Consider the following 57,445-nt stretch of genomic DNA (forward strand, 5'->3'; position numbering starts at 1 on the left):
ACAATAATCTTCCGATTGACTTCTTATGCCCTTTAATTTCGTCTCACAAACGCTTGTTTCAATATTTTTTTGGTTCATCATAATATTTTTCATTTTTTATTTGGATATAACTTAGGATGCCGTGTTCCGTTGAACACAAAAATCCGCCCTTCGGGACGGATTAAGTGTAACAGGGAAAAACGGCTCGATGCCGTTCTGTTTAGTTTCCATTCTGTCAAGATGCTTCGCATAAATCTGTTAATAAAAATCATTTTACAAAGTAAAGATCTGTCTGTACGAATATTGTAATGTAATCACTAGACAAACTCTGCCTTTGATTGCCAAACACTACCACACAACAATAAGGAGCTAATTCAATCGCTTTATTTGCTTTATGGTTTTAATACAGGTTATAAAAAATGTGTACAGGTAAATAAGAAAGGAGTATTTGGATACAGATATTTTGGAATAAAAGCATAAGGTTTTAAAAGCGTAAAACTTTAAAAATGTAAAAGCATAAAAGTGGTAAAGTAGTTTACCGATTGCAACGCTTACCATTTGCTAAAAATTATAACTCACCAAACTGTAATAAAAGCAAACAACAATCAAGGAAATTTTCAAAAAGGGAATACAGGTTTCCGGAAAGTAGGTACTATTCAAATACACCAATATTCAAACCTACCAAACAAATAAAATGTGTAACAATAAATATTTAAAAAATGGAAACAAAAATGAAAACCTTAAAAATCAGTTTTTCGACGCCTAAGGGCGGTGTTGGAAAATCTACTATGACTGCACTACTTTCAAGTGTATTGCACTATCGTTTAGGATTTAATGTAATTGTAATGGATTGTGATTTTCCGCAACACAGTTTAGCCAATATGAGAGAAAGAGATTTGAAAACGATTATGCAAAATAACTACCATAAAAGAGCTGCAATGAAGTTGTATCAAAGTATCAATAAAAAGGCATATCCGATTATCAGTTGCAAAGCGGAGGATGCCTTGTCAAAGGCTTTGGAATACGTAAATGAATCTGCGATAGAGCCTGATATAATTTTTTTTGACCTTCCTGGTACAGCCAATACAAAAGGTGTGCTTACTACCTTAAGAAGAATGGATTTTATTTTTTCTCCAATCAGTGCTGACCGTCTAGTTATGGAAAGTACATTGAGCTTTACTAAAGCATTCCTTGGTTTACCCGAAACAGATGAGAGTAATAAGGATCAAAAAATGTGGATGTTTTGGAACCAGGTAGATGGTCGAGAAAAGACAGGAATATACGAGGCTTATCAAAGTGTTATTAATGACCTTGATTTATTTGTAATGACCTCAAAAATAATGGATAGTAAACGTTTTAGGAAAGAAACGGATGATACACTCAACAGTGTATTTCGGTCAAGTTTGCTACCTGCCGAACCACAGCTTATGAAAGCAACTAGAATGGATTTGTTTATCGAGGAGTTTTTAAAAATTGTTAATCTCTAAAACACTTAAGGATGTCCATAGATAAAAGAAGAAAAGACTTTGATAAACCTGCTGTTGATGAAGAGTTAATCATGAACATCATGAGTGGTAATAAGTCTTCTAATGTACCCGAAGCTAATCAGCAAAAAGAAATACAGAAAGAACCAAAACCAAAAGAGAAAGTCCGCACTGTTTCTTCAAAGAAGGCGGATTACGATGAGATATTTCTGGTCAATCGGTTTCCTTCAGGCCGTAACGGAAAGGTTGTTTACATACGTCCCGAATACCATGAAAGATTAATCCGCATTGTGCAATTAACAAGGGAAGAAAAGACAACACTTTACTCATATATTGACAACATCCTTGAACATCACTTTAAGGAGTTTGGGGATGATATTACTGATTATTTCAACGAACGTTTTAAACCCATTTTATAAGCTATGGAAATTGTAATTGCGATATGCCTGCTGATAGTCATTGCCCTGCTTTTGCAGGACAAGATTGTCATCAAAAAAAGGTCGGGGCAACAGCAGCCGAAACAAGAAAAAGTTAACCCAGAGCTGCCTGATATTATGGGGCAGCCCAAGCCTGTAAGAAGCCTTTCAGTGCCAAACCGTGCCAATGAAAGACAAATCGAGGAAACAGAGATAAATCCAGATAATTTAGACATTGAATACGACAAAAATGAAAACGTAGGTGTTCAAATTCCGCAGGAAGAGCTGGACGAAGTTTTCAGTAATATTCCTGATTTTGAAGAGGAAGAAGAAGAATGGAACAGGTATGGAATATCCACAGGTGATGACAGTCTTGCCCAAGGGGTTACCTATGATGAACTAAGCTCCGTAGGGGTGTTACTCCAAAAAGAAAAATTGGAGCAAGCCCAAAAAGAAACGGCAATTGCAATAGTTCAAAAATTACAGGGTACTGAATTATTCAGCCTGCTGGAAAATTCCATAGAGGGTGCTTCAAGAAAAATAGCCATGCTATTGGATAGCAGTCTCGGTGAAAATGATTCCGGTTCTTCCACTTTGCGGAAAAATGATTTGGGTGATTTTGATATTGGGGAGTTTGTTTGAAAGGGCAATACTCCCCTTTATTGTTTAATAAAAAACACAGAATATCATGGAAAGAGAGCTGCCAGTCATAAATATTGAAGGTACCGACTTTATTGTAGATGTATCCAAACTTGAACTCAGGGAAAAGGCTGACCCGACAAATATCATTGCATTTGAAAATATGCGTGATGTCGGAGATGGTTATACTTTTGACTACAGCCTGAAAAATAAAAATCTTCCTTCTATGTTTGACCGTGAATGTATAACAGTTAAGATTTCTGAATTTGTGGCACTTGATCCGCAAGGAATGGCTGTTCGATATAATTATACACCAGAAGAGGTTAAGGCTAAATCTGATTTTGAATTATTGGTAGATCAAAAAACTTTTGATATGCGTGTAAACAAAGGAATACTGCCAACGGTGGATATTGCAGGACATACATTCTACGTTGATATCCGAATGGATATGCTCCGACCAAAAGATGATTTCCTTTCTAAAGGTATTGTGCTCTCGGATATCGAAAACTACTACGATGAAGACAAAAGAACCTATACCATACCTTATAATCCTAACACCCACGAATTCCAGGAGCCCGACTATCAGAATATCAAAGAGCTTCCCAAAGATTTAATAGCTGTGCAGTTTCCCTCTGAAAGATTGCTTGACAGAATTGGATGGAACAGGCAACACGGATTTGAACTTACGCAAGGACTTGCAAAGCACGGTTTGAAATTAAAGTTTACGACGAAGCCTATTCCGTGGAAAAAAACCTTTCTTCCTGATTTGATTGAAAGCAACCTCAAAACCGAAAAGAACCACCAAAAGGCCAACGTAAAACAGCAGCTTGCACAACCGGATATAAGCAAACCTAAAGGACGAAAAATATAAATCGGAACTCCGAGAACAGAACGCCAGACAGTAAAGAAGTCTGGCGTTTTTTTATACTTAAACATCTGCAATAATGCCAAAGTTAGCCAAGTAATTCCATTGACTGCCATATTGTTATGGCGCCTTGATTTCCATAACATCTTTGTACTGAACACCCGCAAAGTGTGGGAAATCAGAAACAATTAAAGTTTTTAATCATGGAAAAACAAACAAAAAAAATCCTGTTGGCAGCAGTGGCAATGCTGACAGGTTTCGGTGCGCTGGCACAGGGAAATGGTACGGCGGGTATCAATGAAGCCACGCAGATGGTAACCTCGTATTTTGATCCCGCCACGCAGCTCATTTATGCCATCGGAGCCGTGGTAGGCCTTATCGGAGGTGTTAAGGTATATAACAAATTCAGCAGCGGCGATCCCGATACAAGCAAAACCGCAGCAAGTTGGTTCGGTGCCTGTATCTTCCTAATAGTAGCTGCAACCATCCTGCGCTCATTCTTCCTTTAATCCCATAGTCTTATGAGTAAATATAACATCAACAAGGGCATTGGGAGAACCGTGGAGTTCAAGGGGCTGAAAGCACAATACCTTTTCATTTTTGCCGGCGGACTGCTCGGAACTCTTATCCTGGTCATGATACTATACATGGCGGGAGTTAACTCCTTCATCTGCCTGTTTCTTGGAGCTGGCGGTGCTTCTCTTATTGTATGGCAGACTTTCTCCCTGAATAAAAAATACGGTGAGCACGGACTCATGAAAGTGGGTGCAAAGAAAAGGCATCCCCGCTACATCATCTGTCGCAAGCCTGTACACCGCTATCTGAGGTTTACCCCTAAATCCAATGCCGTATGAGAAATTCAGCAAAGACCACAACATTGGAAAGCAGGTTTCCATTACTGGCGGTAGAGAATAACTGCATCCTGTCAAAGGACGCGGACATTACCGCCTGCTTTGAAGTGCGTTTACCGGAACTTTTTACAGTTGCATCTGCGGAATATGAAGCTATTCATTCTGCCTGGCACAAGGCTATCAAGACTTTGCCTGATTTTACGGTAATCCACAAACAGGATTGGTATATCAAGGAAAACTACGCCCCTGATTTGGCAAAGGATGACCAGAGCTTTCTGGCTAAATCCTACCAGCGTCATTTTAATGAGCGTCCATTCCTGAACCATTACTGTTACCTTTTCCTGACCAAGACCACTAAGGAAAGGATGCGAATGCAGAGCAATTTCTCTTCGCTATGCAAAGGTTCACTCATACCAAGGGAAATCAGGGACAAGGAAGCGACCCATCGTTTTATGGAAGCCGTCGCACAGTTTGAGCGTATTATTAACGACAGCGGACTTATCAAGTTGAACCGCCTGAGCGAACAAGACATTGTTGGTACAGATGAAAAGCAGGGATTACTGGAACAATACCTAACGCTTTCCAGAGAAGCAGCGACACCGATGCAGGATATTGTATTGGGCGCTGAAGAGGTTCGTATCGGAAACAAAAGGTTGTGCCTGCATACCTTGTCCGATACGGATGACCTGCCCGGAACCGTCTCGGCAGATACCCGTTATGAAAAACTTTCTACAGACCGAAGCGACTGCAGGCTGTCATTTGCTGCACCTGTTGGACTCTTGCTGAGCTGCAATCACATTTACAACCAATACCTGTTTTTGGATAACAGCGAAGAGAGCCTTCAGAAGTTTGAAAAATCAGCGAGAAATATGCACTCTTTGGCTCGCTACAGCCGTGCCAACCAAATCAACAAAGAGTGGATAGAAAAATACCTGAACGAAGCACATTCATTCGGTCTTTCTTCCATCAGGGCACACTTCAACATTATGGCATGGTCGGATGATCCGGCGGAACTCAAACAGCTAAAAAATGATAGCGGGAGTGCACTGGCGCTAATGGAATGCAAGCCGCGGCACAATACCACCGATGTGGCCACGCTGTACTGGGCTGGAATGCCGGGCAATGCAGGCGATTTTCCAAGCGAGGAAAGCTTTTACACATTCATTGAGCCGGCTTTGTGTTTCTTCACTGAAGAAACGAATTACCACAATTCGCCATCACCGTTCGGCATCAAGATGGCAGACAGGCTAACAGGCAAACCCATCCATCTTGATATTTCTGATTTGCCGATGAAGCGTGGGATTATCACCAACCGAAACAAATTTATTTTGGGTCCGTCAGGAAGCGGTAAATCTTTTTTCACTAACCATATGGTAAGGCAATATTACGAGCAGGGCGCACACGTGTTGCTGGTCGATACAGGTAATTCCTATCAGGGACTATGTGAGCTGATAAAAGGCAAAACCAAAGGAGAAGACGGGGTATATTTTACCTATACAGAGGACAATCCCATTGCCTTTAACCCTTTCTACACAGATGATGGCGTATTCGATATTGAAAAAAGGGAAAGTGTCAAAACGCTCATTCTTACCCTTTGGAAACGGGATGACGAGGCGCCCACAAGATCTGAAGAAGTGGCTTTGTCCAATGCCGTCAGCGGCTATATCGAACGCATTAAGCATGATGAGGTATATCCGTCTTTCAATGGCTTTTATGAATATGTTCAGGGCGATTACCGCCGGGTACTTCAGGAAAAACAAGTTAGGGAAAAAGATTTTGATATTGCCAATTTCCTCAATGTTCTGGAACCTTATTACAAAGGCGGAGAGTATGATTACCTGCTCAATTCCGATAAGCAGTTAGACCTGCTTTCCAAGCGATTCATCGTTTTTGAGATTGATGCCATTAAAGACCACAAAATTCTTTTTCCCATCGTGACCATCATCATTATGGAGGTCTTTATCAACAAGATGAGAAGGCTCAAAGGTATCCGCAAGCTCATCCTCATTGAAGAGGCCTGGAAAGCCATTGCCAAGGAAGGAATGGCGGAATACATAAAGTATCTTTTTAAGACGGTCAGGAAATTCTTTGGCGAGGCAATAGTCGTTACGCAGGAAGTGGATGATATCATCCAATCTCCTATTGTAAAAGAAAGTATCATCAACAACTCCGACTGCAAAATCCTGCTCGACCAGCGCAAGTACATGAACAAGTTCGATGACATTCAGGCGATGCTCGGTCTAACCGACAAGGAAAAGGCACAGGTACTTTCTATCAATATGAATAATGATGCTTCGCGCCTTTACAAGGAAGTATGGATAGGCCTCGGTGGTACGGATTCAGCGGTGTATGCAACAGAAGTGAGCCTTGAGGAGTATCTCGCCTATACCACGGAAGAAACAGAAAAAATGGAAGTGATGCAGCTCGCATCAGAATTGGACGGCAATGTGGAACTCGCCATCAAGCATATTGCTATGCAGAGGCGCGAGAAAGCAAATCAGTAATAGATAATTAATAATTTAAATTAAAGAAAAATGAAAAAACTAATGTTCATGGTGTATGCAGCAATTATGCTTGCCGCAGCGCCTTCAGTAAAAGCCCAGTGGGTGGTTACAGATCCTACGAACCTGGCCTCAGGTATCCTCAACAGCGCTAATGAAATCGTACAGACTTCATCTACAGTATCCAATGTTGTTAAAAATTTCAAGGAGGTGGAGAAAGTGTACAATCAGGGAAAAGAGTATTACGACAAACTCAAAGCCGTAAGCAACCTTGTGAAAGATGCCCGTAAAGTGCAGCAGACCGTGCTTTTGGTCGGGGACGTATCGGAAATGTATGTTACCAATTTCGGTAAAATGATGAACGATCCCAATTTTACACCGCAGGAACTTGCGGCTATTGGAAACGGTTATTCAGCACTGCTCAATGAGAGTACCGAACTTCTGAAGGAACTCAAGCAGATAGTTACCGCATCGAATCTTTCTCTAAATGACAAAGAGCGCATGGACGTTATCGACCGCGTTTATAAAGAAGTCAAAGAGTATCACAGTCTTGTCCGCTACTATACCAGCAAGAATATTTCAGTGAGTTACCTCAGGGCTAAAAAGAAAAATGACGCTAAGCGTGTACTTGAACTCTATGGGACCTCCAACCAAAAATACTGGTAAAGGATGGAATGGAATAATCTTCACGAAGTCCTGCGTTCGCTCTACGATGACATGATGCCGCTTGCAGGTGATATGGCAGCAGTAGCTAAAGGTCTGGCTGGACTGGGCGCGCTGTTCTATGTAGCATTAAAGGTATGGCAGGCGTTAAGCCGTGCCGAACCTATTGATATGTTTCCACTCCTGCGGCCTTTTGCCTTAGGATTGTGTATCATGTTTTTTCCCACGATTGTCCTTGGAACCATAAATGCGGTACTAAGCCCTATAGTTACAGGAACACATGCTATACTCGAAGACCAGGTGCTTGACCTGAACAAACTACAGCAGCAAAAAGATCAATTGGAATACGAAGCAATGGTAAGAAATCCCGAAACTGCCTATATGGTTTCGGATGAAGAGTTCGACAAGAAGCTGGATGAACTCGGCTGGTCTCCTTCAGACATTGGGACAATGGCAGGAATGTACATGGATCGTCAGGAGTATAAGATTGAGAAAGCCATGAAAGAATGGTTCCGTAATCTTTTGGAAGTACTGTTTCAGGCGGCGGCATTGGTGATCGATACCATCAGGACCTTTTTTCTTATCGTCCTTTCCATACTTGGCCCGATTGCCTTTGCTATTTCCGTGTGGGACGGTTTTCAGTCTACGCTTAATCAGTGGTTCACGCGATATATAAGTGTCTACCTCTGGCTTCCTGTAGCGGACCTCTTTAGCTCAATGCTTGCGAGGATTCAATCTCTGATACTCGAACGTGACATTGAAATGCTGTCTGATCCGACATTTATTCCCGACACATCCAATACCGTGTATATCATATTTATGATTATAGGAATTGTGGGTTACTTCACTATTCCAACAGTGACAGGCTGGATTATCCAGGCCGGCGGAGCCGGGAACTTTACACGCAATGTCAACCAGACAGCGATGAAAGCAGGAAATGTTACCGGAGCAGGAGCCGGTTCAGCAGCAGGAAATATCGGCGGAAGGCTGATGAGCAAATAAAACAACTAATTATTCAAGAATATGGAATTTAAAACGCTAAGAAATATCGAAAACAGTTTCAGGCAGATAAGATTGTATGCTATTGTGTTTGCCGTGCTCTGCACAGGCATTGCAGGATATGCCGTTTGGAGATCTTACAGTTTTGCTGAACAGCAGAGACAAAAAATATATGTGCTGGACAATGGCAAATCACTCATGCTGGCACTCGCTCAGGACGCGTCTATAAACCGTCCTGTGGAAGCAAGGGAACACGTAAGGCGCTTCCATGAACTATTCTTTACACTCGCTCCGGATAAAAACGCTATTGAGAGCAACATGAAAAGGGCATTTAATCTTGCCGATAAAAGTGCCTTTGATTATTACAAAGACCTCTCGGAAAAAGGATATTACAACCGTATCATATCGGGCAATGTGCAGCAGCGCATTGAAATAGACAGTGTGGCCTGCAATTTCGAGAATTATCCGTATGCCGTCCGCACCTATGCCAAACAGTTTATCATCCGTTCGAGCAATGTGACAAAACGTAACCTTGTTACGTCCTGTTTTCTGGTTAACTCCGTCCGCTCGGACAATAACCCGCAGGGCTTCAATATCGAAAAATTTTCCGTGGTGGAAAATAAGGACATAGAAGTCATTGAACGCTAAAAAATTAAGGGATATGAAACTTTTACTTGATTTAGACGCATTCGCACGAACCCTGACAGATAAGGGATATGACGGTTATTTCCACACTGAGAGCAGTTGTCCAGGCAAACTAAAGGATAGTCTTAGTGGTTTTTTGGAGACTTGGGAAAATGGTACTGATGCTCCATTATCAGCAAATTATCTCCGCTTATCTACCTATCTCGAATGGAATGGCGAAGACAAGCCAAAGGTTGAGTGCAATATGCGGGTAGGATACGAGAACGGGAAATTCGATTTAGGGGATACAGAAATGTACTTAAAAAGAACAGACCGCTACGGGCATTTAATGAAGGAATCTAAACTGACAAACCTAACAGCAAGTTCGTTTCCGACAATAAAGGAGGCAATTGCCCAAGTGTCAGAAAAACCTAAAGAAGAGATTGCTCCGCGAAAAAGAGGGTTTAGAATGTGATAACCCATAATCTTTAAAGTATGAAAACAATAAGAATAAATATAGACAAGTGGTTTGACAAGCAGGATAAAAGCTGGCGGGCCTTATCCTTAGACAGACAGCGAAGATATACGCTCTGCCTTTTTTTAGTGTACCTGCTGCTTACCGCCGTGGTTATTTTAAAAGTGTGGTACGACACGGCAAAATCTGATAACAGGATGGTCATCGAGCATATTGACAACCCTGTCAGTAAAAAAGAAAGCCCTGCCTCCCAATTGGACACATTATCAACAAAATTAAAAGAAAAGACTTATGAAAGGAAATGAAAAAAGGGTCAGCGTTCTGGTTGAAGAAGCTGACCAATCAAGAGCATCCAATCTGCCCGATGATAAAAGGAGCAGCAAAGAACAGCTTAAAAAACCGGTAATATTCATACTTATGGGAATCGTTTTTCTCGGATGTATGTACCTGATATTTAAACCGTCTTCAGACAAGAAGGAAATCGAAAATATCGGGCTGAACGATGCCGTCCCGCAGGCCAGCGAAGCCGGGATGCAGGCCGACAAACAGAAAGCATATGAGCAGGAAATGCTGGAACAGAAAGACCAGGAAAAACGTAATGCCCTGACCACGCTTTCCGATTACTGGAATGAGGACAGTTCATCTAAAGACAATCAGGATACACTCGCTGAGCAGGAAGGTCAAAGCATGGGTTACGGCAACAATCCGGGAAGGTCAGCTAATCCGGCACTAAACAGTTACCGCAATTCTCAAAGTGCGCTTGGCTCCTTTTATAAGGATGACAATAATGAAACGCAAGAACTCCGCAGACAGCTTGATGAGCTGAAAGAAAAGCTGGCTGACAAAGACGTTCCCAAAAGCGTGACAGTAGATGACCAGCTGGCACTTATGGAAAAGTCCTATCAGATGGCTGCAAAATATCTTCCAACAGGTACAAATAATGGTGAAGCTTCCCCCAACAAAGGCAGTACAGCTGCTGCCAGTACGCAAAAGGAATATTTTGTGGCATTCGCCCCTGCAGGAAAGAAAGCCGTTTCAGCTTTGTACAGAGAGCCTTCAGATAGCGCTTTTTTAGCGGATTGGAGCGCAAATAAAAACAGGAATTTTTATAGTCCGGGATCTGTACATCAGATTGCACAACCCAAGAACAGTGTTAAAGCCTGCATACAGGAAACACAGACCATTATTGGTGAGAGCGGCGTGCGCCTGCGTTTATTGGAACCTGCCCAAGCCCCTAACCGCAACATCCCGCAGGGAACACTCTTAACGGCAATTACTAAATTTCAGGGAGGTCGTTTACAGATGAAAATTACTTCCATAGAACTCGATGGAAATATTATTCCGGTAGACATAACCATTTATGACCTTGACGGTCAGCAGGGTTTATACGTCCCGTATTCTCCTGAAATGAATGCCTTTACTGAGATGGCAGGCAATATGAGCCAGAATTCAGGAACGAGCCTGATGCTGACCCAATCGGCAGGACAGCAGGTCGCGGCAGATTTGAGCAGGGGCGTTGTACAGGGTATTTCAGGTTATTTCTCCAAAAAAGTAAAAACGCCAAAAGTCACCCTGAAAGCTGGCTATCAGGTATTTCTTGTCTCTAAAAAATAACAGCAACCTATAAATAAATTAACAATGAAAAATTATTTAAAAACCTTTTGGGCAGCTGCCCTTATGATCGCCTTTTCCGCCGCCTCTTTTGCGCAGGAAACTACAAAAACTTCGCTTGCCTTGGGCAGGATAGAATCGTACGAAATGCAGGTTACTTACGACAAGACTTCTCATCTGATTTTCCCAAGCGCAATACGTTACGTGGATCTGGGAAGTGAGTACTTAATTGCAGGAAAAGCAGAAGACGCAGAAAATGTGCTGCGTGTAAAAGCATCGGTAAAGGACTTTGAGCCTGAAACAAATTTTTCGGTGATTACCGATGAGGGCCGTTTTTACAGCTTCGACGCCTATTATAGTGCCTGCCCATCTACTTTGAGCTATAACCTTCTGGCAATGCAAAAGGCGGTGGATAAATCCGCCGGACAGGACGTGCTATTTGAAGAGCTGGGAAACAATTCGCCATCTCTGGCAGGTTTGATACTGGAAACAATCTATAAAAAGGATAAACGTTTTGTAAAACATATTGGGGCAAAAAGTTTCGGTATTCAGTTTGTTCTCAAGGGAATTTACATCCATAACGGTAAATACTATTTCCACACGGAGCTGGAAAATCGCACGAATGTTCCTTTCCAGATTGAATTTATGAACTTCAAGGTGGTAGATAAGAAAATAGCCAAACGTACCGTGATACAGGAAAGACCGATGCTGCCGCTTCGCAGTTACAAGCCACTGGGTGTGATTGGCGGTAAAGAAGTCGAACAAAACGTATTCCTTTTGGACCAGTTTACCATCGCCGATGATAAGGTATTGCTGATTGAGATTTTTGAGAAGAACGGTGGAAGGCATCAGACGCTTCAGGTGGAAAATTCGGATTTGATAAAAGCCCGATTAATTATCGACATGCATCTGAAGTTTTAGTAATCCATTAAGCAATAGAAAATGAAAAAGTATATCTATACAGTAATGCTCGTTTTGATGAGTATCACAATTGCGCGCGCACAACGTATGCTGCCTAAACAAAAAGGACTGGAAGTAAATGCAGGTGTATTATCCAATGACAAAATCGGCAATGATTATTACATTAATACGACTATGACCGTAAATGGTAAAAACGGGAATTACCAGCTTTGGGCTTTAGAGTATGCACACCAATATTATCAATATAAAGACCTCCGCATTCCGCAGGAGACCTATACCGCAGAAGGCGGCTACAGTTTCTTCCTGCTGGGTGATTCCCGTAAGAACATTACATTCAATGCAGCCATAACAGGTGTAGTTGGGTATGAAAGTATCAATCGAGGCGAAGAGCTTTTATTTGACGGGGCGAAAATAATAAGTGAAGACAATTTCATTTACGGTGCTGGCGGACGGCTGTCTTTTGAAACATACCTGTCCGATCATTTTGTATTAGTCCTGCAAGGGCGTACAAAAGTTTTGTGGGGTACTGACCTGAAGCAGTTCCGCCCATCCGCAGGTGTGGGATTAAGATTTAATTTTTAAAACGAAAAACGATGACAGCATTTTTTAATAAGTTGAGAATAGGATTAATGCCGGTATTGCTGGCAGTACTGATAAGTTCTGCCACACTCTTATCCTGCAATAAGGAAGAACTGGAAATACAGCATGAGTTTCCATTTGAGGTAAATGTCATGTCCGTACCCAAGGACATTGCTAATGGAAATACCGTAGAAATAAGGTTAACAATACAGCCTGCAGGTCATTATACTGGCACGAACTATTTTATTCGCTACTTTCAATTTGATGGACAGGGCACATTACGTTATTACAATGAACCGCCTTACCAGCCAAATGATTTATATTCGATACCAACAGAGCAGTTCAGACTGTATTACACTTCAAACTCCACCGTTTCCCAGTCTTTTGAAGTTTGGATTTCAGATAACTTTGGGAATGAAAAACAATTGAGTTTTGAATTTAACAGTAGCGATTAACAGTACGATACTAGTTTAATATAAACAGTAAAATTTCGATTTTTTTAAGCACAACCCGGAGATCTTCGAGTTGTTTTATTGTCAGTTATTAACGGATTCTGTTAAAGAAACATTGGATAACTTCACAAACGTTACTATCTTTGGACAAAATATAGAAAACTCATTTAGTGTTTTTGCTTAGGGCTCGGTAACTGAAAACTGGTAATTTTTAAAGACCGCGAGACAAATAAGTAAGGACGCTCATGCCATTGGCGTGGGCGCTCGCTTATTCGTGGTCGGGTATACCAGTGCCTCAGTTCCGATAAGTGTAGTGGTCTGCGCCATATTTTTTATAGAACGGCGATTACGGCTACTTAACTAAGCAGGAACATATTTTCAGTTATCGACAAGTAATTTACAAAGACCTTTTATTTTTACTCTGAAGTATTAATAAAGTCTTTAATCACTACATATAGGACGAAAGTCCTATGACAACAAATTATTGGTCATTATTTTCTATAATTTGTTCAACATTAAATAAGGAATAATGGAAAAAGAGAATCAGATTACAATTGCCTTAATTGATGACCATGAAGGGCTTAGAATATCCCTTCAAAATTTTTTGGAATATAGTAATTTTAAAGTGGTGCTTCAGGCTGCTAACGGTCAGGAAGCAATCGAGGGTTTGCAGATGCAGGAAGTACTGCCAGACATTTGTATTCTTGATATCAGCATGCCTGTTATGGATGGTTACCAGACAGTCAAGCAGATGGCAGAAAGATACACAGAGATCAAGATATTGGTTTTCAGCAGTCTTGACAATAAGAAAAGTATAATCGAAATGCTTAGCCTTGGCGTCCAGGGCTACGTACTGAAAGGTTCTGCTCCTGAAAAACTAAAAAAAGCTGTAATCAAGCTGGATCAGGGAGAGTATTATTTCAGCGAGACAATAAGTAAAACTGCCTTAAGCTACTTAGCAGGAAACAGCGATTTGGCTTAATTCAGGAGCACGCTACAAATTTAATGTGAGGCACTATATATACTTTGTAACGACACTTAACTACAATCTTACGAATGATGTCAACTAATACACTGATAGACCGTACTAATAGATTTTATATCGAAATGTCCAGAAAGGTACTTTCTGAAAAGGAATATGATATACTCCAGAAACTTTTGATAGATAAAATGACACTTAAGGAGGTGGGTGACAATTACGGGGTCACTGGCGAGAGTGTCCGTAGATTATATGAAAGGACATTTGAAAAAGTGAATTGTGTTACTGAACTGCTTAACGATATAGACCACTATAAACGGAAATTAGAGCAGTTAAAAGAGGACTTTGAATACGAAACAGGGCGGATTAAAAAAAGAAGAAGTAAAGCTGAAACTGACCTGAATAAATTGCTATATGACACCCATTTTCCTTTCAGCAAGAGAATGTTCACTATAATCGAGGCTTTAGGGATTACTACCATAGGAGAACTTGCAAATATCCCCCTCAAAAATTTTCAGTGTTTCAGGGGATTTAAAGGGAAGTGTAAAAATGAACTGATCGCTTTTATTGAGTTTGAACACATTGAACATCTTTTTAAGGGTTTTTCTGTTTGGAAAACAGTCCCAGTTAAATAGGATAACAATTATAAAAAGCTGTCCGAATTGCGGCGTTCTTTTGCTTCTTTTCTTTGGCCGCTTTTACGGAAAGAAAAGAAGTCCTCTAAAATAACAAAAGGGATACTGCATATCCCTTATAAAATTTTCGCAGTCTATTTGATAAAATGGCGCATTGTGCATTTTTATTAAAATGACTGCACCGCTTAAACGCAAAAAGACTGTCCCGACCTTTTGGGAGGGAGTGTCTTTTTGCCGCCCGATTTTTTGGATCAGACGACTTTTAGGGGCTGTGACTGAAAATTTCCAAGATTAAGGAAAAATCCCCTGTACTCGGTCATGCCATAACGAAACAAACTCCACAACAGCGAACATCCCATTTGTGCCAAGGCAGAATTGATAAACAATTCCTGTTTTTCCAGGGCTTCGGCTAAGGAACAGCTTGGTGTGTCGTCCTGTTCTTCGGACTGTAGTAGCAATTCCCCAAATTCTTCGGTAACAAATGGCAGGCTTGCCACCGTTTCATACTTTTCAGAATTGGGTTGCTTAATTTCTCCAATAGTGGATAATATGACCTGTCCTGTATGCTGGCTGTTGCCAAAGTCTAACCAATATTTAGGTGTATCTCTATGATTTCTGCGGTTGCATAATTCTTTAAGTATTTCAGCAACGCCAAACCTCGCCTGTACATTGTCCACACAAGTAATATAGATAGTTGCCTCTGCATTTTGGGGCAGTCTTCCCAAACTATCTTTCTCAAATTTCACCGTTTCCGCTTTCCAATACGTTCCCATAAAACGATTGGCTCGGTTTATCAGGGCAACGGATTTATACAACCCAACCTCGCACTCTGCAAAACGCTGTCTGCCCAAATTGGCACTTGTGACAACATCATCATCCCAAAGGTGAACCGATAACCCTGCGTGTCCAAGTTCAATCAGGCTGTGGTTCATTTCCATTAAGGCGGTCAGTACTTTTGAACCCGTGCCTCCTGCACCGATTACATTTATAGTGATAGGGTTAGTCGGATTTATGAGGTAGTTATCCGTAAAATGTATTTTTGTTTTCTCAGTATTCATCACAATAGATTTTTAAGGGTTTTGTTATTTTTTTTCAGTACCTCTTTAGGAAAGGACTTATCTGAATTGATTAGGTCTTTCCAAAGGTTTACACAATTGCCTTTTATTGGGCTGTTTCTTCCCAATAAATGGCTGAAATAGGAATTAAAAAAGTAGTCTTCCCAACCGTTGGTAAATTCCTCAACCGAAGCCGAGTTTTTAATATTGATATTGACCGAACCCATACATACTTTCCCATCTTCATAGATGTTGAAAAATGGTGCGCAATACAAAGGTGTTTTTTCTGTCGGTCGTCGGTCGCTTGTCAATGCAAATACCGTAAGACTATTTTTGTTAGCATACCAAATCATTGACGGTGCATAAGCCATTCCGTTGGGTATTTCCAAACCGTCCACAAAATACATTTGTCGTCTTTGTGATTTGGTGTACCACAATACCGAACCTTTATCTATATTATGATTAATATGCAGTATGTTTGTCGGCAGTATTCCATTGGATTTTAAAAAAGCTTTGTCCATGTCCTTTTCTGTTACCAATGCCCTTGCCAATACTTTTGCTTCCCGTTCTGTGAGTGGGTGAGCATTAACAGGCGTGCCGTTCTTGTCCATATCGAAATGCTCCACATATACATCGCTGTCTGCTCCTTTGGTTTCATAGAAAACAAGTGCGGATTTAGGATGGTACAGCGTACCAAAACTTTCAGTTATATCTATTGTGTTTTTCATCTTCTTGTGTTTTATAATTATAAAGCAAACTGCACATATCCTCCAAGAGGGCAAATAATCTGTTCTCAAAATCAAGGCTGTTTTCCGTTATCCCTTTTTTGTCAAAACGTTTACAGATGGTCGGTTCCTGCATTTCTGCGTACTCGTTAAACTCGTTGTTGATGCTCTCGGCAAGGTTCTCATACAGCCATCCTTTTGTGTGTGATATAAAGGAAATATACTTTTCCATACCAATAGTCTCATTATTATCGTCATCCTTATCAGGATCTTGTTCACTCATTGGCGCATTTCGGAAAATGCTTGTCTTTGGATATTCCGTAAATAGGGCAAAGGCATTGGAAGCTGTCAGCCAACAATCGTGGTCGAATGCATCGCTTTTTTTAAAAGTGTTTAAACGCTGACCGAATACCTGTAAGCTCATAGGGTTAAAAATCTTTTGCTCTATGCAATCTCCAATGAATTCAGCTTTTTCAAACTCAAGTTTATACGATTCATTTTCTTCAGTTTCATCGTCCTGCTCCACCCATTCTTTGTGCATTTCATACATCCAATATAGATAACTGCTTTCCTGTCTGAAATAAGGAATGTCCGCAATGTGATATAAGTAAGAGCAGACAGAAATAAGCAGTTGGGCGTTTCTTTTGCGCTTGGGGTCGTGTAGCATCTGATACAGCGGTTCAATCGGTATATAATACAGGGTTGTGCCTGTATTGTATTTTTCCTCACTGATAAAATACGTTTTCTTACTGTCCTGCACCAAACGTATTTCCTGCCAATTCAGAACACTTTGCTTTAACTTTTCTTCCATATCCCTTATAGCCAATGCCATATTGTACGGATAGTCAAATTGGTTGGTTTGCATAGGTTCAATATTATAATGCTCTACAAGTAATGACAGCGACTTGTAAAAATCCTTGTGCATTTTTGCTGTTTCCATACAAGCCTGTACCGTTTCAGTTTCTTTCAGCCTTGGCAGGAACGAAGTCTTTAGAAAACCATTGGCAACATTTCCACAGGTACTGACCTGCGTTTGTCTTTTTGAACCTCGTTCGCATCTTTGGGTTTTTGCATCCATTGGGCGAACTCGCTGAGCTGTTGGTACAACTGCTTTTGTCTTTTTTGTTCGGTTAGCTTGATTGTTCCCGATATGATATGTTTGTGCATAGTCCATTGTTTTAAATTTAGATTTAACCTTTAGTGCCCATTACGCTCTCAAATCGGTATTCTACTGCATCATCCTTGATGGCGGGTGCAGATATTTTGGCGGTTGTCAAAATGGGATACCTGTTGGCGTAAAAATTTAGTACTGCTTCCACGCTCCAACGTGGTTCGGGATCGGTCAATATAATATCGTGTCCTTTATCTTTGAGTATAAATACTCTTTCCAATTGCGTTGCTAATAACATGATGATGACTTTTAAGTTATTACATTTAGTTTTCCTGTGCAGTTTCTGTTGGGTAGTCGGCAGTAACTTCTTCCGCTTTTGCAGGTTCGGGTTTTTCTTCCTCGATAGCTCCGAAAAGACTTGGCGCAGAAAACTTGTCGGATAGTTCTCTTTTACGTCTGCGTATCTCGTCAGACTTTTCAGGGAACTCTGTTATTTCGGGTACTTTTACCCACGCTTCACGGTGCTTTCCTTCTTTCTCAAGTTCATCAGCTTTTGCCATTGCGTCTTTGAACTTTTTGTCTTTGGCTTCCTGTTCTTTCTTCTGCCTGTCGGCTTTATCTTTTTCCATTGCCGACTGTTTTTTGGTTTCTTCCAACTGCTTCATAAAGTTTTCCATATCGACCATTAAGCCCGAAGCGGTCTGTATGGGTGTGGTTATCTTTTCGAAAAAACCGTTGTCAAGTTCTTCGGCTGTTCCCCGAAGATTAAGGGGCGGTATGATGTTCTTTGCGTTATCTCCGCATTGTCCGTTTTGGAGCATAACCGATACGATTAGGTTGTTTTCTGCTCCTTTTGCTATGGTGAGTTGTAAATCACCTGTAATCTGCAACTGTGCTACCTGATGGAAAAAATTTGCGTTCATCGTTCTAAAATTTTAATTGTCGTGTAATTGTTTTTTAATGGCTCTGAGTTTCTCGTGCATATCTGCCCAATAGGTTTTCTGCCTTTTATCAAACTCAGAGAAACTTTTGTCCTTGTGGCGATATTCCTTATAGTGTCCTGCCATTCTAATGGCTTCTTTCAGGTTGGTCACCTCAATAGGGCAACCGTTCAAATCTGTTATCTTCATCATTTTATCTGTTCAGTTTTCAGCGTTATAAACTCCGTTCTCATAACAGCCTATAAGCTGTTCCCAATTCCTTAAAAGGCTATTGGTATCTATATAGAAATATTCGGTTCTATTGCAGTAAATGATATATAAAGCTTCGTCTTTGTATTTCGTTTCAAGGCTTTGTGATTTAGCCATATTTTTAGCTTCGTCTATTGATTTTGCTTTCATATCAGTTATTTTATAGTAGGCTACCACCGATTAAGGCGGTAGCCTTTGTTTATCTAATTAAAATTTAGGATTTCTGCACCATCCAAGGCAAAGCCTGTACACAAGTCAAATGCTTTTTGTGATTTGAGTTGAGCAGTACCGCCTAAAACAATGCTCTGCAACTTGGCTTCATCGTCTTTGTAATTGCGTACATTCTGATAGTAGCCTGTAACAGCGTTATATGCCCCGAACAATGTGCCTTTGGTAGTATCCATCTGCTGTGTGTCGCTTGTCATGGCATACGCAAAGGCATCGTCTACCATATTTCTAAACAGCGTGGAAACTTCATCCTCTGCACCTTTTTTAAGTAAATCGAAAGTTTCTTTATTTGGACAAAGTGCCAATTGGATAAGCTTTCTCACTTCCTTGTCTGTTACCTTTACTTTTGCCCATTCATTGAAAATACTCTCTAATTGACTGCTCAGGGTGTTCGCCAATCCCATAATCTTGTGAGCATTCTCAATACGCTGTTTTGCTCCCGAAGTGTGTTTGATACGCACTACATTAGTCATACTGCGCAAGGAAGCGTTAAGCGTGTTTTGGCATACGATACGAATAGGCGTAAAAGCGGCTGTGATACTTCCGCTACCATCGTGCGAAGTGGTCAGGAAAATGTATTTTTCGGTTACATCATCGCCATTTCCAACTCGGATATAGTCGGGTAGTTTGGCTGTGATAAATATGCGTTCCCCATTACCCAGCGCTCCTGCGGTTTCATATAGTATTCCCTCTCCACCGCCTACAATGGCATCAAAGAAATTAAATGCTTCACGGTTTTGCACGATATGATAGTCTTTGCCTACCACGCCCAATACTGCGTTGTTATCCGTGCGTATATTGGCAAAATAGTTAGGGACTTCCAATTCGTTACTGCCAATCTCGATACTGTCAGCCGTTTGAATAATACCCGAACTTTTGGTAAATAGAGGACTTTTAACGACTTCGTAATCTAACCCTGCAAATTTGATAGCTTCCTCGCTTGTTGGGTATTGCTCTACAATTTGCCCTAGTCCGTGCCACGCTTTTTCCTTTACGCTAAAGAATGAATATCGTCCTGTTTCGCTGTTAAAATTGATATTGTGTGCCATGATTTTAAAATTTTAAATTGTTTAAATTATTTACTTGCTCGTTGTTAAAATGGTAGGTCGTCCTTTGTATCATCATTTTTATTTCCTGATGGAGCCTGCCCCGCTTCGGCTTTTTTACCGCCCGCGTGAAGTTTGATTTGCGAAGTATTGAAGTTCAGTCCTGCGTGCGGTTGTCCGTCACTGCCTGTCCACGCTCTTGCGCTCACTTTGCCTGTCAGTTCTACCACCGTACCTTTAGTGAGTATCTGCGCTACTTTTGGACTAAGCCAATAGGCGCAGTCGAAATACGTTGTCTGCTCTATGCGCTCGCCCGCTTTGTTTTTGTAGCTGTCGTTGATGGCTACCGAAAAGTTTACTACTGTTTTGCTGTCCGACACGTTGCGTACCTGCGCATTCGCTGTCACTCTTCCTGTGATGTTCATAATTCCTACGATTTTTAGTGATTAATTTTCTTTGAAATTTTATTCGGCAATGAGAGGAGGTGCTGTTTTGTTTCATCAAATCCATTTTTAATATTTTACTTTTCATTGCTGACATTTTTTTTATTCGTCTAAAGAGCCGGAGTATGCTATGTTTCGTTTCGGGAGCATAAAAAGGTTAGTGTTTAGCAATAGCAAGGTTTTGACAAAAAATACAACCCGGATGGGTGGAGATTTTTTGTCAAACCTGAAGGGCCTGGCCTTGCTATTGCGTTAAGGACACGTAAATACCTTTGCTGCTGAAATGAGACAAAAGCATACTGGTTATTGAGTAAAAAAGTAATTGGAAGAATGAGCTAAATGATGGAGAAAAGGTTTTATAAATGAATACAACATAAACCGTCATAGTGACAGAAAAACAGCAATTATTTTATTTTGAATAACTGTACAATAAAATAAATTTGTTTATTTCGTTTATTTTTATATCTTTGTACTGTAAACGAATAACATTACAAAAATAATGCATGGAAGTTAAAGTAAAAGATATAGCAAATATTCAGTTCGGATATTATGGGAAGCCTAGCACAAAAGGTACTCTTTCCTATTTACAAGCCAAACATTTCAATGAATTTGGCCTATATATTGGAGAGAATGATACTTTTTTAGAAGAAGACTTAAAATCAATAGAAAATCTATTACAAAATGAGGATATTCTTTTTGTAGCAAAAGGATTTCGATTTTTTGCAACATTATATAAAGAAGAACATGGCAAAGCCGTGGCCTCTTCAATATTCTTTATTTTACGCACTGATAAAACTAGAATTATTCCGGCTTATTTGGTTTCAGTACTCAATCTTCCAAAAAATTTACTGCACTTTCAGCAGTCAGGTGCTGGAAGTACTATTCCTTCTATTCGTAAAAACGAGTTGGCAGACTTTACCTTTAATTTAATACCATTAGAAGAACAACAAAAAGTTGTAGCATTACAAGAACTGCATCTAAAAGATATTGAGCTAACAAATGCCTTAATCAAAGAGAAACAAAAATTATTTCAAACAACAATTTCAACAATTATAAAATAATCACAAGATGGCAAAAATAAAAAATGATGCTCCAGGAATGAGAGGCGACAGAAGCAGAAATGATGACGGAGAATTAAGACAAAAAAGAAGTGACACACACATAGGAACTATCGAACAAAAGTATAACATCGACCTGAATGTAAGAAGCGATATGCATTTAGGTACATATTTAGAAAAAAACGATATTGCTTCTTTAAACGATTTAATTAATAACAGCTCCAAAAAATAACTACAATGGCAGAGAATAAAATTACTCAAAAAGAAATTAACAATATTGTTTGGAAAGCTTGTGATACTTTACGTCCGGTAATGGGAAGTGAACAGTACAAAGATTATATACTTACACTATTGTTTATAAAATATCTATCCGATGTCTGGAAAGATAAGATAGAACAATATCGTATTAAGTATCCAGATAATGAAGAAATGGTAAAGCGCCAATTACAAAGAGAGCGTTTTATATTACCCGAAATAAGCAATTTTGATTACCTATTCCAAAATCGAAACGAACCTAATATTGGAGAAATTATCGATATCGGATTAACAGCTTTAGAGGATGCTAACCGTTCCAAATTAGCAATGGTTTTCCGCAGCATTTCTTTCAATTCTGAAACGGTTTTTGGACAGACCAAACAGCGTAATGCTATTATGAAAAATTTATTGGTTGATTTTTCAGAACTGGATTTGCAGCCATCGCATTTAAAAAACAATGATATAATTGGTGACAGCTACGAATTTCTAATTTCAAAATTTGCTGGAGAAAGTGGAAAAAAATCAGGAGAATTCTATACACCAAGTGAAGTCAGTACACTATTAGCTAAATTGCTGGATCCGCAACCCGGTAACAGAGTGTGTGATCCGACGGCGGGGTCGGGTTCTCTGTTGATTAAAATGGCTGGTGAAATTGAGGGAAAAAACTATTCCCTTTACGGTCAAGAAAACAACGGCAGTACTTGGGCCTTATGCCGAATGAATATGTTTTTGCACGAACAAGACAGTGCTACCATAGAATGGGGAGATACAATCAATAATCCAAAACTGTTAGAAAATGACAAATTGATGAAATTCCATATTGTGGGAGCTAATCCTCCTTTTTCACTTGACAAATGGGGAGCGGATACAGCTGCTTCCGACCAGTTCAACCGTTTCCACAGAGGCGTTCCTCCAAAAAGCAAAGGAGACTATGCTTTTATTAGTCACATGATAGAAACTACCTATCAAGATGTGGGCAAAGTGGGTGTAATTGTGCCACACGGCGTATTGTTTCGTAGCAGTAGCGAAGGGCAAATTCGTAAAAAACTAATTGACGAAAATTTATTGGAAGCTGTTATTGGTTTACCTGAAAACCTGTTTTTTGGCACTGGAATACCAGCTGCTATATTAATTTTTAACAGAGGAAAAGGATCAAATAAAGACATTTTGTTTATTGATGCTAGTCGTGAATTTGAGAATGGCAAAAATCAAAATAAGTTAAGAGAAATTGACATTCAGCATATTGTAAAAGCATTCAAAGCGTTCAAAGCTGCCACACCGCTATCTACTGAAAAAGGAACAATTGTAGAAGATAAATACAGCTATCGTGCAACAATGGCTGACATTATAGAAAACGATTACAACCTTAACATTCCTCGTTATGTAGACACATTTGAAGAAGAGGAAGAAGTAGATATTAAATCCACACATACCAATATTACTGAACTGAAAAAACAGCTAACCGAAGTAGAAAACCAAATGGAAAACTACTTGAAAGAACTAAATTTAATATAATATGCTAACAATACAACAGAAAACAGAATTCAGCGAAATATTAGACGAATTAGGAGAAACTCTTGACATAACTGAAAGTCAATTTAATGCAGCTGTAACCAGTTACAATGCGGTTGGTAATTGGCTTTGTAGTGATGAATCAAAATTAAAACCTTACAGTCCAAGTGTAAAACCTCAAGGCTCATTTTTAATTGGGACAACTATTCAGCCTTATACAGATGGTCAGGATATTGATATTGATTTAGTATGTGAATTAACAGGTAAAAATCCTCAATGGACACAAAAAGACTTAAAGGATATTGTCAAGGAACAATTAGAAGCTCATAAAAAATATGAATCTATTCTTGATGAAGAAGGAAGAAGATGCTGGACTTTGAAGTACAGGGAAAACTCGGTAAATAACGACCAGTACCATATGGATATTCTTCCGGCTGTTATTGCTAATGGCTACAATGTCGTATTGACCAAATTTTTTTCAGAATCTAGAAATATTAATTTTGATAGTTTGGCAATTAGAATAACGGATAAAGAGTTATTAAACTATGAAGTGGCAACTGATCCTGATAATTGGTTGCAAAGTAATCCTTTTGGTTATGCAAAATGGTTTATTGACAGAGCAGAAACCAGTAATCTCAAACTTTTCTCTTTAAACGAATCAATTCAACCAGTACCTAAATTCCAAAAGAGAAGATTGCCTTTACAGAGAGTGGTTCAAATTTTAAAGCGTCATAGAGATATGATGTTTAAAGATGATAAAGAAAAACCAATATCAATAATTATTACCACTTTAGCTGCTTATGCTTATGAAGGACAAACCAATGTCCTTGATGCTTTGGTTGGAGTAATTGATAGAATGCACTTATTTGTGGAAGATGCAATTGACCAAGATACTGGAGAAGCATACAGATTTGTGGGTAATCCTGTAAATCTTTCTGAAAACTTTGCTGACCGTTGGAGAGATACTCCAGGCAAAGAAAAAAAGTTTAATGATTGGTTGAAAAAGGTAAAATTTGATATTAATAATGCTGGACAACAAAGTGGTCAGCATAATATTATCAGAAATCTTTCAGAATCATTTGGAGAAAATGCGGTTAAAAAGGCATTTACAAATATTGGAAACAAAACGAAATTAATGACGGATGGAGGTATAAATAATTTTAATGCAGCTGTAGGATTAACTTCTACAGGAAAAAGTGCAATTAAACCACATAATTTTTATGGCACCGAAAAATAATCATGTATCGATTGCAATTCAATCAGCCAACATAAAAAAGACGTATCCAGATTCAACAGTTACAACTTTTCACGACCAGGAATTAACTTGGACACATACAATTATGCCTTCTCCTTTGGGTGGGAGATACGAAATTAAATTAGTTTATAAAATAAACGGATCAAGAAATAGATTAGGCTCATCAAAAACAACAAGTGCACCAAAAATTTATGTGCTAAATCCTAAACTTGAGTTAGCTATAGGAGAAACAAAATTACCACATTGCTATGACCAAAAGAAACAACATTTGTGTTTGTATTATCCCGATGGGAAGGAATGGAATAAATCAATGCTATTAGTCACAACAATTATTCCTTGGACATACGAGTGGTTATACCATTATGAAATTTGGCTAGGTACCGGAAAATGGACAGGTGGAGGAATTCATCCAGTTTCAAAAACACCTAAACTTGCGGATAAATAAAAAGAATCACTACTATCAAACAATTATATAATCAATTTACTAGGTAAATAAAAAAATAAAATAGATATGGTTTTTAATAACAAATTCGATTTTGAAGAATATTTAAGTGAAAATGGTTTAGAAATCGCCGTTGATTATCCGGCAAGTTATAAGGAAGACCATAGAAATTATACTTTAGCTATTCTAATGGACGCTGATGATTTGCCTACATATCGTATAAAAATTGATACGGATGCTGGTTTTCCTATGGGAGTTATTTTTGATAATAATAATGTGGATGTAAATATCATTTCTCTTAAAGAGAAGCAAATTTAGATTATGATAAACAATACAATATACAAAAACACTTCTGTTGGATTAATTCCTATTGATTGGGAGGTTAAAAAATTAGGAGAGATTGCTAAAGTAAAACACGGTAGAGATCAAAAAAAAGTTATTTGTGACAGTGGTATTTATCCAATTTTAGGCACAGGCGGAGAAATTGGTCGAACTAATAGCTTTTTATATGATAAACCTTCAGTTTTGATTGGAAGAAAAGGTACAATTGATAAGCCTCGTTTTATGGACACACCATTTTGGACTGTTGATACGTTATTTTATACGGAACTTTCTCAAGATATAGTTCCAATATGGCTTTTTAATGTTTTTCAAACAATTAACTGGTATTATTATAATGAATCCTCGGGTGTACCTAGTTTAAGCGGTTCAAATATTTCTGCAATTCCACTACCAATTCCCCCGCTTCTAGAACAGCAAAAAATAGCATCCATATTGTCAACTTGGGATAATGCTATTGACATAACCAAAAAAGTTTTGAGTAATCTTGAAGTTATCAAAAAAGCTATGACAATAAATGTTTTATCTGGTAAAATTAGATTTAAAACTTTTTTGAAAAATAATAAAATTAGCCAAAGAAATGGCTATAGCATACCTGATGATTGGGAAGTAAAAAATTTATCATCTGTGTTGGAACAGGTGAAAAAACCTGTTAAACCAGAAAAAGATACACTTTACAAACAATTAGGTATTCGTTCACATACAAAAGGCATTTTTTACAAGGATTCGGTAACTGGTCAAAGTTTGGGGAATAAATCTGTTTTCGCTATTGAACCTGATTGTTTTATTTTGAATATTGTGTTTGCTTGGGAACACGCAATTGCAAAAACAACTATTGCAGAACAAGATATGATCGTATCACATAGATTTCCTATGTACAAACCATTAGCTCCAAAACTTGATTTAGATTATCTTTTGTTTTTCTTCAAATCTAAAAAGGGAAAAGATTTATTAGGATTAGCTTCTCCTGGAGGTGCAGGTAGAAATAAAACATTAGGTCAAAAAGAATTTTTAAAATTAAAAATACCAATACCACCAATTAAAGAACAAAAAGCAATTGCCCTTTTTTTAGAAACCTATGATTCTGAAATAAAATTACACCAACAAAAACTACAAGCATTGCAATTACAAAAGAAAGGATTGATGCAACAATTGTTAACTGGGAAAGTGAGAGTGAAAACCAATAATTAAAACTATGAGTAATACACCTATTCCACCTAAAATAAAAAACCAACTTTTGGTAAAATCTGGAGGCAGATGTCAGTTTAGAGGATGTAATCAATCGTTATACAAAGATCTAATTACAAAAAGAGATTTTAATAAATCATATATTGCTCACATTGTTGGAGATAAATCGACTGGACCTAGAGGCGATGTGATACAGTCTCCAATTTTAGCAAATGCGCTATCAAATTTAATGCTCCTCTGTGACGGTTGTCATAGAAGAATTGATAGTGAAAACGGCATACATTTTTCTGTATCAGAATTAATGGCTATGAAAAAAGAACACGAAGACCGCATTGAGAATGTTACAGCTATTGCACCAAATATGTATAGCCATATACTTACTTACAAAGCTAATGTAGGTATGTTTACACCAGAAATGAGTTACCAAACAGTAAGCCAATTTCTTTATCCAACATATTATCCAGCTATGGCAGATACTATTGATTTAAGTTTATCGAATAGTATACAAAGAGATAGAGACACTGCATTTTGGACAACAGAAGTAGCAAATTTAGAAGCACAATTCGATAGAAAATTATTCCAAAATTATGCAAAAGGAGAAATCAAGCATTTATCAGTTTTTGCTTTTGCTCCAATTCCATTATTAGTAAAATTAGGCACATTGATTAATGACATTTATACTTGTCAAATTAACCAAAAAGTACGTAATCCAGATACTTGGAATTTAGACGATGATACCACAGCGGTAAAATACACAATAATAGGACCTGAGAAAAAACATAAAACAGTGGCTTTAAATATTTCTTTGAGTGCTACTATTACTAATGATAGAATTACTCAAGTTTTAGGCGAGGAATGTGATGTTTTTACAATTACAATAGATAATCCGTTTAATGATTATTTAAAAAGTAAAAAACATTTAGAAGATTTTAGTATTGCAATTAGACAATTGTTTAATCAAATAAAAGCTAAATATGATGCACAAACTCCAATCCATATTTTCCCTGCTATGCCTATTGCCAAAGCAGTAGAACTGGGTAGAGTTTGGATGCCAAAAGCTGATATGCCTTTATATCTTTATGACCAAAATACAGCTAATGGTGGATTTACAAAAGCGATAGAAATAGTAAATAGTTAATTTTATGAGCAACATTCAAAATCCAGAATTTGGCAATATTGTAAAACTAATACAAGAAGCACAAGGTAGAGTAAGACAATATACCAATACCGCTTTGGTAACATTATACTTTGATATTGGTAAAACAGTAAGTCAAAAAGTAGCACAAGGCACTTGGGGACAAAGCACAGTACAACAATTAGCGGATTACATTCAAACCGAAATGCCTACATTAAAATCATTTAATCGTAGGGGTTTATACCGTATGAAACAGTTTTACGAAACTTATTGTCCAGGATCGGAATTTGATGTTGTATTTCAAAATATTACTAGTATAAATACTGAAAATCAAAATAGTAAAAATGTGTCAGCACTGCCGACACATTTAAGTTTTGAATTTGTATCAACTGCGTTGACACAATTGCAAAAAGCACAAAATGTAAAAGTGTCACCAGTGGCGACACAATTAGAAAATGCTGATAATAGCGAAAAAACAATTGTATCCACACTGCGGGCACAATTGAGTTGGTCAGTCCATTTAGAGATTTTATCAGCTTGTAAGTTGCCGGAAGAAAAATTGTTCTATTTGATTATGGCTTCAAAAGAGAAATGGAGCCAACGGGAAATAAGAAGACAAATTGAATGTGGCCTATTTGAACGCTATGCTTTAAGCAATACAAAAGTGTCGGCACTGCCGACACAATTACCAGCCAAGATAAACGAACACTTAAAAGACGTTTATTCATTAGAGTTTTTGGAATTAGGTAATGATTTCAGTGAAAGCGATTTACAAAAATCAATAGTAAAAAACCTTAAGAAATTCATTTTAGAAATTGGAAATAATTTTTCTTTTGTTGGCGAAGAATACAGATTACAAGTAGCCAATAGAGACTATGAAGTAGATTTATTGTTTTATCATAGAGTATTACAATGTTTGGTTGCATTTGAATTAAAAATTACCGACTTCAAACCCGAGTATTTAGGTAAAATGAACTTCTATTTAGAAGCACTTGACAGAGATCACAAACAGCCACACGAAAACCCAAGCATCGGAATAATCCTTTGTAAAAGTAAAGACGATGAGATTGTAGAAATTGCAATGAGCCGTTCACTATCTCCAACAAAAGTAGCAGAGTACACCACTAAATTAATTGATAAAAAATTACTCCAAGCCAAATTACACGAATTGGGAGAATTGTACAATCAATCAAAAAACATAGAGCCATAATGAATATTCCGTCATACATAGAAGACCACATCAGTCAAATTCCAGCACTACAGTTACTCATAAAAATGGGATATCAATATGTATCGCCAGATGAAGCGATGGAATTACGTGGCGGTAGAACAAGTAATGTATTGCTGGAACCAATTCTGAAAAAACAACTCGAAAAAATAAATAGTATTCAATACAAGGACAAAGAGTTTTCCTTTTCAGAGAGTAATATCAATGCAGCAATTATCGCCTTGCGGGAATTACCAATACAGGATGGTTTTATAAAGGCAAATCAGGCATTTTATGACTTAATAACTTTGGGCAAAAGTTTGGAACAAACCATTCTAAACGATAAAAAAAGTTTTTCTTTTCAATATATCGATTGGAAAAACATTGAGAATAATACATTCCACGTTACCGAAGAATATGCCGTATTGCGCAGCGAAAGAAACGACACTTATCGCCCAGATATTGTTTTGTTCATCAATGGAATTCCAATGGTAGTAATTGAATGCAAAAGCAATGTGATAAAAGATCCCGTAACACAAGGTATATCGCAACATTTAAGAAACCAATTAGAAGATGGAATAAGAGGATTATACCAATACTCTAATATGGTGTTGTCATTAGCCGTAAACGAGGCAAGATATGCCACAACAGCTACACAAAAAGAGTTTTGGAGTGTATGGAAAGAAGTATTTCGTACCAAGGAAGAAGGAATACAGTATGGTGATGCAATTAGACAAATAAAAAACAGCGAATTACCTAATACGGAACGAACAGCCATTTTCAAACAGCGATTTAGTAGTGTATTACAGTATTTCAATCAACTGGAAAAAGAAGAAGTAATCGTAACCGAACAAGATAAATTAGTATTCAGTTTATGTCAGAAATCAAGAATAATAGACTTGATTTTTAATTACATAATTTATGATGATGGTATTAAGAAAATCACCCGATACCAACAATATTTTGCAATTAAAGAAACACTGAAAAAAATTAATGTTGCGGATGTAAATGGCAAGCGAACTGGTGGTGTAATTTGGCACACACAAGGAAGCGGAAAATCATTGACAATGGTAATGCTGGCGCAGTTAATTGCAACTCAAAAAGAAATAAAAAATCCAAAAATAATTCTTGTTACTGATAGAATAGATTTAAATACCCAAATTACAGAAACATTTCAAAAATGTCACGTTGATGTAGAAGAAGCACAAACCGGAAAACATTTAGTAGAACTAATCAATAGCACAACGGACGCAGTGATCACCACATTGATACACAAATTTGAAGCGGCTATAAACCAATCAAAAGAAGGATTTAGTTCACCTAATATTTTTGTATTAATTGATGAAGGACACCGAAGCCAATACGGTACGTTTAATGTAAAAATGCAAAAGGTTTTCCCGAATGCTTGTTTTGTCGCATTTACAGGGACACCTTTAATGAAAAAAGAAAAAAGTACTGCCAATAAATTTGGAGGTTTAATAGATGTGTATTCTATTACAGATGCTGTTGAAGATAAGGCAGTAGTACCTTTACTTTATGAAGGAAGGCATAATTTAATTGAAGTAAATGAAAAACCATTAGACACATTTTTTGATAAAGTTTCCGAACCACTTACTCCTTATGGTAAAACAGCACTAAAAAGGAAATACAGTACAGCAAATCAACTAAACAAAGCCGATCAGGTCATTTATGCAAGAGCATGGGATATTAGTGAACATTTCGAGGATAATATTCAAGATACTGGTTTCAAAGGACAATTAGTAGCGCCCAACAAAACCACAGCCCTAAAATATCGTGAATACTTAAAAGAAATTGGAAAAGTAAGTTGTGAGGTGTTAATTTCTGCACCCGATACAAGAGAAAATTATGAAGATGCTTTTGAGGAAAACGAAGATGTAGTCTTGAAGTTTTACAAAGCAATGATGAGTAAATATGGAAAGCAATTAGATTACGAAAAATCAGTAATCAGTGCTTTCAAAAAGCAAGAACAACCTGAAATAATTATCGTAGTAGATAAATTATTAACTGGTTTTGATGCGCCAAACAATCAAGTATTATACATTACCAGATCATTGAAAGAGCATACTTTACTTCAAGCTATAGCAAGGGTAAACAGAGTAGCGCCAGGAAAAGAATATGGTTTTATAATCGATTATTTCGGTAATTTAGAAAATCTGGACAATGCTCTAAATACATATAGCGGTTTAAATGATTTTGAGTTAGAAGAACTATCAGGAACAATAATAAACATCAACAAAGAAATAGAAAAATTACCACAAGCACACAGCGAGTTATGGGACATTTTCAAAACGATAAAAAACAAATACGATGCAGAAGCATATTCCGAATTATTAAATGATGAAAGTATAAGACATCCTTTTTATGAAAAACTTTCTGCTTTTGTCCGTTTGTTCAAATTAGCAATGGCATCAATAAAGTTTAATGATATTAAAAACGAGAAAACCATTGATAAATACAAAAAAGACAGTAAGTTTTTCTTGCAATTAAGAGTAGATGTAAAGCGAAGATATTTTGATGATTTAGATTATGCAGCTTATGAACCACAAGTTCAAAAGTTAATAGATAAGCATATTACAACGGAAGGTGAAGTGTTAAAAATAACAGAACTAGTAAATATTTTTGATAGAGAAAAAAGAGAAGCCGAAGTAGAAAAAGTAATAGGTAAAGCAGCAAAAGCGGACCACATTGCAACTCGTACAGTTAAAGCTATTAATGTTAAAATGAATGAAGATCCAATCTTCTACAAAAGTTTATCGGCATTAATAAGAGAAGCCATAAACGATTACCATCAGCATCGAATTGATGAAGCACTTTATTTACAAAAAGCTAAAGAATACGAAAATCAATTCTTGACGGGAAAACAAAATAATGTTCCAAATGCTATCAAAGACAAACCTAATGTAATTGCTTTTTATAATCTGACAAATGCAGTTTTAGAGAATAGTTTTAGTAATGCACCAGAGCCAAAAGAAGTGCAAGCCAGTACAGCATTAGAGATAGAAGATTGTATTAAGAATATAGTGTTTGAAAACAATACACTTATTATTGATTGGCAAACCAATACGGAAATTGAAAAAGAATTGAAAAACAGTCTAGATGATTTACTTTTCGAAAAACAGCAACAATACGATATGCAATTCTCATTTGACAAAATAGATGAATTGATAGATGAAGTAATTAAAATTGCTAAATTAAAATACGTTTAATGTTACAATCAATCCAACAAGTACAGTATGGCAGCAAAAGCATTGAATATACATTGTCTTTTGGTGAAAGAAAGTCATTAGGCATAAAAGTATTACCTGACGGATCGGTATCGGTTATTGCTCCAAATGATACGAATTTAATAGACATCAATAAAAAGGTAAAATTAAAAGCCAATTGGATATTAAAACAACAAACCTTTTTTTGTAGTTATAAGCCAAATACACCAGAGCGTAAATACGTTAATGGAGAAACACATTTGTATTTAGGAAGACAATATAAGTTGCAAATCATTGATGATACTATAAATGAAATTAAACTTTATAGAGGTGCAATGATTATGAAAACTAAAAAATCAAATCCAGAATATTTAGAAAAAAAACTAAACGAATGGTACAAGGAAAAAGCAATCTTTCACTTCGAAGAAGTGCTGGATAGTTCTATAGAAAAATTCAATAAGTATAAAATTGAAAAACCAGTTTTAGATATAAGATTGATGCAAAAACGTTGGGGTAGTTGTACTAAATCTGGCAAAATAATTCTAAATACAGAATTAATAAAAGCTCCAAAAGGGAGTATTGAATATGTGGTTATTCATGAACTTTGCCATTTAGTACATCACAATCATAACAGGGAATTCTATGATTTGCAAAACATACTATCTCCCGATTGGGAAAAATGGAAAGAAAAATTGGAACACGCTCTTTCGTAATTTTATATTAAGTGAACGTTCCAAATCCTCCAAAAAAAAAGTTTGCCATTTGTTAGGGTAAGGCTACTTAAGTTTTCCTCGTTTTTTTGGGAAATAGTTATATTTTCAACTTAATGAAAATCTTTAAAATTATTTAAACCATAAAAGACTAATAACATAACTATAATTATCAGAATAAAAACATTGTTCATACATTGTTCTATTGGCACGATTATCATTAACAAATGGATAAAACCAATCATCTGCTGAAAGTTCTTGAATAGCTGTATATTTACTTTCTGGTGTTGTAAAATATTCGCTTGCGACTGTCGTTCTGGGTAGCAAACCACCTACTTTAAACTTAAATGGCCATTGAGGAAAATCATCACTTCGTAAAAACCATTTTGCAATATTATCCTGTGATATAACTGCAAATATTTCATGTGTTCCTATTTTACTGAATCTAATTAATGTAGCCAGAATACTTGTTTGAAATTCTTCAGACAACTTAAAAATAGTCTCAAATGAAAAGTTTTTACCACCTGAAACACCTCTAAATTTCTCTCTTGGCATTAGTAAAATACTAGCAAAATAATCAGCTTCAAGCTCCATTAAGTTTTTCTGATTGATATTATGAAAAGATGCATGAGGCTCAAGTAAACCATATTTTAATCCTAGTCTATGTTGTTCAATGAAAAAATGCCCTAATTCATGTGCAAAAGTGTAACGACCTCTTTTAGAGAATTGACCGTTTCCATTATCAATATTTATATGAATATGGAAATTTAAATCTTCAGTATCATAAAGTAACATTCCATCAAAAGCATCTTCATAGTGGTCGAAATAATGTAAAATATCTTCATCTTTTGAAATTTCTTCCAAAAGAGTCAGATTTCCATTTGAAAAATCTCTAGCAATAAACTCTGCAAGCTTTTCTATCTCATTAATCCGATGATTCGGTATCACCATTTTTTTTGGACTTGTTTTGATTGTTCTTTATTTTGTTCAAAATGTGTTCTGGCAACTTACTTCCATTACGGGCAACCATTCTATATTCAGTAAGGTCTTCTGGTTTTATAGATTCTGGAATCTGAATACTTTTTGGACTTTCTCCTCCTCTGATAATTTTGGCAGGGTCGATTTCCAATCCTGTTAAACCAAAGTCAGTATCTCCAAAAAGTGTTTCAAACCTGGACAACTCAACTTCATTTCTTGGAAAAAGAAATCCGGTTGATGCTAACCATTCGGTAACATTCTCAGGGGTTATATGTTTTTTATTTTGAGCCATATAATTTCAAATATGTATCTACAATATCAAATGAATCTTTTTTATAGCTTCTAATGGTTGCTTGAGATAAGTCAAGTTCATTTCTTAAACTTTCAAGTAATTTTCTTGGAAGCTTATAACCGTCTTTCTCATGCATCTTATATGTCAAATAAATTATTTTATGCTTTGGTGATAATCTGTCAAGCGCACTTTGTATAATTTCTTGAATTCGTTTTAAATCTTTTAGTTTTGATGGTTGCATATTAGATTGTTCCATATCTGGAAAATCTTTTATAATTTCTTCATCACCTATGTATGGGCTTAAATCATTTCCAAGAATTTCATTTTTAAAACCAGGCAGAAGATTTTGTGCAATTCTGAACAAAAAAAACAGGACACAAATATCAATCTCTTTACTGCACTTATCCTTATTAAAGCTACCGGCGTATTTTCTAAATCTATCAAAAACTTTCTCTCCAAGTTGAGTAGCATAATCTCTGTCTAAATTCCACTGCTTACATATTGGAATTAATTTTTTTAATAACTGAATCTGAAATCTAAAACAAAATACCATAAAGGCATCATTAGCCGTGCTTGAATAAGCTGGATCACTTGACCATTGAATATATTCAATGAGGTTTTCGGTAGATTCATTTTGTAATTCTTGCCACGCCATGTACTGCTTCTGTATAACACTACCTAAAACCGTGGTAACGCTTTTAGTAGTTATAGTAGAACACAAAGTTATAAATTAAAATAAGTCTAACTATGATAATAATCAATAAATTACTTACAGATAAAATAAATGCTCCCTAAATGAATTAGTTCTCGTGCCAGTATGGCAGATGAATATTTAGGAATGATATTTGAATAATTTTTTAACATAATATTAATAGGATGAAATCTATAAATGATAAATTAGATTGTTTTCAATATAAAATACAAAAGAACCTTATAAAATATAAAAAACATGTTTGGCCTAATAAATAATAAGATAAATGACCTTCTTGAAAATATCGGGATAGTTCTAGACATTACCGAAGCCCAGTTTGAGACAGTTAAAAGCCGGTATGATGCGGTTGCAAAACAATTATCAAAGGATAATTCTCCTTTAAGTGTATATCAGCCAGAGATACTTCCGCAGGGATCATTTTTGTTAGGCACAATGATACGTCCTATCATGGAAGATGACGAGCTGGACGTAGATCTTGTTTGCAGACTTAAAGGAAAGAAAATCCAGTGGTCGCAAAAGGATCTGAAAATTGCTGTTAGAGACCAACTTATTAATGAAAATGAAGACTATAGAAGAATGTTGGATGAAGAAGGCAATCGTTGCTGGACACTTATTTATAAAAATGACAAATTCCACTTAGATATATTACCGTCTTTAATAGGAGATAACAATCATATTAATTTAAGTGAGCGTGCTTATAGTAAGCTGAATGCTTCTGAAGTTGAAAGCATTTCATTAAGAATCACCGATAAGCGGGAGTTCAATTACACAAGTGAGACTGATCCAAATTTTTGGCCGAAAAGCAACCCTTTTGGTTACGCTGCATGGTTCAAAGAGCAAGCAAATCTCAATACTTTTAGAACAGTAAATCTAAGTGAAAGCGTTACACCATTACCATCGTACAAAAAAAAGAAAGAACCCCTTTTGCGAGCAGTGCAAATTTTAAAGCGTCATCGTGATATTATGTTTGGCTGCGACGAGCACCGACCGATATCAATAATTATAACAACGCTAGCTGCAAAAGCTTATAGAAAAGAAGACAATGTCAAGGATGCCCTAATTAATATTCTTTCTAACATGCAAAGCCATATGCAAAGAAAGTATAGCAATAAACATAGCAAAGAGATTTGGTGGATTGGCAATCCCGTCAATGAATTGCATGAAAATTTTGCGGATAAATGGCCTGATGAAAAACAGAAAGAAGATAACTTTTTCGAGTGGATTAAAAAAGCACAGAATGATTTTGCGCAAATCAAAGATATGGATATTACAAGCGCATATCGCTTCCTGAAAAATCTGCTTGGAACACGAGCAGTAAACGAAGCTGTGAAAAATCTTGGTTATGAAAATTTAATAGCTGAAAATTACAAACCGGTTAACTATTCAGTTGGACTATTGTCAGTTCCACATAGGGAAAGGCCTCACTGGCCAATAACATTAACCTACAACTGTGATGTCTATGGGAGATTTAATGATATAACAGATTCTTACAAAGCGAAATCTATCACTTCCCAAACTATTGTGCCTAAAAATTGCAGTATTTATTTTACCGCCACCACAAATGTCCCAAAACCGTATGACGTCTACTGACAGGTTGTGAATACAGGTGATGAAGCCAAAAATGCATTTATGGGATTAAGAGGAGGTATCTTTCATGCACAAACATTAGGAAAAGGTGGACTTGTGCAAAAAGAGCATTCTGGCTATACTGGACTACACTGGATAGAATGCTTTATCGTTAAAAATGGAGTTTGCGTTGCCCGTAGCTCGGAGTTTTTTGTGAATATCCAATAATGATGAAATAACATGACACAACACTGTTATTTGGAGAAAAAGATTACAGGATTAAAAAAGCTTAACATAAAAAATCTAAAATGATTTCTTGCTGAAAGCTGATATATAAAATGATTATTAAAATAAAGTAAAAAATATGAGTTCATATAAAACAAAAAGTACATTACATGTAAGGATTAGGAATTTCGTGAGTTGGATAGCTCCACCAAGAGAAACTCGTGACGCCATCAAAATCAAATCTGATGAGGTAAGGAAATGCATAAAAGCTGAAGCGGAGAAGGATGAACTTACGGTTGTCGATATGCCTTATTCTGGCTCGTTTTCAACCAGAACAGGCTTACGGCGCAACATGCGGGGCAATACCACTACAGAAGGACAGGATATTGACTTGCCATTTGTTGTTAAGAAGGACAAGGAGACGGAATTTGGTCCATTAATCGCCCGTTTTAAAAAATACGCGGAAACTTGTTATCCTGATCATACCATTGAGGCAACTAAAAGCTCTGTAAACATTGTTTTTGAGAAGGAAAAATTAACCTTTGATATCGTACCAATGTTTGAATCAGATAAGGCTCAATATCAAACATTAATAAGAAGCAATGGTGATATAATAACTACTTCTATTGAAAAACATCGGGAATTTATCAGAAAGCGCACTATTGCAACAAAGGAAACAACCGGCATTGTATCTTTTAATGATTGTGTCCGACTCCTTAAATGGTGGCGTAAAGTTAAAGAGATTGAAACAGACGAGAATCTGTGTCTGCCAAGCTTTTTAATAAACCTGTTAGGTGCGAAAGCATACGATACTTGTGGTGATGATACTACTTATCCACAAACGCTGGCTAATTGGTTCTCATACCTTGCTCATATTGTTAAAAATAAAGAGGCGATTTGGTTTAAGGACTATTACTCGACACCTAAACTTGATAGCTATAAGCCTTGGAATGTGCTTGATCCAGTTATGGATGACAATAATATTGTGACATCTTGGGCAGGTTACCAAGTTGACGAATTAGCCGACTGGTTGCAAGAAGCTTCAGAAATTATGAATAGAGCTATTGTTGCAGATTTGCAAGGTCGAGACGCAGACAGTTTGGCTCAAATGCAACTATTGTTTGGAACTATTTTTTCTTCTCACTGCGATTAATTTATTAAATAAAGAAGATATGAGTACATATACATTTACCGGAACAGAAACTTACTCTGAGTCCGACGTTAAAGCGGTTATGCAAAATACCTATGAGGATATCATAGGGTTTGCAAATAGACAGATTATTACTTATGGTTCGGCAGAAAGTTGGATCGAAGAGTTAACTTACGTGTTGAATAAAAAAGTTGTAAAGTTTTTTGAAGTGCAGTTAAGAGATTCTTCGGGCGATAACTTTAAAAGTTACAGGTATAATGTGGATTCATACGGATACCTCTCTACTGGAGCAAATTCTGGAGGTATTAATTACTTTGCTTACCCAACAAATACTACCGCAACATTATTTGTTCAGCTTACAGACAATGCTCCTGCCGGAACATTTGAACAGTTACAAAGAGACCGTGGCTGGGGAAATGGCACGGCAACGAAGGGTAATGAAATTCATGATAGAAATTATGTAAGCAATAACTTAAGAATACAAAGATCTGAAATAACAAAATAAAATGGAAGTCAAACTACAAGAACAGAAACATCCCAATATGGTCGCTGAGGCCGCTTATAATAATCTGATCGCTATTGATGAGCAGAAGAATACACTTCTGAATAATCTTGAACTATTTTTTGATAAGAAAAAAATTGAAAAATGGCAGAAGCATCACCATCCTAAAGGTTTGGATTTTTTTCAAAATCTAATAGCTGGAACTCCACTTATTATCTTATCAGGAGACGTAGGTTGCGGTAAGACAGCTTTAGCTCATTCCATAGGCTCGCCATTGGCAAAACGTATTGATAAACGCGTTATCGTTTTTGAAACCCCATCCAATATTCGAGGAGCCGGGAGGGTTGGGGAAATTTCTAACCGTATTACAGATGCTTTTGAGCAGGTTAAATCTAAAATAAAATCCGATCAGATGGGGATTCTCATTATTGACGAGGCCGATGACCTTGCAACTGACCGTGATCAAAACCAGGCACATCATGAGGATCGTGCAGGGCTTAACGTTTTAATAAAGCAGATTGATCTAATTGCTAGGGAGAACATCACACTCGCCGTTATTTTGATAACCAACAGGCTAAAGGTTTTAGATCCTGCGGTTATACGTAGGGCCACTCAGATTATAGAATTCGGCAGACCAAATGCAGACGCGAGGAAACTTGTATTTGAGCAAATTTTTAAAGGCTCCGAATTATCTGACAAAGATTACACGGAACTTGTTGAAGCAAGTAAGCACCCGGATACACCTTATAGCTTTTCTGATCTAATACAGAAGGCGGGTAAACAATCTTTATATTCTGCTATCCAAAACAACCAACCTTTCGGAAAAGATGCGTATGTGGCAACGATTAAAAATATTAAACCTTCACCAATTATTAAATAGATTATGAATATAAATAAATTAACAATAGTTATAGCGCATTACGGTTTAGATAGGAAGATTACAGAGCAGGAATGCATGTCGGTTTTGTCAGCAGATGAAACAACTGATACCATTTTTATTGATTTTGAGGCAGGAAATGCAAAACTAAGTGAGTTATATGAGCTTTCATTTGACAATATTGCCTTATCCCAGCAACGAAAATTTGTAGAAATTGTAAAGCCCGTACTCGACGCAAATCCCAGTGCTAACATTGCATATTTCGGACTAACACCAATACCTGTATCATTTCATCTTGGCTACCTCATTGGAAATACGCATTCTTATTCCATTTATCAATTACATCACAAATTAAATAAATGGTATAAAGAAACGGAAAAACCTACGCCTGATTACAAGTTTTCGATAAATCCGCCCTTGTTGCCAAACGAGGTACAAAAAGGTAAAGGTGATGTAACTATACGAGTGGCAACCTCTTTTGATATTGATAGACAATCAACTTATGAAGTTGTTCCAAACCCTGAAAATGAATTTGACATTAGCTTAAAAACGCCTGATGTAGATTCACTTTTTAATCAGGAGACTATACAAGATGTAGTGAATTCTTTCCAGAAAGTTTTAAATGCCTATGCCAATAAATTAAGTGATCGGGAAAAAATACACTTATTCATTGCGTCTTCTTCGGGGTTACCCTTTGCCTTAGGCACCAGAATAAATCCGACTATATACCCCTATATCCAAACTTACCAATTCAGCAGGAATGAAACTCCAAAATATAAGGAGGCTGTACTGGTGACTAAAGAAGTCGATAATCGTGTCGTACTTTCTGAGGCTGACAGAATCTCAGCAAAAGAAATTCGTGATAAATGGCAGGAGCAATTAGAGAATAATTTAAAGCCGTTTATTAAGACTATATCTGGCAGAGCATCTGATAACTGGCTCCAAATGGTATGTGCATCGGATGAAGAATACACTACAGTTAGTAAACATTTCCGTCATCCATGGACTACGGTAACCGATATTAATAAAACCAGTCTTAAACATGATAAAATAGACACTGAAACTACAGATGTAGAAGATGGCTTTGAATATATTGAGAAATCAAATACTTGGCTACTCGATGATGGTTTCCTATTTGGCTTGAGTAAAAGATTAAAAACTAAAACGTATACAGATATTATGCAGGCTGCACGACTGTTTTTCTTTCATGAGGCATTACATTACAGTAAAGAAGGGCATCGGTTGACTAAAGAGGTAGCTAACGGGATAGGTCAGTTTCCAAAGGTAATTGAAGAAGCCGATTATCAGGCCGATGTATGGGGCTTGCTAACTGAATATAAATATTGTTCAATGTACGAGCCCAAACGTTTAAAAAATGGTTTAAAATCTTTTTTCTGTGATGCTATAGAAACCGCTGTTGAGACTATGTGGAGTTTCGTGGACACAGGTGCTGAACTAAATATCATGCAGGTAAGATCTATGAACCGTTTTTTAAATTGGTATTGGCAGTGGGTGCTCATTGAAAATATTGATGGTCCAGGAACATTAGAAGATATAATCATGATATTACTGGATAAACCGGTAATTGAATTTGCTGGCGCCCAAATGGAATTAAGAGGATATCGTACATATTATAAACTTAGCGCTAAAAAATATAATAATTATCAGTTAGCTGCTTTTGCACGAAATAAAGTATATCGTTTTGCTCCAAATCTTATTCATGATATAACTGACGGATTCAAAAATCTTGACGGTGAAAAGATAAAGTCTGGTTTAAAAAGCTTTCAAGTTACATTAGGGCTTTAATTTTGATGTATCATAGGCATAATTCTATGTTCAAGTGTATGTGAATTTTTGAACTAAAAGGCTTAAAGACTGCTTTGTGCATGATCAAATAGTAGACATTGTAAAGCAACGCTAAAAAATCAATATATCACTCATAAGCCTTAGATCTTCGAGCAAATAGTTCGAATTTTGTACTATTAAGATGCATAGAAATGGACTAGAAACAAAAAAACATCTATTACAAAAAAGGCCTAAATTTGCCACTGAACAACAATTTTCATATATTTACAACCATAAAAGTACATTGACTGACTGCGATTAAATTGATCAGGGAAACAAAGGACTATAAGGTAAGTCATTATAAATGAGACCTATTCGGCTACCCTTTTTGGAAGGGTACTTGGAAACACCAATAAAATCAACGAATTAAGGAATAGGTAGGTCGTCCTGCCACCCCGACAAAAGTCTTTTCATATTTTGGAAAGACTTTTTTTGTGCTCTACACTTTAATGAAATATTCGAACGGTTATCTCGTCCCGATAGGAATCGGGAAGGCCGCAGGTTCGAATCCTGCCACTCCGACAAAAGTCTTTTCATTTTTTGAGAAGACTTTTTTTTTTGCTCTACACTTAAATGATGCATCTGAACGGTTATCGCGTCCCGATAGAAATCGGGAAGTCCGCAGGTTCGAATCGGGGCACCCCGACAAAAGTCTTTTCATTTTTTGGAAAGACTTTTTTTTTTGCTCTATACTTAAATGATATAGTTAGAACGGTTATCGCGTCCCGATCGGAATCGGGAAGGCCGGAGGTTCCTTTTTTTAAATAGTACTGCGATTGTTTTAAATAAAGTTACAGTTATTGATACTATCGTTACGGTTGTTACTTATGAAAAAGTCCGACGTTTTTTTTGTGTTACTTTATCGGGGTATTTATAAATAGGAATTATCCTATAATAAATATCAAAGATGATTAACAACGTAAAAAATAATTTCAATATGACTCGTACTTTTACTTTCTTTTTCCCGAAAAAGCCTTTTTGGGTTTATGTGATCGCTTTTTTCTCAGTTTTTCAAACGGTGGCGCAAGCGCCTACTGTACAAGCTTCTGATATTGTTTTTACTAATACCAAAAAAACAACAACTACCATTAATTGGAAACGAGGGAATGGAAGCCATAGAATAGTATTTATGCGTAAGGGGACAAGTACTAGTCCCTATGCCATGCCAGAAGATTATTCTGCATACTTTAGTGATAGTGTTTTTGGTCAGGGAAGTCAAATTGGGACATCAGGCTGGTATTGTGTTGGTGCTATTGCTGGTGGTAATATGGTGGATGTGACCGGTTTAAATCCAGAGACTCTATATCAGGTACAGGTGCTTGAATATAATTATGTAAACAATACCTGGATTTATTTAAGGTCAACCAACACTGGTAATCCCGCAGAAATCACCACGCCGGGTCATTCTGATACTTTAAGTAATTTAAGTCTGAGTGCTGGAGCGTTGAGTACCGTTTTCTCCCCGGAAATGACCGATTACACCGCAAAGGTAGCTCATGATCTTAGCAGCATAAAGATAACGCCAACTACCACTGATACTGATGCTACGGTAAAAGTAAACGGAACAGCCGTGGTTAGCGGAAGCAGTTCGCAGGAAATAAATTTGGCTGTCGGGGTCAGTACCGCTGTTACCATAGAGGTAACCGCTAAGAATGGTATGGTAAAAACCTATACCATAAACGTTTTCAGGCCTCATCCTTCACCAACCATTCAGGCTACAGGGCTTACTTTTACCAATACAACCGCAACAGGCACCACGGTACATTGGACCAATGGGAATGGAAGTAATAGGATGGTGTTGATGCGTACAGGTACAGCTGACATCCCTGTTCTGCCTAATAGTTATTTTTTATCCAGCACTGTTTTTGGTATGGGTGATCAAATTGGAGCATCAGGCTGGTATGTTATTGCTTACTCTAATAATCCTGGCAATGAAGTAGAAATAAAAGGGTTGGATTTGAAAGAAATCTATCAGGTCATGGTCGTGGAGTTAAACGGAGATAGCCCTTCCTTTCCTACCTATTTAACCACAACAGGTACCAATAATCCTGCAACGGTTACTACACTTAGTAATGTAGCTACTTTAAGTAATTTAAGTTTGAGTGCCGGAGCTTTGAGTACTGCTTTCTCCTCCGCAACGACAGCTTATACCGCAAAGGTAGCTGCTGACGTGAATAGCATAACGGTAACGCCGGTTACCAGCGATGCTAATGCGACGGTTAAAGTAAACGGAACAGTCGTGGTCAGTGGGAATGCTTCGCCGGAAATAAATTTAGCTGCGGGGGCAAGTACCGCTGTTACAATAGAAGTTACAGCTCAGGATGGTACAGCAAAAACGTATAAGCTAACAGTCGAAAAAAATAGTTTGGGAGTAGTGAATACTGAAATTGAAGGTTTTGTAGTTTATCCGAACCCTGTGCCTCATGGAAGGTTATACATACAAACCAGATCGGCTGTTGTAATGGAGGTGGAACTATTTGATCTGTCGGGGAAAAAGGTTTTTTCTGTTCAGACCACTAATAAAGAAGTGCCTATTGAAGGTTTGCAAAAAGGAGTTTATATCCTGAAAGTACGTCAGGATGGAGCCGTGTCAACCGAGAAAATTATGGTACAATAAAAGATACTATTCTTTTTTTGAAATATACGGAACAAAGTAATTCCAACAAGCTAAGGTCTCTTTTAAAGAAATTTAGAAGAGACCTTTTTGTTTCTGTGCAATGGTTTTTTTTTGTCGTTATCAGAGTTTTTTAGGTTTTATTTGAATCAGAACCGTTACTTTTCGGCGATTTTGGTCAGCCACTCAAAATAAATTTGGTTCGTTTCGTCATCAGGGTATTCGTGGGTTTTGTCCTCCATTATTCTTTCAGTTACCCGAATTCCGTTCGATTTAAGTTTGCGTATTAATTCTTCTGCTTTGGCAACCGGCAAAGCTCCGTCTTTTCTTCCGTGATAAATAAAGACAGGGATTTTTGAAAAGGGAGTAAGAAATTGGTCCTCCAGAAAATTTGGATGTCCGGAACCCAGCCAGTCGTTTGCCAAATCCGGATGCCCTGCAAATACTGCCACTCCTTTGTAAAGTTCAGGATGCTGATAATAAGTTCGCAGGGCACCATAACCTCCCATCGAAAATCCGGCAATGACCATTTTATTTGGGTCAGCCGAAAAATGTGTGAGTACATCTTCTATGGCTTCTGCAATGTCCTTTTGCGAGCTGTCGGAATCGTAACAATTGTATTGGTCTCTGCCAAATGGAGCTACTTCAATAAAATCACCTCCGCTTCTTGCCTGATTCAGCACAGTCTGTTCGTCCTGTCCGCTGCCATGAAGAAATACCAGAAGAGGGTATTTTTTTGCAGGAGAATAGTCCCGGGGAAGTTTTATGGTGTAAGGCTGAAAGCTGTTGTCGTATTTTGATTTAAAAGCCCTGCGGTAAGGTTTTGTAATGCCTTTGTATGGATCAGTTCCTTTTAAAAAAGAGAGTAATTCCGTTTCAAAAAGAAAGTACTGTTCCAGTATTTTCTTGCCGGTTTCATAAGACTTTAATTGAAGCAGTTGCTTTTCTACTTCATTTGCTTTGAACAATAAGGTATTTACGGTTCCATAGGCTAAATGATGTTGATTCTGTGTGATTTGCAAACGGATGCTGTCAAAATTAAATTTGGGAAAAACAACAAAATCATACTGTCCAATCGTATCCTTACCCGCACGGCTAAGAAAATGATAAAGACCCGGTTTTGGATTGTGGAATTGAAGAGAAGTAAGTTTGTGCTGTATTTTATTTTTAAGAGTACAGTTGATTTTGGTATCCAGCACTATTTTGGACGAATTATTCCGAATCGTGATTTCAATAGATCTGTTTTCGGCCGCTTTTGATAGTGTCATCAAATCTACCTGCACAGCATCATCAACGCGGATGTTTCTTTGAGAAAGTTTAGCGATCAGAACGGCTGTATTGTTGTTTTTTGGTTTTTCAAAAACGATTGGAATAAAATTTCTTTTCGGAATTTCCTCATCCCATATGCCTTCATCTTTAACAACCGAATAACCCACAGCAGCATCGTTTGCGATTGCTTTTGCAAAATAGAGGTTGTATCCCAATTGGCTGGAAAACCACGGATGGTACGGCTCAACATCTTTCCAGGCCAATAAGACTTCAAATCTGGCTTTCCCGTCATAAAAGGTTTCCTCAAAGCGGGTTTCGGAACTTAACTTTTTTCCATGGCTTTGATTTCTGTTGTAATCCCAGATTCTTTTTCTTGCCCAGTATTTTTTGTCCTTAGAAGGCGAAAATGTAATATCGTAATACTCGTCGGTAAGGGAATCTTTTTGCGGTTTTGCCAGTAGTAATTTAAATCCGTCACCATTGATGAATCCCCTGTCCCGATAGGTAATGCTATCAGCTGCGGCCTCGATATACAAATAGAGATGTGTGGGAGTATAACCCATCAGATAAGTGACCTTCGTGCGGCTGGCGCCCGCATTGTCGAATGAAAAAAAGTGATGGAATTCCTTTTGCTTCAAATGCAGCAGTTGGCGATCCGGTTTTCCGTCGATCACAGGAGTGAAATTTAAAAAGCGAATTTCGTCTGATCGCAAGGACTGTCCGGATACGATCTGGACCATACACCATACGAAGTATAAAAAACAGCCCTTTGTTTTCATATTGATAGCTAATGTTTTGTTTTTAAATACCCGATCAATAAGCCTGTCAAATATAAGTAAAAATTAAATTCAGATTTTAAAAGAGGCAGGTTCTTTTGGTTGTCAGCCGGAGCGATTTCAAACTTAGAAAAGGGCTGAAATAGCAGGAGTATTGAACGAAAAGAGATCTCCCGTTGTGAGTGTGGTTCTAATAACCTTATCGATTAATTGTAAAGACAAAGCAGGAAAAGATTTTCAATTTCCCGACGGGAATAAATTCTCTATTAGAGAATAGTTAAAACTAATGCAATCCATTCTTATTTCCGACAATAAAAACTTATTTTTGTGACCATTAATTAATAATACAATCATATTATGTCAGATACAATCGAAAAAATTAAATGCCTTATTATTGGTTCTGGTCCGGCGGGTTACACTGCTGCTATTTATGCTGCCAGAGCAAATATGAATCCAGTTTTATACCAGGGAATGCAGCCAGGTGGTCAGTTGACTACAACTAACGAAGTGGAAAATTTTCCAGGATATGTTGATGGTGTTACAGGACCGGAAATGATGATTCAGTTACAAGAACAAGCAAAACGTTTTGGTGCTGATATTCGTGATGGATGGGCTACAAAAGTTGATTTTTCAGGAGATATTCATAAAGTTTGGATTAACGATACGATCGAGTTACACTGTGAAACCGTTATTATTTCTACAGGGGCTTCGGCTAAATATTTAGGCTTGCCATCAGAGCAGCATTATTTGCAAATGGGAGGCGGAGTTTCGGCTTGTGCTGTTTGTGACGGGTTTTTCTACCGTAATCAGGAAGTTGTTATTGTTGGAGCAGGAGATTCAGCTTGTGAAGAAGCACATTACTTGTCTAAACTTTGTAAAAAAGTAACGATGCTGGTAAGAAGTGAAAAATTCAGAGCTTCAAAAATCATGGAAGAACGCGTTCGTAAAACTGAAAATATTGAGATTTTAATGAATCACGATACTGTTGAGGTTTTAGGAGACAACAGCGTAGTACATGCGATAAAAGCAAAAAACAAAACGACCGGCGAAGTTTTTGACATCCCGGCAACCGGATTTTTTGTTGCCATTGGTCATAAACCGAATACCGATATTTTTGCTGAGTACATCACATTGGATGAGACCGGTTATATCGTAAATGTTCCGGGAACTTCTAAAACAAATGTAGAAGGTGTTTTCGTAGCCGGAGATGCTGCCGATCACGTATATCGTCAGGCAATTACTGCTGCTGGTACCGGATGTATGGCTGCTTTGGATGCAGAGAGATATCTTGCTTCAAAAGAGTAACGGAAAAGGTTCTGGGGGGCTGAGGTTCTTAGTTTCTAAGGTGCAAAGGTGCAAAGGAACAAAGCAGAGTTTCAAGTCTGAAAGTTTCAAGTTTCAAGTTGTTGGAACTCTTAAAATAGAAAAAGTCCATTCGTTTTTGCGAATGGACTTTTTGTTTTTTGTTTACCAGTTAGTCAGCCCGGTATATTTTAAAAAGTAAAAACTTTGCGTCTTTGCGTTTCTGCGAGATTAGTAGGTTAGGTGTTCATTATCGCTTTATCAATTCCCCTCATTCCAACTTGAAACCTGAAACTTGAAACTTTTCCAAACCACAAACTCTACCCCTGCAACGGCGTAGCTGCCTTAGCTTTTACCGGACTTGGTTTTTTGATCAGTTTGGCTTCTTCGCTAAAACGGGTAAGGTCGATTTTTGGATTCCCAAATAAAGAGATCTCCGATTTGTCTCCGGCTGCAATCGCCAGCGTGTTTTCGGCCAGTATAGTGGCAACGGCAGAACCTTCGGTGGTAACATTGGCTTCTTTTAAAGTAAATTTAATTCCTGTAAAAACGGAGTTATTGTCTAATCGAATAGTCGCTTTTTCGGCAATACCTTCAATAGCGGCAGTTGTTTTTTGGTATAAATCGCACTTGAATTTTATAGCAGAAACTAATGTTTTGATCGAAGAATTTTTGCTCAGCTGTAAAGTAGCATCTTCCGATTTTAAGTTCAGTTCAGTTTTAGATTTGTCATCTGCAAACAAACTGAATTTTTTAGAGTTTACGTTTAATAATAATTTGGCGTAATCAAAGCTGTGGAACGTGATGTCGTCTAACTGAAGCTCCTGAATGGCATAAATTACAGCCTCATTTTTAGCGATTGCCGTTTTTAACGAACTGGTATAGATAACGTGAACAACCAGCTTTTTAAAAATAGTACTCTCTTTGGTGGTGTACAGGCGAAGTACTTTTTCTCTTAAATCCATTCCGATGATCTCGTGCAAGTTGTCATCGGCTTCGATTCTAATTTCGTTTTTCTCACCTCGTTCCAGGTATACTTCTAAATTGTCATCAGCTTCAATGCCATCAAATGCACCAACTTCTTTTACGGAGGTCGTTACAATTTTAGAACCTTTTATTTTTTCTCTTCGTTGCGCAAAAGTTAAAGTAGTAACCAATAATAATAGGAGTAAGGCTGTATTTTTTTTCATTAATTCTAAGATTTGATTTTGACAAATATAAAAAAATCATCCACTTTCGATGAATGATTTTTTTATATTTAACAGATAAATAAGGTTTATTCCTTACTAATCGTTCCTCCTGAACTTGCAGTTTTTTCAATTGTTTTTGGAGTGATGTCATAATTGATAGTTCCGCCGCTGCTGGCTGCTGCTTTCAGGTTTACAATTGGGTGAACATTTATATCTCCTCCACTTGAAGCTTCTGCGTGTATATCATTTGCGAATAATTTATGAGCATTGATACTACCGCCGCTTGAAGCTGAGACCTGCATTTTTAATGCTTTTCCTTCCAGTCCAATAGAACTTCCGCTGTCTGAATCACAAGTAATGTTATCCGATTCGATATTTACATTTAATGTTGAAGCACTTGAGGCTTCGAGATTAATATCCTGACCCTGAATCAGGCCTTTGCTCGTAATCGTGGCTGCACTTGAAGATTCTAATTTATCAATAACAGGCATTTTTACCGTTACTTTTTTCTTGGTAATATCACGGAAAGAACCTTGTTTACATTTAACATATAAAGTTCCATTTTCCACTTTTGTTATGATTTCCTGTTGGATGTTATCATCTGCTTCAACAACAATTTCCGTAGAATCAGATTGGATAATAATCAGATCGATTGCAGTACTAACCGATACTTTCGTAAAATTGCCCTGAACAATTCTTTTTTCAGTAGTAACATTTCCGCTTCCTTTAATAGTATTCACATTAAAGTTACAAGAGGCAAACAATAATGCAGTAACTGCTGCAATAATGAATTTTGTAATATGAATGATTATTTTTATCATGGCCTAGTTAATTTTGATTACAACTCCGTTTTTATCAGTGGTTAATTTTCCTTTGGTTTTCTTTGCGTTTAAAATTTCTTTTCCGTTCACTTCAATGGAAACTCCATTTACGGTATCTTTCTCGATGTAACTTTCTTCAGACGTATCTTCGTATTCGTCCCCATACTCATTCTCTTCGGCAGGGCAGTCAAGACATTTAATTTTAGAACCTTCTACTTTGTAGCTGTAGTTACCGCTAAAGTGTAAGTTGAAAAAATCATTTTCAGAAGCGTCGTAATCCTGTACAGATGCATCTGGTTTGAACAACTGTCCTTCAGGTAAGTACAAGTATACATCCACTTCCTGTCCTCTGAATTTGTTTTTTACATCTGTCAGAAAATAATTATCCAAAACTAAACGATTCCCGTTAATCTCAAACTTGTAATTGATTTTTTCTGCTCTCTGTTTCGCGTTGATAAACGAGTTACCTCTGGCTGTTTTTTCAATTTGAATGTAAGGTGCAGCCTCATCTGTATGTAAAACATGCAGGCGAACATCGTTCGAATAGATTAACTGATTGTTGGCTGAGTCCTGTACAAATTCAAAATCACTATGGTGGTTCAGGTCTTTTGCGTAATAATCATTGTATCTGAACTTTACGTAAAGCGTATCTTTTGCTGTAATGTTGATCGCTTTTTTCTCTACCATTTTATTGTCGTAAGAAAGCTCAGTTGCCTGTTTGATTCCGATGCTGATGGCGATCGCAACTGCAATAATCCAAATCGCTAACAAAGTATATTTGGTAATGTTTCCAATAGACTTCAGGTTCGGAGATAACAATTTGAAACCTAAAAGAGTCAGGAAGAAAAATGGAATTCCAACAGCAAAGAACATTAATAAACCAAATGACCAAAGCGGATAATCTGTGAAGTTTCCGGCATCTACAAAGTTTTGCCATGGAAAATCAACAAAAACGTTCGTTCCTAAAGTGAAAACACCAATCAGTAACATGATCAAAACACTGATTCCTGACATGATTAAAATCACTCCTAAGAATTTAGCGAATATTTTAAAAACCGTCATGATAAAGTCTCCAAATGAACTACTTATTCTCTCAGCTCCCGACTTTACCTGGTTTCCCATTGCGTCATAATCTGCATTTTTGAATTTATCAGATAGGTTCTCAATTTCTTCGCGAACTTTTTTTTCAATGTTCGAAATGGTAACCGGTTCCCCTGTCATTTCCAGTTTTTCTGAAGTGGTAATCGCTTCAGGAGTCACAATCCAAAGAACAAAGTAAGCTAAGATTCCGGTTCCAAAACCTGCGAAAACAAATATTAAGAAGATAATCTTGATCCAAACTGCATCAATTCCAAAATAATGTCCTAGACCGGTTGCTACACCACCAATCATACCTTTTTCTTTGTCACGGTACAATTTTTTGTGTTTTCTTGCTCCGTAGTCGCTAAAAGACTGGCTTGTTTTTTCTTCGTCTTCAAGGATATAATCTTCAGGTTGTCCCATAACGGTAATCACCTCATCAACGTCTTTCAGTCCTACAACATGTTTGTCGCTTTTTTGTTTCTCAATTAATAATTCAGAGATACGCATTTCGATATCTTTAATAATTTCGTCCTGTCCGGAAGAATTGGTAAGGGATCGTTTTATAGCGTCAAAATAGCGTGTCAGTTTTAAATATGCGTCTTCATCGATGTGAAAAACCATACCGCCTAAGTTAATATTTACTGTTTTGTTCATGACTTATTGATTTTGATTGGTGATTAGTTTTACGGCGTCAGACAATTCTGTCCAGGTACCGCTAAGTTCGTTTAAAAATGTTTGTCCTATTTCGGTTAATCCATAATATTTTCTTGGTGGTCCTGATGTAGATTCTTCCCATCGATAATTAAGCAAACCGTCGTTTTTCAGCCTAGTCAAAAGTGGATAAACTGTTCCCTCAACAACTAGTAATTTTGCGTTTTTTAAAGTGTCTAGTATTTCTGAGGTATATGCGTCTTTTTCTTTTAGTACCGATAAGATGCAAAACTCAAGAACACCTTTGCGCATCTGTGCTTTTGTGTTTTCAATGTTCATAATTTCATTTTGTTTTTTTTAGATTGAACAATTCGTTTTTTGATTGATGATGATTGATTGATGATTGAGTTGCCGGTTTGCCCTTCCGGCTCGGGTGATTGATGATTGATTTTTTTAGGAGCTTTTTCCTGCTATCCGTTTCAATCTTTTGTGCCGAACCCCGGCACAAAAGGATTTTCACTTCTATCAGGGCTAAATCCTTAACCTATAACTTTTAACTTTTGTGTTTGGCTGAGCGAAGTCGAAGCCTACTTGATAAAAGGAATCGTTAACGGATACTTGTATAATTCTCCGTTTGACGCTTTTATTGAAGCATAAATCACTAAAAAGAATTCAACAAATTTTAATACTCCAAAAAGTAAAACTGCTGTTGCTCCGATACTTAAAAGAGCAATGTTTCCATTAAAGTCAAAATTTCTGATGATAAAATCTTCGTCGTTAAAAACAGCTTCCATTGGAAGGTTCTGTAAAAAAACAGTAACGAAAATCGGAATTGCAATCAGAGCCAGAATTAACGTATAAAGCAAAAGACTCAATTGAAAATTTAAAGCTTGCTTTCCATGATGATTTACATATTCTGATTTGTCTTTGTAACTCGTCCAGATCAATATTGGGAAAATATAATTCCCAAACGGAATGATGTACTGGCTTAATGTACTTAAATGTGTGAACGTTGCAGTGTTCTTTTCTGAGGTCGTTTCCATGATGAGTGGTGTTGTTGTTTCCATGATTAAAAGTATATAGTAATTTCTTATGCAAATATATATCTAAAAGACAGTATCTTGTTTTGCATAGTACCAAACATTAACAAAATTTTAACAAGATTAAAATTTTTCAGATCACTATAATTGACTGAAAACCATTCGGAATACTTGATTTTATTGGTAATCCTGGAAAGTGTTTAGAATTTATTGTGCGTGCATAGTTTTTTTGTATTTTTACATAAAAAAAATAAATACCATGGCATTATCTGTTTCCAAACTCAATAAATTTGTATTATTCAAACTACCATCGGCCTACATTTGTGGTGTGCGTGTAAAGGCAATCGACAAAGACAGATGCGTGGTAAGTGTCAAACACCGATGGATCAATCAAAATCCGTTTAACTCGATGTATTTTGCTGTTCAGGCAATGGCTGCGGAACTAACTACCGGAGCATTGGTGATCTCTCAGATTCAACAAAGCGGAAAAAAGATTTCGATGCTGGTAGCAAACAATAAGGGGAACTTTACTAAAAAAGCAACAGGAAGAATAACCTTTGTTTGTAACGACGGACATTTAATAGCCGATGCCATTCAAAGAACAATCAAAACAGGCGAGGGGCAAACCTTCTGGATGAAATCGATTGGAACAGATGAGAGCGGTACTCAGGTTTCTGAAATGGATTTTGAGTGGAGCGTTCGAATTAAATAGTTTTTCATCAGGATCCGGCCTAAGGGAACGGATGGAGTGATTTCACAAATTATGTTTGCCAAATACTCAGGTATCCGGAGTTTACAATAAGGACCTCTGACAACGTTTCGAGCTTTGTTAAGGGAATTAAAAACAGGCATTCTTGTCCCCGAATTAGTATAAAATTTTAAGTCAAATGCTGAATATCTGATTTAGTTTGTGTCAATTGCTTCGTCCGTTCCCTTTGGTTGGGTCGTTTTTTTACACGGAGATTTAGCGAATTTCGCAGATTTTTTTCTGTTATCGTTGATCTTTATCTCAATCTTGTCATTTCGACTAAAAGGAGAAATCACACAAGAAACTACGCATAGAAAGTTGCCAATCTTTGTCGAGTTGCTAATGTGATTTCTCCTTTTAGTCGAAATGACAGGGAACAACAAAAAAGAGGCTAATGACAGCCTCTTTTTTGTTGAAACAAGTTTCGTTTATTTTTTAACGCAACATGATTTTTTATCTTTTTTGGCATCGTCTTTTTTTGCAGTATCTGTTTTTTTACAACAAGATTCTTTTTTCTCTTTTTCTTTTTTAGGAGCTGGCTTAGTGTCTTGTGCCTGAATACCAATTGTAAATAAAGCAAGAGCTAAAACGGTAAATAATTTTTTCATTTTTGTTTAATTTAAGGTTTTATAATTTTGTTTTCTAATTGACGATAATGGTTCAAATATAAAAAGAGTTTCCGGTGTTAACTCTTACAGTTTAGTTAATGTTTTTGTAATAAATTAATTTTCTAAACAACGTTTAAAAGGCCTATTGCGGTCTTTTAAATCAGTACGTTACGATTAAAGTAAAAGTATCTTTTTGCTTAATAATTCAAATTTACTCCAAAGCCAAGGCCCATATCACTGTCATAGTGTGTAGTAATTCCAAAGTTTCTTCCGACAATGTACTTTAGTCCCGCCATGTATTCCTTGTCCGTATTCCACATCAAATTCATGCGCAGACGTCTGGAAAGAGGAATGTCTTTTCGTTCAAACTGTATTCTCACATTTCCATCGGTATACACTTCGACCTGCGCTTTTACCAGCATAGGTAAGGTGTACTCGATACCGGCACTCAGCACCGAACGATTGTCTTTTGTATTCTTTTGACCAAAAAGATTTTGTTCCTGTTCGTCCATTCCCATTCTTCTGTAGCGCCAGTCAAAACCGATAAAAGGCATAAACCATTGCATTTTGCCAATGTAACGGCCAATATGGGTCTCCGTTTCATAACCGTGTTTGTCGTTGTAACCCAGTCTCCATTCGGTACCAATGCTCCAACGGGTGTTGCCCAACATCGCTTCTCCGTCGTTTCCATTAGAGGCAAAATCATTTTCAGCCATAAAATGAAACATACGGTCGTCCATCTTTAACATCTTATAAGCCATTTTCGGATCGTGTATTAACGGATTTGGCGCTGAATTTTCATAAGTAAAAACCCGACCCATTCCGGCCATCATATGATACAGTATATGACAATGAAAAAACCAGTCTCCGTCGGCATTGGCCTGAAATTCGATCGTGTCGGTCTCCATTGGCATAATGTCAATCACATTCTTTAGCGGAGAGTACTCACCATGTTCGTTCAGAATTCTGAAATCGTGTCCGTGTAAATGCATGGGATGACGCATCATCGATCCGTTGTACAATACAATTCGAACATTTTCTCCTTTTTTAATTAAGATCTTATCGGTTTCAGAAACTACTTTGTTGTCTAAACTCCACACATAACGGTTCATGTTTCCGGATAACTCGAAGCGAAGTTCTTTTACCGGAGCATCTTTGGGCAGTGTCGTTGGGGTTGGCGATTTCAGCATCCCGTAATTGAGTGTCGTAATTCCGGCAACTTCCGTTGTGTCAGCAGACATGTTCATGCCTTCCATATTGTGCTTGGAATGATCTTCCATCTTTTCAGCTTCACCACCTCCGGTAATTTCAGGATACATAACGGCATTCATATCCATCTTATTTAAAGACATTTTCATCCCCATATCGTTCATCTCACCGTTCATTTTCATCATGTCGTTCATCATTTTCATCCCCTCAAAATATTTTAGTTTCGGAAGATGGGCGACAGACTGTTTGGCTCCTTCGCCTAAAAATAAAGAAGCGGAACCGGTTCGGTCTTCGGCTGTAGCCAGAAAAGCAAAGGATTTTTTATCCTCCGGAATGGTAACCACAACATCATAGGTTTCAGAAACCGCAATAATTAGCCGATCCACTTCTACGGGTTCGACATCGTTTCCGTCACTGGCCACAACTGTTATTTTTCCACCCCCATAGGTCAGCCAGAAATAACTCGAAGCACCTCCGTTGGCAATTCTCAGTCTGACTTTATCGCCAGCTTTAAATTGCGAAAGCTGCTGTTCGTTTTTACCGTTAATTAGAAATTTCTCATAATAAACGTCACTAACGTCCATAGCATTCATACGTTTCCATTCGTTGGTTACTTTCGTCGAAAACTGTCCTTGTTTAAGAGCCTCCGCATAACTTTGGGTAGTTCCTTTTTTGATGGCAAACCAATCGTTTGCATTGTGTAGCATTCGTTGTACATTTTCCGGTTTCAAATCGGTCCATTCACTTAAAATAACAGGAACGGTTGGTAAATCGTCGATTCCTTTTCTAAACGTGGGATCGTCTTTCTTTTTGTTGATGATAAAAAGTCCGTACAAACCAATTTGTTCCTGTAATCCCGAATGGCTGTGGTACCAATACGTTCCGTTTTGAATAATAGGGAAGCTGTATTTGTGCGTGGTTCCTGGTTTTATTGGCATTTGTGTTAAATACGGAACACCGTCTTCCTTATTCGGAAGGAACAATCCGTGCCAGTGCAGGGCCGTATTTTCTTTTTTTAAGTCATTGTGGACGTAAATCTCCGCAACATCACCTTCTGTAAAAGTCAGCGTTGGCATCGGAATTTGCCCGTTAACCGCAATCGCTCGTTTTTCTTTTCCCGAAAAATTCACAATAGTGTCACGCACATGTAAATCGTAACGAACCACTTTTTGCGCTTTTGCACTAAAGGCAATTAGAAAGGCGAGTATAATAGTATGTAGTTTCATGCTCATTTTTTAAAGGTTTAGATTTCGCAACCGCACAGCATTCCTGAAATAACAGAGTGCTACCTCATTGTTGCTGTACTTTAAGTATTACACTGCAAATTTCTGAACTAACAATTACTTTGGGTTGTACAATTTTGAGAATGATTTGTAAGATTTGGGAAGTCTGTTGTTTATCGCAAAGACTTAGACGCTTTCATAACCTCACAAAGAAGTGAAGTTGCAGCATTTTCCGTTTTAGGCGAATAGAAAAACTTAGCACCTCTGCGTCTTTGCGAGAAATAGAATCTTATAAATTCTCAATCTCAATGCGTTTTTTATCCTTCAATTGTTTAAAGCTGGTAGGAGTAAAGCCTGTAATTTTCTTAAACTGATTGCTCAAATGTGCTACATTGCTATAGTTGAGCGTATCTGCGATTTGACTTAACGACAGTTCATTGTAAACAAGTAGCTCCTTTACCTTTTCTATTTTCTGGCTGATAAAGTACTTTTCGATAGTGGTGTTTTCAATTTCCGAGAATAAATTGCTTAGTGTGCTGTAATCCTGATGGAGATTTTGAACTAAATAATCAGACATCGTAACTTTGAGGTCGTTGTTTTTATGATGCACCAGATCCACGATGAGGTTTTTGACCTTCTCAACCGTTTTACTTTTTTTGTCATCGATAAAATCAAAGCCCAGAGCCTGTAAATTTTTAAGCAGTACTTCTTTTTGATTTTTGGAAATGGGGTCCTGTAGTTCGACTTCGCCTAATTCAACAGTAATAGGATGAAGTCCGAGTTTTTCAAGCTCAGACTTCACTACCATTTTACAACGTCCACACACCATGTTTTTGATGTAGAGCTTCATATTTACTTGATCGTTTCTACCACATTTCCGCAGGTTAGCATTGACGAACCATAATAAGGATTTTTAATGGCTTTTTCTTTGCTTAACCAGTCTGCATCAGCCATTGGGCAGTATTGTTTGTATACGGCCTGATCTGATTTTGAAACTTTAATAAGTTCGTAAGTATTTTTTGAAAGTGATTTAAAAGTTTCGCGCTGTTTTTTAAGATCGGTTGTAGTCGAAATATTTTTAGCGTCGGCAGTTATTTTTTTCAGGACTTTCATCCAGGCGTTGTGTTCGTCCCCTTTTAACTGGTCCATTTTTACAGCTGTAATGGCAGTCAGTAAATCTTTGGCTTTCGCCGAAGTAAGTTTGGCATCACTTTTAATTAAGGCATCTTTTACCGTAAAATAAGCATCATAAACGGTTTGTAACTGACTTGCAGCAGTAACTTCTACTGTCGTTGTTTCTTTTTTTATGGAATTGGCCAGGATAATATTAGCAGAGAAAGCTACTAAGATTACTACTACTATTGTTGAAATTGATTTTTTCATTTTATACGATTTTAGTAGAGGATTAAATTTCCTCTAAGTTAAATAATTTAAGATTGTTATGACAGGTTTTGGTCTCAAAAATAGGGTGAGACGCAGGCTGTGATTTTTTTCTGTAAGTCCTAAAACAGTCGTTGCAAAACGCAATTAGGGCTGTCAGCAATACAATTATTTTATTTTTGGGGGTGACCAAATAGAAGTAAAACCATCAGAAATACTGATGTTTTTGTAATAAGGAGTGGTTTTCTCAAGGGAGAAATTAAATAGATTTCTGTTGAATTCAAACTCGTTCGTCGCCATTAAGCTGAACTGAAGCCCGGATGTTGTACAACCGGAATGATCGCATTTTCGGCTACAGCCATGTGAATCATTTTTGGAGCTGTCCTCTTTTTTACAGCAATCCTTTTCGCAAGTATCCGATGCCGCTTTCTTCGGGCTGGCTTTCTTTTCACAAGAAGTTTTTTCAGTCGTTTTTCCACAGGCATAACCGGCATTTGACAACAGTAAGAAGCCAAAGGTTAAGAATAGAAATACTATGTGAACTTTTCTTGTCAACGAAAATAATTTAGAAATACAAATTTAGGTATT

Annotated in this window: 61 protein-coding genes; 38 read left to right on the top strand and 23 right to left on the bottom strand. The window is 37.3% G+C overall.

From position 1 onward, the window contains the following. The first annotated feature begins 698 nt into the window (after nt 1-698). The 18 genes from ACN1CN_RS16400 (at nt 699) to ACN1CN_RS16485 (ending at nt 14,673) form a co-directional block, all read left to right on the top strand. Nucleotides 699-1,466 carry a ParA family protein gene (locus tag ACN1CN_RS16400; RefSeq protein WP_419136404.1) on the top strand — a complete coding sequence of 256 codons (768 nt, stop codon included), beginning with the start codon at nt 699-701 and terminating at the stop codon, nt 1,464-1,466. A gap of 11 nt (nt 1,467-1,477) precedes the next feature. Continuing rightward, a complete protein-coding gene (locus ACN1CN_RS16405; protein WP_419136405.1) occupies nt 1,478-1,882 on the top strand; it encodes a DUF3408 domain-containing protein in 405 nt (134 codons plus the stop codon). 3 nt (nt 1,883-1,885) lie between these two features. Continuing rightward, nucleotides 1,886-2,521, top strand: a complete 636-nt coding sequence (locus tag ACN1CN_RS16410; protein WP_419136406.1) for a conjugal transfer protein TraD — start codon at nt 1,886-1,888, stop codon at nt 2,519-2,521. A 46-nt stretch (nt 2,522-2,567) separates the two neighbouring features. Further along, nucleotides 2,568-3,389, top strand: coding sequence for a hypothetical protein (locus tag ACN1CN_RS16415; RefSeq protein WP_419136407.1), 822 nt, complete (start codon nt 2,568-2,570; stop codon nt 3,387-3,389). 197 nt (nt 3,390-3,586) lie between these two features. After that, a complete protein-coding gene (locus ACN1CN_RS16420; protein WP_026726961.1) occupies nt 3,587-3,892 on the top strand; it encodes a DUF4134 domain-containing protein in 306 nt (101 codons plus the stop codon). Between the two features lie 12 nt (nt 3,893-3,904). Further along, complete coding sequence (locus ACN1CN_RS16425) at nt 3,905-4,237, top strand: DUF4133 domain-containing protein (protein WP_419136408.1); 333 nt, start codon at nt 3,905-3,907, stop codon at nt 4,235-4,237. Then, nucleotides 4,234-6,738: a TraG family conjugative transposon ATPase gene (locus tag ACN1CN_RS16430; RefSeq protein ID WP_419136409.1), complete on the top strand. Its 2,505-nt coding sequence runs from the start codon at nt 4,234-4,236 to the stop codon at nt 6,736-6,738. Before ACN1CN_RS16425 ends, ACN1CN_RS16430 begins: the two co-directional genes overlap by 4 nt. A 30-nt stretch (nt 6,739-6,768) precedes the next feature. After that, entirely contained in the window at nt 6,769-7,401 is a 633-nt protein-coding gene (locus tag ACN1CN_RS16435) for a DUF4141 domain-containing protein (protein WP_277011883.1), read from the top strand. 3 nt (nt 7,402-7,404) lie between these two features. After that, nucleotides 7,405-8,400 (top strand): conjugative transposon protein TraJ, encoded by a 996-nt coding sequence (gene traJ, locus ACN1CN_RS16440; protein ID WP_419136410.1) that lies wholly within the window; start codon nt 7,405-7,407, stop codon nt 8,398-8,400. 21 nt (nt 8,401-8,421) lie between these two features. Further along, nucleotides 8,422-9,045: a conjugative transposon protein TraK gene (gene traK / locus ACN1CN_RS16445; protein ID WP_035649976.1), complete on the top strand. Its 624-nt coding sequence runs from the start codon at nt 8,422-8,424 to the stop codon at nt 9,043-9,045. 13 nt (nt 9,046-9,058) lie between these two features. Further along, the gene (locus tag ACN1CN_RS16450; RefSeq protein ID WP_419136411.1) at nt 9,059-9,496 is read left to right on the top strand and encodes a hypothetical protein; all 438 of its coding nucleotides are present in this window, start codon (nt 9,059-9,061) and stop codon (nt 9,494-9,496) included. Between the two features lie 20 nt (nt 9,497-9,516). Continuing rightward, nucleotides 9,517-9,801: a nitrogen regulatory IIA protein gene (locus tag ACN1CN_RS16455; protein ID WP_419136412.1), complete on the top strand. Its 285-nt coding sequence runs from the start codon at nt 9,517-9,519 to the stop codon at nt 9,799-9,801. After that, entirely contained in the window at nt 9,788-11,110 is a 1,323-nt protein-coding gene (gene traM / locus ACN1CN_RS16460) for a conjugative transposon protein TraM (protein ID WP_419136413.1), read from the top strand. Before ACN1CN_RS16455 ends, traM begins: the two co-directional genes overlap by 14 nt. Before the next feature lie 24 nt (nt 11,111-11,134). Further along, nucleotides 11,135-12,028 carry a conjugative transposon protein TraN gene (gene traN / locus ACN1CN_RS16465; protein WP_419136414.1) on the top strand — a complete coding sequence of 298 codons (894 nt, stop codon included), beginning with the start codon at nt 11,135-11,137 and terminating at the stop codon, nt 12,026-12,028. 21 nt (nt 12,029-12,049) lie between these two features. Beyond that, nucleotides 12,050-12,610: a conjugal transfer protein TraO gene (locus tag ACN1CN_RS16470; RefSeq protein ID WP_419136415.1), complete on the top strand. Its 561-nt coding sequence runs from the start codon at nt 12,050-12,052 to the stop codon at nt 12,608-12,610. Between the two features lie 11 nt (nt 12,611-12,621). Then, a complete protein-coding gene (locus ACN1CN_RS16475; protein ID WP_419136416.1) occupies nt 12,622-13,062 on the top strand; it encodes a DUF3872 domain-containing protein in 441 nt (146 codons plus the stop codon). Nucleotides 13,063-13,588: 526 nt separating this feature from the next. Then, the gene (locus tag ACN1CN_RS16480; RefSeq protein ID WP_419136417.1) at nt 13,589-14,041 is read left to right on the top strand and encodes a response regulator; all 453 of its coding nucleotides are present in this window, start codon (nt 13,589-13,591) and stop codon (nt 14,039-14,041) included. 125 nt (nt 14,042-14,166) lie between these two features. After that, the gene (locus ACN1CN_RS16485) at nt 14,167-14,673 is read left to right on the top strand and encodes a sigma factor-like helix-turn-helix DNA-binding protein (protein ID WP_419136418.1); all 507 of its coding nucleotides are present in this window, start codon (nt 14,167-14,169) and stop codon (nt 14,671-14,673) included. A gap of 251 nt (nt 14,674-14,924) precedes the next feature. Here ACN1CN_RS16485 and ACN1CN_RS16490 read toward each other — a convergent pair whose 3' ends face one another. Genes ACN1CN_RS16490 through ACN1CN_RS16530 form a run of 9 tightly spaced genes read right to left on the bottom strand, consistent with a single transcriptional unit; the run spans nt 14,925 to nt 20,453 of the window. Beyond that, complete coding sequence (locus ACN1CN_RS16490; protein ID WP_419136526.1) at nt 14,925-15,731, bottom strand: PRTRC system ThiF family protein; 807 nt, start codon at nt 15,729-15,731, stop codon at nt 14,925-14,927. Continuing rightward, nucleotides 15,731-16,456 (bottom strand): PRTRC system protein B, encoded by a 726-nt coding sequence (locus tag ACN1CN_RS16495; protein WP_419136419.1) that lies wholly within the window; start codon nt 16,454-16,456, stop codon nt 15,731-15,733. The genes ACN1CN_RS16490 and ACN1CN_RS16495 overlap by 1 nt, the downstream gene beginning before the upstream one ends. Beyond that, on the bottom strand, nt 16,431-17,627 hold the full coding sequence (locus tag ACN1CN_RS16500; protein ID WP_419136420.1) for a hypothetical protein: 1,197 nt from the start codon (nt 17,625-17,627) through the stop codon (nt 16,431-16,433). Before ACN1CN_RS16500 ends, ACN1CN_RS16495 begins: the two co-directional genes overlap by 26 nt. Before the next feature lie 16 nt (nt 17,628-17,643). Next, on the bottom strand, nt 17,644-17,862 hold the full coding sequence (locus ACN1CN_RS16505) for a PRTRC system protein C (protein WP_089478534.1): 219 nt from the start codon (nt 17,860-17,862) through the stop codon (nt 17,644-17,646). A 25-nt stretch (nt 17,863-17,887) separates the two neighbouring features. Continuing rightward, a complete protein-coding gene (locus ACN1CN_RS16510; protein WP_419136421.1) occupies nt 17,888-18,487 on the bottom strand; it encodes a PRTRC system protein E in 600 nt (199 codons plus the stop codon). A 12-nt stretch (nt 18,488-18,499) separates the two neighbouring features. After that, nucleotides 18,500-18,697, bottom strand: a complete 198-nt coding sequence (locus tag ACN1CN_RS16515) for a hypothetical protein (RefSeq protein WP_419136422.1) — start codon at nt 18,695-18,697, stop codon at nt 18,500-18,502. Between the two features lie 9 nt (nt 18,698-18,706). Beyond that, nucleotides 18,707-18,904 (bottom strand): DNA-binding protein, encoded by a 198-nt coding sequence (locus ACN1CN_RS16520; protein ID WP_419136423.1) that lies wholly within the window; start codon nt 18,902-18,904, stop codon nt 18,707-18,709. 53 nt (nt 18,905-18,957) lie between these two features. Further along, the gene (locus ACN1CN_RS16525) at nt 18,958-20,031 is read right to left on the bottom strand and encodes a DUF932 domain-containing protein (protein WP_419136424.1); all 1,074 of its coding nucleotides are present in this window, start codon (nt 20,029-20,031) and stop codon (nt 18,958-18,960) included. Nucleotides 20,032-20,075: 44 nt separating this feature from the next. Further along, nucleotides 20,076-20,453 (bottom strand): single-stranded DNA-binding protein, encoded by a 378-nt coding sequence (locus ACN1CN_RS16530; RefSeq protein WP_419136425.1) that lies wholly within the window; start codon nt 20,451-20,453, stop codon nt 20,076-20,078. Nucleotides 20,454-20,974: 521 nt separating this feature from the next. Between ACN1CN_RS16530 and ACN1CN_RS16535 the strand changes: the two genes are divergently transcribed. The 11 genes from ACN1CN_RS16535 (at nt 20,975) to ACN1CN_RS16585 (ending at nt 32,799) form a co-directional block, all read left to right on the top strand. Continuing rightward, a complete protein-coding gene (locus ACN1CN_RS16535) occupies nt 20,975-21,532 on the top strand; it encodes a restriction endonuclease subunit S (protein WP_419136426.1) in 558 nt (185 codons plus the stop codon). A 7-nt stretch (nt 21,533-21,539) separates the two neighbouring features. Continuing rightward, a complete protein-coding gene (locus tag ACN1CN_RS16540) occupies nt 21,540-21,761 on the top strand; it encodes a hypothetical protein (protein ID WP_419136427.1) in 222 nt (73 codons plus the stop codon). Between the two features lie 5 nt (nt 21,762-21,766). Continuing rightward, nucleotides 21,767-23,299, top strand: a complete 1,533-nt coding sequence (locus ACN1CN_RS16545; protein WP_419136428.1) for an N-6 DNA methylase — start codon at nt 21,767-21,769, stop codon at nt 23,297-23,299. 1 nt (nt 23,300) lies between these two features. Further along, the gene (locus ACN1CN_RS16550) at nt 23,301-24,533 is read left to right on the top strand and encodes a cyclic GMP-AMP synthase DncV-like nucleotidyltransferase (protein ID WP_419136429.1); all 1,233 of its coding nucleotides are present in this window, start codon (nt 23,301-23,303) and stop codon (nt 24,531-24,533) included. Next, complete coding sequence (locus ACN1CN_RS16555) at nt 24,517-24,996, top strand: hypothetical protein (protein WP_419136430.1); 480 nt, start codon at nt 24,517-24,519, stop codon at nt 24,994-24,996. The genes ACN1CN_RS16550 and ACN1CN_RS16555 overlap by 17 nt, the downstream gene beginning before the upstream one ends. Nucleotides 24,997-25,062: 66 nt before the next feature. Next, nucleotides 25,063-25,311, top strand: a complete 249-nt coding sequence (locus ACN1CN_RS16560; RefSeq protein WP_419136431.1) for a hypothetical protein — start codon at nt 25,063-25,065, stop codon at nt 25,309-25,311. A 3-nt stretch (nt 25,312-25,314) separates the two neighbouring features. Further along, nucleotides 25,315-26,523: a restriction endonuclease subunit S gene (locus tag ACN1CN_RS16565; RefSeq protein WP_419136432.1), complete on the top strand. Its 1,209-nt coding sequence runs from the start codon at nt 25,315-25,317 to the stop codon at nt 26,521-26,523. 4 nt (nt 26,524-26,527) lie between these two features. Further along, the gene (locus tag ACN1CN_RS16570) at nt 26,528-27,658 is read left to right on the top strand and encodes an SAVED domain-containing protein (protein ID WP_419136433.1); all 1,131 of its coding nucleotides are present in this window, start codon (nt 26,528-26,530) and stop codon (nt 27,656-27,658) included. Between the two features lie 4 nt (nt 27,659-27,662). Further along, on the top strand, nt 27,663-28,865 hold the full coding sequence (locus tag ACN1CN_RS16575) for a PDDEXK nuclease domain-containing protein (RefSeq protein ID WP_419136434.1): 1,203 nt from the start codon (nt 27,663-27,665) through the stop codon (nt 28,863-28,865). Then, a complete protein-coding gene (locus tag ACN1CN_RS16580; protein ID WP_419136435.1) occupies nt 28,865-32,089 on the top strand; it encodes a type I restriction endonuclease subunit R in 3,225 nt (1,074 codons plus the stop codon). Before ACN1CN_RS16575 ends, ACN1CN_RS16580 begins: the two co-directional genes overlap by 1 nt. Further along, nucleotides 32,089-32,799 carry a M48 family metallopeptidase gene (locus ACN1CN_RS16585; RefSeq protein ID WP_419136436.1) on the top strand — a complete coding sequence of 237 codons (711 nt, stop codon included), beginning with the start codon at nt 32,089-32,091 and terminating at the stop codon, nt 32,797-32,799. The genes ACN1CN_RS16580 and ACN1CN_RS16585 overlap by 1 nt, the downstream gene beginning before the upstream one ends. Nucleotides 32,800-32,928: 129 nt before the next feature. Here the strand turns inward: ACN1CN_RS16585 and ACN1CN_RS16590 are convergent, their stop codons facing one another. The 3 genes from ACN1CN_RS16590 to ACN1CN_RS16600 are packed head-to-tail and all read right to left on the bottom strand — an operon-like array spanning nt 32,929 to nt 34,721. Beyond that, complete coding sequence (locus tag ACN1CN_RS16590; protein ID WP_419136437.1) at nt 32,929-33,747, bottom strand: ImmA/IrrE family metallo-endopeptidase; 819 nt, start codon at nt 33,745-33,747, stop codon at nt 32,929-32,931. Further along, nucleotides 33,722-34,066 (bottom strand): hypothetical protein, encoded by a 345-nt coding sequence (locus ACN1CN_RS16595; protein ID WP_419136438.1) that lies wholly within the window; start codon nt 34,064-34,066, stop codon nt 33,722-33,724. The genes ACN1CN_RS16590 and ACN1CN_RS16595 overlap by 26 nt, the downstream gene beginning before the upstream one ends. After that, the gene (locus tag ACN1CN_RS16600) at nt 34,053-34,721 is read right to left on the bottom strand and encodes a hypothetical protein (protein ID WP_419136439.1); all 669 of its coding nucleotides are present in this window, start codon (nt 34,719-34,721) and stop codon (nt 34,053-34,055) included. The genes ACN1CN_RS16595 and ACN1CN_RS16600 overlap by 14 nt, the downstream gene beginning before the upstream one ends. A 294-nt stretch (nt 34,722-35,015) precedes the next feature. Between ACN1CN_RS16600 and ACN1CN_RS16605 the strand changes: the two genes are divergently transcribed. From ACN1CN_RS16605 to ACN1CN_RS16635, 7 genes are all read left to right on the top strand, one after another. Beyond that, the gene (locus ACN1CN_RS16605; RefSeq protein ID WP_419136440.1) at nt 35,016-36,368 is read left to right on the top strand and encodes an SMODS domain-containing nucleotidyltransferase; all 1,353 of its coding nucleotides are present in this window, start codon (nt 35,016-35,018) and stop codon (nt 36,366-36,368) included. Between the two features lie 6 nt (nt 36,369-36,374). After that, complete coding sequence (locus ACN1CN_RS16610; RefSeq protein ID WP_419136441.1) at nt 36,375-36,572, top strand: nucleotide-binding domain-containing protein; 198 nt, start codon at nt 36,375-36,377, stop codon at nt 36,570-36,572. Between the two features lie 136 nt (nt 36,573-36,708). Next, the gene (locus tag ACN1CN_RS16615) at nt 36,709-37,722 is read left to right on the top strand and encodes a CBASS oligonucleotide cyclase (protein ID WP_419136442.1); all 1,014 of its coding nucleotides are present in this window, start codon (nt 36,709-36,711) and stop codon (nt 37,720-37,722) included. A gap of 19 nt (nt 37,723-37,741) precedes the next feature. Beyond that, a complete protein-coding gene (locus ACN1CN_RS16620) occupies nt 37,742-38,224 on the top strand; it encodes a hypothetical protein (protein WP_419136443.1) in 483 nt (160 codons plus the stop codon). A gap of 1 nt (nt 38,225) precedes the next feature. Beyond that, on the top strand, nt 38,226-39,101 hold the full coding sequence (locus ACN1CN_RS16625) for an AAA family ATPase (protein ID WP_419136444.1): 876 nt from the start codon (nt 38,226-38,228) through the stop codon (nt 39,099-39,101). Nucleotides 39,102-39,104: 3 nt separating this feature from the next. After that, nucleotides 39,105-40,904 carry an SAVED domain-containing protein gene (locus ACN1CN_RS16630; RefSeq protein WP_419136445.1) on the top strand — a complete coding sequence of 600 codons (1,800 nt, stop codon included), beginning with the start codon at nt 39,105-39,107 and terminating at the stop codon, nt 40,902-40,904. 946 nt (nt 40,905-41,850) lie between these two features. Then, entirely contained in the window at nt 41,851-43,560 is a 1,710-nt protein-coding gene (locus ACN1CN_RS16635) for a cadherin-like beta sandwich domain-containing protein (protein WP_419136446.1), read from the top strand. A gap of 155 nt (nt 43,561-43,715) precedes the next feature. Here the strand turns inward: ACN1CN_RS16635 and ACN1CN_RS16640 are convergent, their stop codons facing one another. After that, on the bottom strand, nt 43,716-45,566 hold the full coding sequence (locus ACN1CN_RS16640; protein WP_419136447.1) for an alpha/beta hydrolase-fold protein: 1,851 nt from the start codon (nt 45,564-45,566) through the stop codon (nt 43,716-43,718). Nucleotides 45,567-45,959: 393 nt separating this feature from the next. Here ACN1CN_RS16640 and trxB point away from each other — a divergent pair, with 393 nt between their 5' ends. Next, nucleotides 45,960-46,907, top strand: a complete 948-nt coding sequence (gene trxB / locus ACN1CN_RS16645) for a thioredoxin-disulfide reductase (RefSeq protein ID WP_419136448.1) — start codon at nt 45,960-45,962, stop codon at nt 46,905-46,907. 317 nt (nt 46,908-47,224) lie between these two features. Here trxB and ACN1CN_RS16650 read toward each other — a convergent pair whose 3' ends face one another. The 5 genes from ACN1CN_RS16650 to ACN1CN_RS16670 form a co-directional block, all read right to left on the bottom strand. Next, entirely contained in the window at nt 47,225-48,094 is an 870-nt protein-coding gene (locus tag ACN1CN_RS16650; protein WP_419136449.1) for a GIN domain-containing protein, read from the bottom strand. 86 nt (nt 48,095-48,180) lie between these two features. After that, complete coding sequence (locus tag ACN1CN_RS16655) at nt 48,181-48,915, bottom strand: head GIN domain-containing protein (RefSeq protein WP_264525190.1); 735 nt, start codon at nt 48,913-48,915, stop codon at nt 48,181-48,183. A gap of 3 nt (nt 48,916-48,918) precedes the next feature. After that, nucleotides 48,919-50,652, bottom strand: coding sequence for a PspC domain-containing protein (locus ACN1CN_RS16660; RefSeq protein WP_419136450.1), 1,734 nt, complete (start codon nt 50,650-50,652; stop codon nt 48,919-48,921). Nucleotides 50,653-50,655: 3 nt separating this feature from the next. Then, nucleotides 50,656-50,988 (bottom strand): PadR family transcriptional regulator, encoded by a 333-nt coding sequence (locus ACN1CN_RS16665; RefSeq protein ID WP_017498072.1) that lies wholly within the window; start codon nt 50,986-50,988, stop codon nt 50,656-50,658. A 248-nt stretch (nt 50,989-51,236) separates the two neighbouring features. Beyond that, complete coding sequence (locus tag ACN1CN_RS16670) at nt 51,237-51,716, bottom strand: DUF4870 domain-containing protein (RefSeq protein ID WP_419136451.1); 480 nt, start codon at nt 51,714-51,716, stop codon at nt 51,237-51,239. Nucleotides 51,717-51,948: 232 nt separating this feature from the next. On the opposite strand from ACN1CN_RS16670, the gene ACN1CN_RS16675 reads away from it, so the two are divergent. Further along, nucleotides 51,949-52,401 carry a DUF4442 domain-containing protein gene (locus ACN1CN_RS16675; protein WP_264525187.1) on the top strand — a complete coding sequence of 151 codons (453 nt, stop codon included), beginning with the start codon at nt 51,949-51,951 and terminating at the stop codon, nt 52,399-52,401. 464 nt (nt 52,402-52,865) lie between these two features. Here ACN1CN_RS16675 and ACN1CN_RS16680 read toward each other — a convergent pair whose 3' ends face one another. The 5 genes from ACN1CN_RS16680 to ACN1CN_RS16700 all read right to left on the bottom strand — a co-directional run bounded on the left by ACN1CN_RS16680 (nt 52,866) and on the right by ACN1CN_RS16700 (nt 57,412). Beyond that, on the bottom strand, nt 52,866-53,045 hold the full coding sequence (locus ACN1CN_RS16680; protein ID WP_263361872.1) for a hypothetical protein: 180 nt from the start codon (nt 53,043-53,045) through the stop codon (nt 52,866-52,868). A 197-nt stretch (nt 53,046-53,242) separates the two neighbouring features. Then, nucleotides 53,243-55,480 carry a multicopper oxidase family protein gene (locus ACN1CN_RS16685; protein ID WP_419136527.1) on the bottom strand — a complete coding sequence of 746 codons (2,238 nt, stop codon included), beginning with the start codon at nt 55,478-55,480 and terminating at the stop codon, nt 53,243-53,245. A 286-nt stretch (nt 55,481-55,766) separates the two neighbouring features. Beyond that, nucleotides 55,767-56,327: a helix-turn-helix domain-containing protein gene (locus ACN1CN_RS16690; RefSeq protein ID WP_264525186.1), complete on the bottom strand. Its 561-nt coding sequence runs from the start codon at nt 56,325-56,327 to the stop codon at nt 55,767-55,769. A 2-nt stretch (nt 56,328-56,329) separates the two neighbouring features. Continuing rightward, complete coding sequence (locus ACN1CN_RS16695; protein WP_264525185.1) at nt 56,330-56,860, bottom strand: DUF3347 domain-containing protein; 531 nt, start codon at nt 56,858-56,860, stop codon at nt 56,330-56,332. 165 nt (nt 56,861-57,025) lie between these two features. Continuing rightward, entirely contained in the window at nt 57,026-57,412 is a 387-nt protein-coding gene (locus ACN1CN_RS16700) for a hypothetical protein (protein WP_419136452.1), read from the bottom strand. Nucleotides 57,413-57,445: the final 33 nt, after the last annotated feature.

This window comes from Flavobacterium sp. T12S277 (assembly GCF_048514875.1).
In the GTDB taxonomy this organism is placed as follows: Bacteria; Bacteroidota; Bacteroidia; order Flavobacteriales; family Flavobacteriaceae; genus Flavobacterium.

Coding starts and splice junctions, on each gene's coding strand:
- ACN1CN_RS16400 (WP_419136404.1), top strand. CDS start 699: ATGGAAACAAAAATGAAAACCTTAAAAATCAGTTTTTCGACGCCTAAG.
- ACN1CN_RS16405 (WP_419136405.1), top strand. CDS start 1,478: ATGTCCATAGATAAAAGAAGAAAAGACTTTGATAAACCTGCTGTTGAT.
- ACN1CN_RS16410 (WP_419136406.1), top strand. CDS start 1,886: ATGGAAATTGTAATTGCGATATGCCTGCTGATAGTCATTGCCCTGCTT.
- ACN1CN_RS16415 (WP_419136407.1), top strand. CDS start 2,568: ATGGAAAGAGAGCTGCCAGTCATAAATATTGAAGGTACCGACTTTATT.
- ACN1CN_RS16420 (WP_026726961.1), top strand. CDS start 3,587: ATGGAAAAACAAACAAAAAAAATCCTGTTGGCAGCAGTGGCAATGCTG.
- ACN1CN_RS16425 (WP_419136408.1), top strand. CDS start 3,905: ATGAGTAAATATAACATCAACAAGGGCATTGGGAGAACCGTGGAGTTC.
- ACN1CN_RS16430 (WP_419136409.1), top strand. CDS start 4,234: ATGAGAAATTCAGCAAAGACCACAACATTGGAAAGCAGGTTTCCATTA.
- ACN1CN_RS16435 (WP_277011883.1), top strand. CDS start 6,769: ATGAAAAAACTAATGTTCATGGTGTATGCAGCAATTATGCTTGCCGCA.
- traJ (WP_419136410.1), top strand. CDS start 7,405: ATGGAATGGAATAATCTTCACGAAGTCCTGCGTTCGCTCTACGATGAC.
- traK (WP_035649976.1), top strand. CDS start 8,422: ATGGAATTTAAAACGCTAAGAAATATCGAAAACAGTTTCAGGCAGATA.
- ACN1CN_RS16450 (WP_419136411.1), top strand. CDS start 9,059: ATGAAACTTTTACTTGATTTAGACGCATTCGCACGAACCCTGACAGAT.
- ACN1CN_RS16455 (WP_419136412.1), top strand. CDS start 9,517: ATGAAAACAATAAGAATAAATATAGACAAGTGGTTTGACAAGCAGGAT.
- traM (WP_419136413.1), top strand. CDS start 9,788: ATGAAAGGAAATGAAAAAAGGGTCAGCGTTCTGGTTGAAGAAGCTGAC.
- traN (WP_419136414.1), top strand. CDS start 11,135: ATGAAAAATTATTTAAAAACCTTTTGGGCAGCTGCCCTTATGATCGCC.
- ACN1CN_RS16470 (WP_419136415.1), top strand. CDS start 12,050: ATGAAAAAGTATATCTATACAGTAATGCTCGTTTTGATGAGTATCACA.
- ACN1CN_RS16475 (WP_419136416.1), top strand. CDS start 12,622: ATGACAGCATTTTTTAATAAGTTGAGAATAGGATTAATGCCGGTATTG.
- ACN1CN_RS16480 (WP_419136417.1), top strand. CDS start 13,589: ATGGAAAAAGAGAATCAGATTACAATTGCCTTAATTGATGACCATGAA.
- ACN1CN_RS16485 (WP_419136418.1), top strand. CDS start 14,167: ATGTCCAGAAAGGTACTTTCTGAAAAGGAATATGATATACTCCAGAAA.
- ACN1CN_RS16490 (WP_419136526.1), bottom strand. CDS start 15,731: ATGAATACTGAGAAAACAAAAATACATTTTACGGATAACTACCTCATA.
- ACN1CN_RS16495 (WP_419136419.1), bottom strand. CDS start 16,456: ATGAAAAACACAATAGATATAACTGAAAGTTTTGGTACGCTGTACCAT.
- ACN1CN_RS16500 (WP_419136420.1), bottom strand. CDS start 17,627: ATGGACTATGCACAAACATATCATATCGGGAACAATCAAGCTAACCGA.
- ACN1CN_RS16505 (WP_089478534.1), bottom strand. CDS start 17,862: ATGTTATTAGCAACGCAATTGGAAAGAGTATTTATACTCAAAGATAAA.
- ACN1CN_RS16510 (WP_419136421.1), bottom strand. CDS start 18,487: ATGAACGCAAATTTTTTCCATCAGGTAGCACAGTTGCAGATTACAGGT.
- ACN1CN_RS16515 (WP_419136422.1), bottom strand. CDS start 18,697: ATGATGAAGATAACAGATTTGAACGGTTGCCCTATTGAGGTGACCAAC.
- ACN1CN_RS16520 (WP_419136423.1), bottom strand. CDS start 18,904: ATGAAAGCAAAATCAATAGACGAAGCTAAAAATATGGCTAAATCACAA.
- ACN1CN_RS16525 (WP_419136424.1), bottom strand. CDS start 20,031: ATGGCACACAATATCAATTTTAACAGCGAAACAGGACGATATTCATTC.
- ACN1CN_RS16530 (WP_419136425.1), bottom strand. CDS start 20,453: ATGAACATCACAGGAAGAGTGACAGCGAATGCGCAGGTACGCAACGTG.
- ACN1CN_RS16535 (WP_419136426.1), top strand. CDS start 20,975: ATGGAAGTTAAAGTAAAAGATATAGCAAATATTCAGTTCGGATATTAT.
- ACN1CN_RS16540 (WP_419136427.1), top strand. CDS start 21,540: ATGGCAAAAATAAAAAATGATGCTCCAGGAATGAGAGGCGACAGAAGC.
- ACN1CN_RS16545 (WP_419136428.1), top strand. CDS start 21,767: ATGGCAGAGAATAAAATTACTCAAAAAGAAATTAACAATATTGTTTGG.
- ACN1CN_RS16550 (WP_419136429.1), top strand. CDS start 23,301: ATGCTAACAATACAACAGAAAACAGAATTCAGCGAAATATTAGACGAA.
- ACN1CN_RS16555 (WP_419136430.1), top strand. CDS start 24,517: ATGGCACCGAAAAATAATCATGTATCGATTGCAATTCAATCAGCCAAC.
- ACN1CN_RS16560 (WP_419136431.1), top strand. CDS start 25,063: ATGGTTTTTAATAACAAATTCGATTTTGAAGAATATTTAAGTGAAAAT.
- ACN1CN_RS16565 (WP_419136432.1), top strand. CDS start 25,315: ATGATAAACAATACAATATACAAAAACACTTCTGTTGGATTAATTCCT.
- ACN1CN_RS16570 (WP_419136433.1), top strand. CDS start 26,528: ATGAGTAATACACCTATTCCACCTAAAATAAAAAACCAACTTTTGGTA.
- ACN1CN_RS16575 (WP_419136434.1), top strand. CDS start 27,663: ATGAGCAACATTCAAAATCCAGAATTTGGCAATATTGTAAAACTAATA.
- ACN1CN_RS16580 (WP_419136435.1), top strand. CDS start 28,865: ATGAATATTCCGTCATACATAGAAGACCACATCAGTCAAATTCCAGCA.
- ACN1CN_RS16585 (WP_419136436.1), top strand. CDS start 32,089: ATGTTACAATCAATCCAACAAGTACAGTATGGCAGCAAAAGCATTGAA.
- ACN1CN_RS16590 (WP_419136437.1), bottom strand. CDS start 33,747: ATGGTGATACCGAATCATCGGATTAATGAGATAGAAAAGCTTGCAGAG.
- ACN1CN_RS16595 (WP_419136438.1), bottom strand. CDS start 34,066: ATGGCTCAAAATAAAAAACATATAACCCCTGAGAATGTTACCGAATGG.
- ACN1CN_RS16600 (WP_419136439.1), bottom strand. CDS start 34,721: ATGGCGTGGCAAGAATTACAAAATGAATCTACCGAAAACCTCATTGAA.
- ACN1CN_RS16605 (WP_419136440.1), top strand. CDS start 35,016: ATGTTTGGCCTAATAAATAATAAGATAAATGACCTTCTTGAAAATATC.
- ACN1CN_RS16615 (WP_419136442.1), top strand. CDS start 36,709: ATGAGTTCATATAAAACAAAAAGTACATTACATGTAAGGATTAGGAAT.
- ACN1CN_RS16620 (WP_419136443.1), top strand. CDS start 37,742: ATGAGTACATATACATTTACCGGAACAGAAACTTACTCTGAGTCCGAC.
- ACN1CN_RS16625 (WP_419136444.1), top strand. CDS start 38,226: ATGGAAGTCAAACTACAAGAACAGAAACATCCCAATATGGTCGCTGAG.
- ACN1CN_RS16630 (WP_419136445.1), top strand. CDS start 39,105: ATGAATATAAATAAATTAACAATAGTTATAGCGCATTACGGTTTAGAT.
- ACN1CN_RS16635 (WP_419136446.1), top strand. CDS start 41,851: ATGATTAACAACGTAAAAAATAATTTCAATATGACTCGTACTTTTACT.
- ACN1CN_RS16640 (WP_419136447.1), bottom strand. CDS start 45,566: ATGGTCCAGATCGTATCCGGACAGTCCTTGCGATCAGACGAAATTCGC.
- trxB (WP_419136448.1), top strand. CDS start 45,960: ATGTCAGATACAATCGAAAAAATTAAATGCCTTATTATTGGTTCTGGT.
- ACN1CN_RS16650 (WP_419136449.1), bottom strand. CDS start 48,094: ATGAAAAAAAATACAGCCTTACTCCTATTATTATTGGTTACTACTTTA.
- ACN1CN_RS16655 (WP_264525190.1), bottom strand. CDS start 48,915: ATGATAAAAATAATCATTCATATTACAAAATTCATTATTGCAGCAGTT.
- ACN1CN_RS16660 (WP_419136450.1), bottom strand. CDS start 50,652: ATGAACAAAACAGTAAATATTAACTTAGGCGGTATGGTTTTTCACATC.
- ACN1CN_RS16665 (WP_017498072.1), bottom strand. CDS start 50,988: ATGAACATTGAAAACACAAAAGCACAGATGCGCAAAGGTGTTCTTGAG.
- ACN1CN_RS16670 (WP_419136451.1), bottom strand. CDS start 51,716: ATGGAAACAACAACACCACTCATCATGGAAACGACCTCAGAAAAGAAC.
- ACN1CN_RS16675 (WP_264525187.1), top strand. CDS start 51,949: ATGGCATTATCTGTTTCCAAACTCAATAAATTTGTATTATTCAAACTA.
- ACN1CN_RS16680 (WP_263361872.1), bottom strand. CDS start 53,045: ATGAAAAAATTATTTACCGTTTTAGCTCTTGCTTTATTTACAATTGGT.
- ACN1CN_RS16685 (WP_419136527.1), bottom strand. CDS start 55,480: ATGAAACTACATACTATTATACTCGCCTTTCTAATTGCCTTTAGTGCA.
- ACN1CN_RS16690 (WP_264525186.1), bottom strand. CDS start 56,327: ATGAAGCTCTACATCAAAAACATGGTGTGTGGACGTTGTAAAATGGTA.
- ACN1CN_RS16695 (WP_264525185.1), bottom strand. CDS start 56,860: ATGAAAAAATCAATTTCAACAATAGTAGTAGTAATCTTAGTAGCTTTC.